Raw genomic sequence first — 57,671 nt, 5'->3', positions numbered from 1 at the left:
TTGATGGTGGAGCCTATCAGTATGTTTTACGAAAGAGAGAAAGATGTGCTGATGCTAGTGGTTATTCTACAATTTGGTATTTAAGTTCAGCCTCTGAAGGTACGACACGTTCGAATACTGAAACACAGTGTGTAAACAAGAAAACGAAGATTCCTCTTGCATTATCTGATCAAGGTGCTGCTTCTAGAGGAAAAAATACAGGCTCTCGTAAACCTACTATAAAGCAACCAGCTAAACCACGACCTCCACGTCATTTAAGAGGGGCACAGAATGTCTCTAGTGTTTCTGTATCTCCCTCTCAAGAAAATCAGACTCTTGTAGCGTTACCTCCATCAGGTCTTCATCCTCTTTCTGATGAAAAACAACAAACTGCTGTTTCAATCTCTTCTCAATCTTTAGCCGATCAAATGATTGTGCGTCCAGTTCATAAAGAACAACCTTTTCCACAATTGAGTGAGAATCTTTCAGTTTCTCACTTTTTGACCACTCCCTCTACAGATGCGGTATTGTCTATGTCTGTGGCGCCAGCGATGGTTTTTCACAATGAAATGCAAACCGTACGTGCGGGAAGAGGAATTCTAGATAAAAGTAAAAAGAATACGGCTTTATGGAGCTATGCGATTAAATCTAAAGAGAGTGTTGTTACAGAGCATATAGATTTTAAACTGGATCAGACCGGTATCGTTTTGGGGATCAATGGTTTAAGCGAGTGGGAAAATGGAGAGTTTTATATAGGTGGTTTTGGCAGTTATGATCGTGCCCGTGTTGCGCATGCACGGGGGGGTAACAGTGGAATCAATACTTATGGTATTGGCGCTTATGTCACTTATTTGGATCATAGTGGATGGTATCTCGATGGTATTTTAAAATACAATCATTATCAAAATACTCTAAAGGCAGTTTCAACGAATGGTTTAGGGATTGAAGGAAGTTATAGGCAATGGGCGCTGGGCGCCTCCTTTGAAGCAGGTTATCGACTTCAGACGTCAAAGAACAGTTGGTTGCAGCCTTATGGACAATTTACATGGTTGCAAGTTGAGGGTAAAGAAATCAAGTTATCGAATGACATGACAGGTGACATGCGTCCATTCACTTCATTACGCAGTGAGGTTGGTTTATCTTTAGGATATGAATTTGGTTTTCACATGGATTCCTCATCGCTTGCGTATATTACAGCAGCATGGTTGCGTGAGAATAAAGATGACAATCAAACGTTAATTAATCAACGGCATTCATTTACCACGGACTTATCAGGGAATGCAGGTAAATTAGGAATAGGTTTAAGCAGTTTAGTGAGTGAGAAGTTAAAGTTATATGGTGAGGCCCATTATATTAAAGGGCGTAAAACAAAACAGTCCCTTCAGGGAATTATAGGTGTACGCTATAGTTTCTAACGATATGGTTATTTTTTAATTGATCTCAATGATAATTTTGATAGGAAGCATTTAAGATTATGAAAGAAGATTCAATATTTATTGAGATTCTGTAGCGTATCTTTATGATGGGATGAGCAATTGCAGGTATTTTTATTAAAGTTTTCTTTATAATTTATTCTATGTTTTTGAGAATTTGTGTAGATTTTTGCAGAGTCACTTGGCAAAGGGTTCCTTGCTCGCTATAGAAATGGCTAGAGAATATTATAAATGAAATAAAGGTGGTTAAATGGCTTTAGAGCGTACTTTTTCGATGATTAAACCAGACGCAACCCGTCGTAATTTGACTGGCGCAATTACTAAAATGCTTGAGGATGCGGAGCTACGTGTTATTGCGTCTAAACGTGTCTGGATGAGCAAACGTGAGGCTGAAAAATTTTATGCTGTTCATAAAGAACGTCCTTTTTTTAGTGAATTGGTTGAATTCATGTCTTCTGGTCCAACCGTTGTACAAGTTTTGGAAGGTGAAAATGCAATAGCTAAAAACCGTGAAGTAATGGGGGCTACGAATCCTAGTGATGCAGAAGAAGGGACAATTCGTAAGGTTCATGCTTTATCGATTGGCGAAAATTCTGTCCATGGATCCGATAGTGCTGAAACGGCAAAAACAGAAATCGCCTTTTGGTTTCCTGAGGTAGAAATTGTTGGTTAATAAAGCGTTTATAATAATAAAGCGTATATAAGAAGCAAAAATCCGAAACACTATATTTCGGTTTTTTGCTTATGAGATTATAGATTTTTTTGAAAGCATATGGAGCATTAATCGTTTTTTTAGCTTTTAATATTGCAGCTGCTTTTACGAAAATATAAAGGCTATTTACTCTTTTTTGAATAGCTTTTATCTACACGTCCCCCTTATTTGTAATGTGCAAAAAAGCATTTTATTGATCTATCATTAATAAAAATAAATCAATCTTATGCTATTCTCATCTCTTATTTAAGTACAAAAAGATAAATCATCATTATAAAATTCCATACTATTCATAGGATAACGTGTTTTAAACCTGCACGAAAATAATCCCACCCTGTCCACAATGTAAGGAGGGCAGAAATCCACAGCATAGTAATGCCAAACTCTACTGTGTAAGGGAAAATTTTATTACCGGCTGGTCCAGCTAAAAGAAATACAATAGCGATCATCTGTACAAAAGTTTTCCATTTTGCAAGACGAGAGACAGGAACACTAACTTTTAACTCAGCCAAATATTCACGTAATCCTGATACAAGAATTTCTCTGCAAAGAATGATAATAGCTGCCCATAGTGTCCACCCAGCGATGGTACTGTCTGCGGCAAGCAAGAGAAGACAAGCAGAGACGAGAAGTTTATCGGCGATTGGATCTAACATGCGACCAATATTGGATGTTTGTTCCCAAATACGAGCAAGGTAACCGTCAAGAAAGTCAGTAATGGATGCAACGATAAAAATGGAAACAGCAATCCAGCGAGTGATATCACTTGATTGTAGTCGCCCTTCTAAAAAAAAGCATGCAACAACCATTGGGACTGCAACAATTCGTGCATAAGTTAAAATATTTGGAAAAGAAAAAGTATGATTTTTCATGGAGCCATTTTTAATTCTTGTGAAAGAGAATATATTTCCTAAACGTAACAAGGCGAAGGTTATGAAACAAGCCTATTTTTCATGAAAATGGTTATGAATTTTTTGTGCAATTGTCATAGAGATTCCCGTAACTTTTTTTAAATCTTCAAATGAGGCACTAGCAACAGCTTTGGCACTTCCAAAATGATGAAGCAATGCACGCTTTCTTGTCGGACCGATATTTTCGATTTCATCAAGTGGGTTTTTGAATGTTGCTTTTTTTCGTTTTATCCTATGAGTTCCAATCGCAAAACGGTGTGCTTCATCACGCAGACGTTGCAAAAAATAGAGGATAGGATCACGTGGAGGAAGTGTAAAGGGGGGAATACCTTTTATAAAAAATCGTTCACGTCCCGCATGACGGTCAACACCTTTGGCGATTCCAACAACTGTGAAGAGATCATTTAATTGTAACTCAGCAAGTATTTCATGTACGCTGTTGATTTGTCCTTCACCACCATCGATTAAGATAAGGTCAGGCCAAATGGGAAAAAGATCATCATCTTTTATGTCATGACTTCTATTTGGCAGATCATACTCTTTGATAAGGCGTGAAAATCTTCGTTTAATCACTTCTTTCATCATGCCAAAATCATCGCCAGGCGTGATATCTGTTGAGCGAATGTTGAATTTTCGATATTGATTTTTAATAAATCCCATTTGACCAGCAACAATCATAGCCCCTACAGCATTTGTTCCCATGATATGAGAATTGTCATAGACTTCTATCCGGCGTGGAGGAAAAGGTAGTTGGAATGTTTTAGCAAGACCTTGAAGCAATTTTGTATGGGTGGCTGTTTCAGAAAGCTTATGTTCAAGTGCTTCATGAGCATTGAGATAGGCACGATTAACAAGAGTTTTCCGTTCACCTTGTTTGGGTAAAGAGAGGGATACTTTGTGGTTTGCTTTGAGACTAAATGCTTCTGTAAGAAGTGCTTTTTCTTCAATTTCTTCAGATAAAAGGATACTTTTGGGAAGTGGTTTATTATCGTAAAATTGGGCAAGAAAACTCGCTAAAATTTCAGTGCGGGAAAAAGAGGGATCTGCTTTAGGAAAATAGGCACGGTTTCCCCAATTTTGCCCCATGCGAAAAAAGAACACTTGAATACAAGTCATTCCTTCTTTTTGCGCAATTGCAAATACATCCGCTTCTTTTATCGTTTGAGGATTAATACCTTGATGGCTTTGTATGTGAGAAAGGGCTGATAAGCGGTCACGATAGGAAGCTGCTTGTTCAAAATCAAGATTTTCTGCGGCTTTATGCATAGCTTGAACCATATCGCTTTTAATAGATTGATCTTTTCCCGAAAGGAACGCTTTTGCTCCTTTCACCAGTTCTTTATAATCACTGTCACTAATTTCATGAGTACAAGGTGCAGAACATCGCTTAATTTGATAAAGCAAACAGGGGCGTGTACGGTTTTCAAAAACTGAATCAGTACAGGTTCGTAATAAAAAGGCGCGTTGTAAAACATGAACTGTTTGTGTCACTGCACCAGCAGAAGCAAAAGGACCAAAATAGTGAGCTTTTCGTGTTCGAGCACCACGATGTTTGTAAAGTGCAGGCACTCGATGATCATCTGTAATCATAATATAAGGGAAACTTTTATCATCACGCAGGAGTACATTAAAATGTGGATGCAATCTTTTGATGAGATTGGCTTCTAAAAGGAGTGCTTCTGTTTCTGTATGGGTGACGATAAATTCCATATGATATGTTGCACGAATCATGCGGGTAATACGATTATTGTGTCCTTGTTCACGTGTATAGTTTGAAACACGTTTTTTGAGATTACGGGCTTTGCCAACATAAAGAATATCACCATTTTCACCAATCATCCGGTAAACCCCAGGCTTATGCGGAAGGTGTCTAACAAACTCTTGTATGAACTTGATACCCTGGAATTGATTTTTCTCATTGCTTTGATTGGCATTATGCCATGTAATATTAGAGAGAAAAGAAAGATTTTCCCGTTCATTTTGCGGATAATTTGTATTATTTTTCAGGACCATTCCGTTTATTACGAATATGTTGTTTGTTTAATATATGAAATATTCTTTTTTATTAAATAATGATTATTCATGTCTTTATAATTTTTTTCTATAAATAATATCTTATAACATAAGAGTATGATTTTAGAGAGCCGATCTTTCATAAAAAAATATGAGAGTTGTTATTTTAAAACAGCTTTATGAATTTGCCTAATTTATCCATTAAAATGATTGAAATAAGAAATCCATAATGATTAAGAGGATAGGCTTTCTAAAAAAATAATTCACGCTGATCGTTATTAGCTTACTACTATAATATGTTGGTATTATTCAAAGAACTTTATCATTCAAAGTCTTTATATCTTACAACATGATATTTGATTTAGGAAAAATATCAGAGAAAGATCTAAAATAATAGATGTTCTTTTTGAAGCCACTTATGAGTTATTTTGGCATTTTCATCTTGTCCAAGACGGTTGATAAGAAAGGGGCTGAGTTTTTTCATTTCTTCTTCCAAAAGGTAGGGAGGGTTAATAATAATCATACCACTTCCATTCATTGTCGGTGGACTTGAACTTTTTCGGATACGCATTTCAAGCTGTAGAATCTTAGGAATTCCGGTTTGATAAAGCGCGTGAAGAAAACTTTCAATTTCTTTGTCATATTTAACAGGATACCATAAAGCGTAGATCCCTCCAGAAAAGCGACGATAGGCTTTCGTTAATCCCTCAATAAGGCGGGAAAACTCACCAGCTTTTTCAAAGGGAGGGTCAACAAGGATAAACCCACGTTTTTCTTTTGGTGGTACATGAGCATTTAAGGAAAGCCAACCATCTAAATGCAGAACTTTTGTCTGATAATCTCCTGCAAAGTTTTTTGCTAAAATATGATAATCTTCATTGTGCAATTCTATTGCGGTGAGGCGATCTTGTTTCCGTAATAATTGACGAATAAGAACAGGAGATCCAGGATAAAATACAATTTCTTTTTCCCCTTTATTGAGGGCATCAATGATGTCACACCATGGACAAAGGAGTGTTTTTAAATCTTCTGGGATAGGAGTTGAAAAAAGTCGTTGGACACCTTCGCGCCACTCTCCTGTTTTATGTGCTTCTAAAGAAGAAAGGTCATAAATACCGATTCCAGCATGCGTATCTATAACGCGAAAAGCTTTTTCTTTGCGTTTGAGATATTCTACAATGCGAGTGACAATAATGTGTTTAAAAACATCAGCAAAATTGCCAGCATGATAAATATGCCGATAATTCATGGAGTAAACTCTATCATATGTATAACTGTACCGGATTATTAGCATAGAATAATAGAATTGATATCCATAAAAATACTCTTGTAGAAATCAAACAATACCCTCACTCCCACATTATACACTACAGAAAAAATATTAATGTCATCAGAGCATTTATTCACAGAGCTATTTTTATATAATGAGATTAATCATTAAAATTTTAATTTTTTTATATGAAAGATAGACAAGAAGAGATCAAACATTTCAATAGAGATATTTATGTTGTAAGAGAAATTTTTTATGATCGCGGACTCTTCTAGGAAGACTATAAAAAACACTCAATTAACGAGAATATTAGTGAAGTTTGTTGAAAAATTGAAGGGTATCTTTCAAATTCATTCATAAATTTGCTTGTTTAAAGATTAAAGAATTTCAAATGCTTGATAAAAACATTGTTACATTGATCAGTTTTTTAGCGAGCGTAAAATTATGGAGAGAGCAATAAAGTGCTGGTGTTATAGTGATAGATTTTTGTAAAAGTATGAATGAATCTCATTGCTTTAAGCGGAGCCAAAGCTTTACATTATACACGCTAAATGGCTAGGTTATTGTGTATGACGCTAAAATAAAACTTTTGAAAATTGATATGCACTCTGCAAGCTATTTCAATAAAATGAGAATTTTAAACTAAAGTAAATAGGTTTATTTATCTCTAACACTGTATTATCGAGCGGCTTTATAAGGAAATCTTATAAAAAAGGCGAGGATAAGAAATTCTTTTTACATGAATTATGCTTCGATTCCATGCTTTTGATTGAATATAATTTTCTATTAATGCCCATTCTGGTTTCAATACTGAGATAGGTTAAACACATGATATTATGAGAACGCATGCCCAGAATCCGGAGACTTGTAATAGTTAGAGCATGCCGTGGCTTAGAGAGCTGGTTATATGGAGGTATTTTACTGAATAAAGGCACAAGCTGGTACCTTTTTTATTTTTTAGCAGTATTGCCATACCTTTTGGCACTTGAGTTGGTTCATAAAGTACATTTTTACTCTTTCCGCTAATAGTTTTTATTTACACGACAGATAGTTAATTAAATACGATGATGGCTCATATTTCGTATTGTATATGGAATAATGGATGATAAAATTCCTACCCCAACGCAAAGAATAAATGTTGTGCGTAAGATGATCGTTTTTGAAGAGACCGATGATGTGTTAAGAAAGTTTTTTAGAGATTTTTCTTTCTGATTTTTTTAATTGAATACGTAAAATGTTTTACAGCATGTTATGATTTTTATCAGTAAAGGATAATTTGGCGGAAATGTTTGTAATGATACGTACAACATTGTTTAAAAGGAAAGACATTGGCTATAGTATTTACAGGAAGATGAGTAACCTAAGAGATCAGATGAAGTTATTTTAGAAAAGTTTTTAAGTGTTTTGAACTTTGTATGAAGTGGTTTATCATTTTTGAATGGTTTGTGTTATAATACGCTAAAAAAGGATGAGAGGATAAAAAGTTCTTTTTGCAATAAAAGCGTGTAATTGCTTTTAAGTTAAGAAGAAAATATATAAGTAAGATATTATATTTGATACATTCTTCAGAGGAAGCATGAATAAATGAAATCAAATTTAAAAGCATAAAGTTAGAGAGAATAATGGGTAATATTTTTTCACCAACGCATTTAATTATAATTTTATTGATTATCTTTGTGCTTTTCGGTCGCGGTAAAATTTCTGAATTAATGGGCGATGTTGCTAAAGGAATTAAAGCCTTCAAAAAAAATATGAAGGAAGAAGATGATAGCATTGAGGATAAAGTTGAAATGGCTCCTAGTTCCCAAATGATTGATGTAGAATCTCAACAATCTCAGCCGTTATCGGTAAAACATGCAACAGCGCGCAGAAAGGTTTCTTCTGCTTCTAAAAAAAGCAAAACATCTGTTGCTAAAAAACAGTAACAAAAACGCAATCATCATTGTGCAATATTTTTTGATGAGAAAGTCGAATTAAGAGATGTTTGGGATTGACGGACCAGAGTTTATCGTAATCTTACTTGTTCTCATCATTGTCGTTGGACCAAAAGATTTACCTAAAATATTAAAGACAGTAGCAAAGATAAGAGCGTATGTGTATTCAACAGCAAATGAACTTCGTCATCAGTTTGATGATGCAATAAGACAAATCGAGCGCGATGATTTGCAAAAAGTATGTTCGGATATTAGCGATTCAAGCAAGAAGTTGGCAGAAACTTTTGATCCCACTCAAAATATATTAGAGGATATCCACGATAATTGGGATGTTAAGGAAACACATCATAAATTTAAAAAAGATAAAGAAATTTTGGAATGTGATCAAAAGGTAATCAAGAAAGATATGACAGTTTCTATAGCTTCTCATCATTCTGAAAACATTTTTGTTTCTCCTAAAGATAAAAAAAAGAAGATGTGTCATGAATGTAAAAAAAGATGAAGTTGATGCTAATATGACTCCACTTTTAGAACATTTAATTGAACTTCGTCAGCGAATTATTTCTGCTTTGGTTGCATTTATGATCGCTTTTATGATGTGTTTTCTTGTTAAAGATTATATCTTAAATTTTTTACTATGGCCATATCAGTGGGCAATGAAAATAGCAGGGGGTAACCCTGAGGGTATTCGTTTGCAATCAACGCAAGTATGGGAAACTTTTTTAACGAAGATGAAACTTTCTGCTTTTGGGGGAATTATTTTATCTTTTCCCTATACGGCTTTTCAGTTTTATAGTTTTATTGCACCAGGGCTTTATAAAAATGAGCGGATGGCTTTTTTACCATTTCTCATTGGGGGGCCTATTTTATTTTGTATTGGGGGAGCGTTTGTTTATGGTCTATTAGCGCCAATAATACTATGGTTTAGCCTTTCTCAACAATTTCTTCCAGATGTTCATTTAAAAATAGAGTTTATAGTGCGTATTTCTGATTATTTGGGCTTTATGACATCATTTATCCTAATTTTTGGTTTGATTTTTCAATTACCTCTTGTCATCAGTCTTTTAACAAAAATTGGATTTTTAACGTCTCATGATTTGGTTTCTAAACGAAAATGGGCTATTTTGCTCTCTTTTATCATTGCGGCAATCATAACGCCGTCGGATTTTTTTACGATGTTTGCAGTGGCTTTACCAACGATAGCACTTTACGAGATTTCAATTTTAATTGCTTACAGTATAGAAAAGAGAAGAAAATCCGCTTAAGAAAAGTGTATAATCTTATGCGATAAGGAATGAATAAAAACAATATAAATGAGGAATTTTTATGCTTGATATTAAGTGGATTCGTGACAATCCTGAGAAATTAGATAAAGCACTCGTAAGTAGAGGTCTTGAGCCACAAGCTGAAAGGTTAATACAACTTGATCTTGCACGTCGGTCGCATATTGCTAAGGTGCAATTGGCGCAGGAACGTCGCAATGCTGTTTCAAAGGAAATAGGACAGGCTTTGGCTGTATCTGATCAGCAAATGGCTGAACGTCTTAGAGCTGAAGTTGAAGAGATTAAAGCTTTTCTTTCCTCTGCAACAGTGGAAGAAAAACAACTGACGGAGAGTCTTGAGAAACTTCTTTCAGCACTTCCAAATATTCCATTAGATGATGTTCCAGAAGGTAAAGATGAAAGTGATAATGTCGTCATTCGACATTTTGGTACACCTCCAACATTTAATTTTACACCAAAGGAACATTTTGATCTTGGTCAAGATCTCAAACAGATGAATTTTGAACGAGCTAGTCGTTTGTCTGGAACACGTTTTACAGTACTTTCAGGGGCGTTAGCACGGCTAGAACGAGCATTAGGCCAATTTATGCTTGATGTGCATGTCAATGAGAATGGTTACACAGAAGTCTCAACACCTCTTCTTGTTCGTGATGAGATTGTTTACGGAGCAGCACAATTACCGAAATTTGCTGAAGACCTTTTTCGTACAACAGATGGTCGATGGCTTATTTCCACAGCAGAAGTGCCATTAACCAATTTGGTCAACGATGAAATTCTTGAAATATCAGATTTACCACTGCGATTTTCTTCTTTATCTCCCTGTTTTCGTTCAGAGGCGGGAGCAGCCGGTCGTGATACGCGCGGTATGTTGCGTCAGCATCAATTTTGGAAAGTTGAAATGGTCTCGATTACCAGTGAAGAGCAGTCTTTAATTGAATTGGAACGTATGACAGAATGTGCAGAAGATATATTAAAACGGCTTGGTTTGCCTTTTCGCACAGTGGTTCTTTCTACGGGTGATATGGGGTTTGCAGCGCGTAAAACCTATGACATCGAGGTTTGGCTTCCTGGTCAAGAATGTTATCGTGAAATTTCTAGCTGTTCAGTTTGTGGAGATTTTCAAGGTCGTCGTATGAATGCGCGCTATCGTAAAGACGGCGATAAAAAATTGCATTTTGTTCATAGCCTTAATGGTTCTGGTACGGCTGTTGGACGTTGTCTTATTGCCGTACTTGAAAATTATCAACAGGCTGATGGATCAATTATTATTCCAGATGTTTTACAACCTTATATGGGAGGCATGCGCTGTATTACTGCTTAATTTTACGAAAGGAGAGACAATATGCGTTTATTGCCAAGAGGTGATGATACACAGACGCAAGTTTTTGCCATTTTAAAAGAAGCAGTTTATCAGTATGATAAAAGTGCACCTCCATTGGAGATTGAATGATACTATGGGGCAAAAGGGTATTTTACAATTTCGTGAGGAGTTAGCCGCTCTTGTACTGAAAATGCGTAGCAAAGGCATTGATGACGTGCGATTTTTTTCGGCATTAGAGAAAATTCCGCGTCAACAGTTTGTTGCTGCTCCTTGGTTCAATAGTGCTTATGATAATAAAGTTATTCCCCTTGAGTGTGGTGAATATATGGAACGTTTGGAAGAACAACTCTTAATTCTTTCGGCATTATCTTTGAAAAAAAGGCATCGTGTCTTAGAAATTGGTACAGGATCTGGTTTTTGTACTGCTCTTATGGCATGTCTGAGTGACCGTGTGACAACGATTGATCGTTATAAAACGCTTGTTGATTTAGCACGCCAAAAATTTCAAACTTTAGGAATTGAAAATATTGTTATACGGCAGATTGATGGAAGTCATAGTGTGACAGGCTTAGGATCATTTGATCGCATTCTTATTTGGCCATCACGTTTTGATGAACCAAAGGAATTTTTAGAACTTTTAGCTGAAAATGGAATTCTCATTCAGGCGATAGGACCTGACGAAGGGGTACAAACGGTGACGCGCTATACAAAAATTGGTAGTAGATTTGAGTGTTTAGAACTGTTCCAAGTGCGTTACCAACCTTTTATTAAAGGCATTGCAGAGATACTTTAATTTTTAAAAGCTAAGAAGTTTCTTCAAATTGTCTACGTTAAATTCATTTTGATCTTATATAAAGATATTTATGAATAAAACATCTCATTTTAACTCTTCGGTAATTTAAAAAAGCTTTAATGGAGTGAGTTGATTATTGATGAGTGAGCAAAACGATGTGTCTAAAAGCTTTGGATAATATTTTCCAGCATAATTTTCAGAGAATAACTTTGTTAGCGGTGGTAACTATTGTTGCTGGTTGTAGTTCTGGTACACAGCGTTTTTCCAATACGTTCTCTCATCGTACGGTATCATCTCAATCAAATATATCAAGCACTATGTATACAGACCCGCGAATGCTATCATACGGTAGTGGTATGATACAAAGCACTGAATTGCCACCTGTGGAATCAGGTGATGATTCGTGGGGAGATGACAATTCTCCCTATAATTTTCCACATCAAGATAGGATAACTTCTTCTGATGGTCGCGTTATGGGCTCCCCTCCACGTAATCTTGGAACACTTTCTCGTTCACAAATGGATAAATCTCCTATTTTTCGGCGGAATTCTTATATTGTCCAGAGTGGAGATACACTGCTCAGTATTGCACGACAAGTAGGGATTAGTGTTGAGGCATTAAAATTAGCAAATGGTATAAACAGCAATTCCATTTATATCGGTCAGGTCCTTGTTGTTCCAAGCAGGCGTACATTAGCAGCTTCAAATGCACACAATAATAACGATTGGGCAGTGTCAACAACAGAATCTGCATCCCAGTCTGTGATGTCCTCTATAAAAAACAAGAAGTCCTCTCCTATATATAAAGCTCCTGTAACAACGCCACTCTCTGCAAAGATGAACAAATCAAGTTCTGAGAAAAATTTTTCTAAACAGATGACGCAATTGAAACATGAGACTGGTTTGTCAAGTACTGTTACGAATACAGATAATATGACGACTCCGCAAGCCACAGGAATTTCTAAGATGCGTTGGCCAGTACGAGGGCGTTTATTAAGCCAGTTCGGTCAAAAAAAGGGAACAGTAATGAATCGAGGAATAGATATTGCAGTGCCTGAAGGGTCTTCGGTAAAGGCGGCAGAAAATGGTGTGGTTATTTACGCGGGAGATGGATTAAAAGAGCTTGGTAATGTTGTGATGATTCGACATGAAAATGATATTATCACTATTTATGGATGTAATAGTAAGCTTGTTGTTAACAAAGGACAAAGGATAAGGCGCGGTGATGAGATTGCTAAATCTGGTGTTTCAGGAAATGTTAAAACGCCACGTGTCTATTTTGAGATGCGTAAGAATTCATTACCTGTTGATCCCCTTAAATATTTAGAAAACTAATTTATTGATGACGTTTACATTTGAATAGTCTTACAGTTTATAGAAAATTCATGAAAAATAATTGATTTTCTTAAATCAATGACATTGCAGCAAAAAATCATTGGTTTTAGGAAAGTAGTTCGTTGGGGTCGGTAGATATTACCATTTTTGTATTTATGAAAGTGTAAGACAATAGTATCATACTATTTGTCAGCTTTGAGTGTTTAAATTGCTCTTGCATTTAAGAGAAGCATGAAAAAAGATATTTTCACGCCTTTCTTAAAAAGTTTTTATCTACAGGCTCATTTCATATGTGTGACGTGCAAGAAAATCGTTTTGATTAATTCAGGGTTTGAAATGAGAGCGTTTTATTGTATTTAGATCTGTCATTTGATATCAAAAACGATAAATTATCTATATAAATTAAGTTTATTCATTAGAAAAATTATCTTGTATAATTTATTGAGTTAGTGAAAAGATTTGTATTGTAGGATATACAATAGGGGAAAGTGAATCTATTTTTTAAGATTTTTCTCATTGTATTTTGGTATTCTGCCTCTTAAGGATTTATTGTATTTTTGTAAAGCTGTGATTAGATTATGTAGTTATTGCTTTTTATGATAAATTCTTTAGGAATTTTTTCTGTATCGGAATTTCATTTTAATAGAGTGGGAAATACCTGAGGTTTAACTATAGGAGATAAAAATGTTTATTACGAACGCTTATGCTCAAGTTGCAGGCGATGTTTCCGGTGGAATTTCATTTGCTAGCGCTGTCCCATTCATTTTAATTTTTGCAATTATGTATTTTTTTATCATTCGTCCACAGCGTGCCCAAATGAAAAAACGCCAAGAAATGCTTAATGCAGTACGTCGTGGTGATTCAGTTATAACGGGTGGTGGTATTATCGGCAAGGTTACGAAGGTTCACGACGAGAGTGGTGAATTAGAGGTTGAAATTGGTGAGAGTATGAATATTCGTGTTATTCGCTCAACATTAGCTGATGTGCGCGTTAAAGGTGAGCCGATTGCAGAAAAAAAATCAAAACTTAATGCTAAAGCAAAAAGACCACAAAAGTCTAAATCTAAAACGACAACGAAAGAAGATATGAGTATCTCTAAAGAGAAAAAAGCTATATCAAAGGAAAATGCATCTTAAGGTGTAATGGCAGTTTATTACATTTTTTAAGCATTTTTATAAAAAGCTTGGCAAGATCAAGACAATTTCATTGAAAAAGGGGCTTTTATAGTGGCTACAGAAAATGGAGTTTTTGTTTTCTTTAGATGATTAAAATAGTTGTTTTATTTATGGAATATTACGCAATTTTTTCTGTTTTTTAAACAAGATCATTGTTTTTATAAAAAGCAATTTGTGAGTAAATAAGCTGAGGAAACTTTTTAAAAGATAGATTTATTTAAGCAGGTATAGCATTTTACTGCGGTTTATTCCAAAATTTTCATATATTTGTTGTATGAGAAGATTAGGGCATTATATAAAAATTTTCACTTCAATACTAGGCTATGTTTAACATATCAATGTTTATATCAGCCTTACTTTAATTTTTATGGTGAGAAGAAGCAAAGACAATTGGATTATTCAAAAATAAAAGGTGCATATTCATGTTCGATGCAATTCAAATTCGTGAAGCACATTTTCCAAGTCGCGCACCTATTGATGCTTATGGAAATGGTGGGTTTCGTTTTGCTGATATGTCTCATAGAGGTTCTATTATTTGTGTACCATCAGGTATTTATGGCATTGAGATGGCAGGGCCTGTTCCCACTCAAAGGGATATATCTCGTATTTTAGAAGAAGCTTCTGAAATCGAAGTTTTATTAATAGGTACTGGAATTGAATTATTACGATTACCTGAAGAGTTACGGGTGCTTTTATGGGAAAAACGTATTTCATCAGATACAATGAGTACGGGAGCGGCGGTGCGTACATTTAATGTTTTATTGGCTGAAGATCGCGCTGTTGCGGCGTTATTATTTGCGGTAGAATAGAGTATTGTTTAATAAAACAAAGGCTCTGGTCTAGCATGAAAGACTTGTGTGATTATTTTCTGCGCTGTAAAATACTGTCGTTTAAGGCGGTGATATAAGGGTATAGAATATACATAACTTAACACATTAAGTGTTTTTTAAATACAGCAGCAAGTATTCAGGACAAAGTTTGCTCATAGTTCCTAATGAATCACATGAGTGATCAGCTCTTGGGACTTAAGACAGTTCATAAGAGGCATTTTAATTCTTTCTTATACAGTTTTTACCTACAAGCCAGTTCCGCTTATGACGTGCAAGGGAATAGTTTTTATTGATGTAACATGGAATTGGTTTGAAATGAAAGTATATCTACGATATTTGGGATTCTAATTTAATATACAAAACACAAAATTATGATTATAAATCAATGCGTTTATAGTAACAGAAACGCACCGAGAGCAATTGGATTTTTTACAAATTGGTGTTGGTAAGAACCTTTGTCTTTTAGGATGGGGAGGAGGTCAATGATTGATGAAGTTTTTGTGATCAGTGCATTTTTTATAAAATAACATTGTCATCTATCCACTGAAAAAGTGTTTTGCGTTGTTTGTTGTTCAAGTTTTACTATGCATGTTACGATTGGTTTTTAGCTTTTTTATTGCAAATGAAAACTTGAAGTCCGATAAGATAAGTTTTATCAGAAAAATTATTTATTTAATTTTTTTCTTTCTAAAACGAAAAGGGATTAGAAAAGAAATTTTAATTCATAATACAGTTAAGAGACACATTTAAAAATCTTATTTTCTGAACTGTATTTGCTTATCCTTCATTTTTTAATATGAATAAAAAGAGGGTATTAATTTAATTGCTAAAAAAGGGACGTTAATAGGTTCATAGAATGATAGGCTCTCTTCCTTATTGTCTTGATATTTTACGTACCATAGATCGTGATCGCTATATATCGGTTTTATTTGCACCTAAAAAAAAGCGCCAAGCATTGGCTGCTCTTTATGTATTTAATGCTGAAGTTTCTCGTATCCGCGAAAGTGTACATGACCCACTCATAGGAGAAATACGGTTACGTTGGTGGTATGATGCTATTGCTCATGGTGAAATGCAAACGAGTGGAAACAATCCGATTTTGAATGATTTATTAAAAGCAATCACTCTTTTTAATTTACCTAAGACAGCTTTTTTACGTTATTGTGATGCGCAAATTTTAGATCTTTATCACAATCCAATAGAAACACTTCATGATCTAGAGCATTATTGTGGTGAGACAGCAGGCATAATTTTACAGCTTTCTTGTCAGATATTAGATCCTGAAACTGCACAAGAGTTTACAGATATCTATGAACATGGAGGGATTTCTCAAGGATTAAGCGGTGTATTGCGTCTTTTATCATTCATGCAATCACGATATCAATATTATTTACCCACTGATATATTAAAGGCTGTAGGAGTGAATAGGGAAGATTTGGAATCTCATCGTCTCAGCGATCAACAAAAGGGTTGTATTGTTGAAGCTATGGTAGCATTATCGCGCGATCATTATACCCAATTTTACGAGTATTCTTGTACTTTACCTAGAGTTCTTAAGCCAGCTTTTCTTCCATTGGTCATTGTACCAGCTTCTCTTCAAAAAGCTATACAGCTGGGGGCAGCAATTTTTCAAGAGAGTGCAACTTTGCCATTGATGTATCGCTATTGGTTGATAACAAGGGCAGCAATAAGCGGCAATTTTCCAAAGATATTGTAAAAAAATATTACTACGTTGGAATGCGTAACATGTAGACTGATTTTTTCATATGAAGATAAAAGGAGCTATTGTGATTCCAAACCATTTTTTTGTTATAAAAAATGTTGATGTTTTGGTTGTTATGAACGCAAAAGAATAAGAAATTTTATGATCTTGAAAATACGCTGTATTTCTTCATCAGTAATATGTTTTATTCAGTGTATTGGATGGGTGAGATGCAGAGAAAGAAAAACATGAGATAAAATTTCTATTTTATGAGAGAAGTTATCTTAGCAGTCTATAAGTCTATAAAAAACTCTTATTTTTGAGAAATTATAACATCATAATTGATGACTGTTATGATTGATGAATATATTGATTTATAATGATAATACGTTTTTTCTTATATTGAATGAGAGTCTTGAATAGAAAAAGATTTCTCCATTTTTATAATGAATTTTAAAAATAGTTTTTTATCTATTATAAGTTGGATGTGTAAATGAAATCATTTAAGGAAGAAGCAATACACTCCCTATGAATGAATATTAAGAGTAGCAATATAATGAGCTATGAATGAATGACGATAGGGATGATGTTTATAGCTTAATGGGCGGCAACCTTTACGACCTTTGGATGGATAATGTTTTTTAATGCATTGCAAAAACGATTCTACATTCCATTGACTATTTTCTCGCAAATCCATACATGCACTGTTTTGCGAGAAAATGAATCATTATACAAACGCTGATCCTAAGATATGCAGACAAGAAATCCGTCTTACCTCTTCAACTATAGACGAAGAGCTGATGAAAACTTTATCAATAAGTTCTTAAAATTATGCACAATCTTTTTATTGGAGAGCGTTAAAGATCTGATTATAATTTGTGCTATTAATTTCCAAAGGATGTTCTTTATTGGCAACTTGTAGCATTTCTAGCTTGAGATCTTCTCTTATCATCATATCTATATTGGCGCGGACCTCAGTTGAAAGAGTATGAGACGTGATATCTTTAGGCATGGTTACAGTCTTTATTTGATAAATGATACGGTTTGTTGCAACCGGACCTTTTATGATGCCATAATGACCTTTGGGAGCGGAAAATAATGCTTTAATGCCTTCAACGCCAAGGGTTTCAGATGAGTCTTGACGCCGGAGGGTTGGTGTTGTTTGTTTTGTAACACCAAGGGTATGAGCAAGAGCAACAAGACTTTTTCCTTCCGTGAGCTGTTTGAGAGCATTTTGGGCTTTTTCATCAAGAAGACGTTGGATTTCCTCATTTTTCCATTGAGAAAGAACATCTAGCTTAGCCTCTTCAAGTGTCTTATCACGGGAAGGAATAATTTTATCGACCTTGTACCAGAGATATCCACCATTTTGAAAAGAGAGAGGATCAAGATCGACTCCTTCGTTTGATTGATAGATGGCATTCAGTAAAATATCTTTTTGAGGTAAATCCGTGAGTATTGCACCTTCAAGCGTTTTTCCCGTTTTATCAATAGTAATTGTGCGCAAAGATAACTTGTATTGGTCAGCTAACTCTTTGAGAGAAGCACCCTCAAAACGAGCATTTTCAATGGCAGCATAATTGTTACGGATATCATCAGTAGCACGATTTTTGGCAAGTATTTGGCGAATATTTTCTTCTACACTTTCAAAAGGAAGAGAGCTTGAAGGTTCAATATGCGTAACGCGAATGAGAACAGGTCCCTGTAAGTCATTTATCACAGGACTGACTTGGCCTTGTTGAAGTTCAAAAATTTCAGATGTCAGATGATTAGGAAGTTCGTTTTCTGCGAGAGGACCTTTTTTTATGTCATTAAGAGTCTTTTTTTCAGCTTTTACCAGTTCATCAAAACTCAATCCGTCAGCTATTTTTTTTGCTGCATTATCGGCTTCTTCGCGTGAGGGGAATCGCAGTTCTTCGAATGTACGCTTTTCAGGCGTTACAAAACGTGAAGCATTTTGTGTATAATAGGCTTTCGCCTCATCTGTTGAGATATCTTTAGGTTTTACAAAATCATTAAGTTCCATAGATAGCAAAGAGACAGTACGGTATTCTGGAGCACGAAATTGACTTTGATGTGTTTCAAACCATTTTTGTAATGTTTCGTAATCAGGATCAGCAATTGTTTTCTTTTCTTTTAGATCAATAACGAGATAATCAGCAATACGCATTTCTCCTTGATAAAGAGCAAGTGCTTTATAAAAGAGATTTGGTGCCTTCATATCAGAAAGTAAAGCAGCAATCAGCTGATTACGCTTTTCTTGTTTGGTGTAATAATTAAGAAAAGCACTTTCACTAATACGTAAATGCTGAAGATAGTTATAAAACAAGTTTTTATCAAAAGTGCCATTTACCTGGAACATCTTATCAGAACCAATCGTATGAGCTATTGTATCTTTTGAAAGACTTATTTTCATTTTACGTGCTTGTTCATCAAGCAGTACATTTTGTTGTAATTGATTAAATACAAAAGCAGGAATTTGGTATTGCTGCATTTCATTTGTTGTAAACATTCGTCCAAGATGAGCAGCATATGCTAAACGTGCGCTTTGATCGGCGAGTGCAAGACGATAATCATCGACAGTTACTGTGGACTTTCCAGAAGTAATAAGATCTCTTTCACTTTTTTTGTGTAACTGCGGTACCCCCCATAAAAGAATGAAGCATAAGAGTAAAATAGCAAGGAAAATTCTAAAAATCCAAGAATTTGTAGCATTTCTTATGATGTCAAGCATTGTTCAAGTCCATTTTTAATGTGAGTTATTATCAAAGCTGTAATGGAATTTGCAATAAAGAGATGAAAGATGCAAGCTTTAAAGACTTGCTTTCATTTTATAATTTGGTAACTACAGATAAACAATGTATTGTAAAAGCTCTTGAGGTGAAAATATGTCTCCAAATATTCGGCCTTTTCTTGCTGGAAATTGGAAAATGAATGGAACGAGTGAATCGCTTGGAGAGTTACGTGCTATTGCTACAGGCGTTAGCTCTGATCTAGGTCATCTATTTGAAGCCCTAATTTGTGTTCCAGCAACGCTTTTATCGCGTGCTTCTAATACGCTGAATGGTGAAAATCTCCTTTTGGGAGGACAAAATTGTCACTTTGATGATCATGGTCCTTATACTGGAGATATTTCAGCTTTTATGCTTAAAGAAGCAGGAGCAAGTCATGTTATTATTGGGCATTCAGAACGTCGTACAGTGTACCAGGAAAATGATGCGATTGTCTGTGCCAAAGTGCAAGCTGCGTGGCGAGCAGGTCTTGTGGCTCTTGTATGTATTGGTGAAACATTGGAGGAGCGTAATAATAATAAAGTACTGGATATTCTCACGCAGCAGCTTGAAGAATCTCTCCCAGATGATGCAACAGCAGAGAATACCATTATCGCTTATGAACCAGTTTGGGCGATAGGCACCGGCAATACAGCGACTCCAGAAGATATTGCAAAAGTACATCATTTCATTCGTGATAGGGTGCGCTCTCGTTTTGGTGATGAAGGTAATAAGATACGTTTGCTTTATGGTGGATCCGTAAAGCCATCCAATGCATTTGAGCTTTTAAGCATTGCTCATGTTAATGGTGCTTTGATAGGTGGAGCAAGCTTAAAAGCGATTGATTTTTTAACAATTTGCGATGTTTGTCGTAAACTATAGCAGAGAAATTTGAGTTTCCCCTTGGATTGTGCGTTATTTATGTGTAAATAGCTATTAAAGAGTTATTTGAAGAGCAGGGTTTATGCAAACAGTACTTATAGTTATTCATTTTTTGATTGTGATTACTTTGGTTGGTATTATATTAATTCAACCTTCAGAAGGTGGTGGGTTAGGTGTGAGTAATAGCTCAGGGTTGATGAAAACTCGTGGATCTCAAAATCCTTTAACACGTTTGACTGCTATTTTAGCCTGTTGTTTTTTTGTTGTGTCTATTGGACTTACCGTGGTGAGTAATATATCAAATTCTAGTTCTGATATTTTAAAGCGTATACCGGTTAATTCAGAGCAGAATTCTACCAATAAAGACTCAGGATCAGTCCCATCATCAGATGGTGAGTCTTCCCCTTCTATTCTTGAACAGCTAGGAGGCACTTCGAATTCTCCGCAGGAACAGAAACAGTCCACAAATCCTGAAGCAGAAAGTCCAGTTCCTCAGGTTTTTGAAAATACAGTTCCGGATAACAGTACAAAATAGTTTTTTTAAGAAAACATAGACTTTTTAAAAAAGGTGATTTTTTTCGCCTTTTTTATTTTAGAAGAAAAATTGTTTCTTTTTGCATTTTTTGCTGGAAAAATCATTATAAATTGCTTATCACCATAAGCCCATGGCACGTTATGTTTTTATTACTGGTGGTGTGGTTTCTTCCCTTGGAAAAGGCATCGCAGCGGCGGCGTTAGCAGCGTTATTACAGGCTCGTGGCTATCGCGTACGTCTTCGCAAACTTGATCCTTATTTAAATGTTGATCCAGGTACGATGTCACCTTATCAACATGGCGAAGTATTTGTGACCGATGATGGTGCAGAAACGGATCTTGATCTTGGTCATTATGAGCGTTTTACTGGGCGTTCTGCAAATAGCCAAGATAATATTACAACAGGGCGTATTTATCGCAATATCATTGAACGAGAGCGGCGTGGTGATTATTTGGGGGCAACAGTCCAAGTTATTCCTCATGTTACAGATGAAATTAAGAGATTCATTACGATGGAAAATGAAGAATTTGATTTTGTTTTGTGTGAGATAGGTGGAACGGTTGGTGATATTGAAGCAATGCCTTTTCTAGAAGCGATTCGTCAGCTTCGCAATGAGCTACCGAGACAAAATGTCGTTTATGTCCATCTCACATTAATGCCTTATATTCCTTCAGCAGGTGAATTAAAAACGAAACCAACACAACATTCTGTCAAAGAATTGCAAGCAGTTGGTATTTCTCCTGATATTTTGCTTGTACGTGCAGATCGATCTATTCCAGAAACAGAACGGTGCAAATTATCACTTTTTTGCAATGTTCGCTCCAATGCAGTCATTCAGGCATTAGATATGCCAACAATTTATGATGTTCCTATGGCATACCATAAGGAGGGTTTGGACTCTGAAGTTCTTTGCGCTTTTGGAATCGATTCGGCACCTTCCCCAAAGATGGATCGTTGGGAAGATATTACGCATCGTATTCACCATCCTGAAGGAGAAGTTACGATTGCTGTTGTAGGAAAATATACGGGCTTAAAGGATGCTTATAAATCTCTTATTGAAGCGATTGCACATGGTGGTTTAGCGAATAGAGTGAAGGTTAATATTGAGTGGATTGATTCGGAGCTTTTTGAAAAAGAAGATTCTGTTTCAGCTTTACAAAAAGCCCATGGAATTTTGGTTCCAGGTGCTTTTGGGGCACGAGGGGCAGAAGGGAAGATTCGAGCAATTCAATTTGCGCGAGAGCGTAAAGTTCCATTTTTAGGGATTTGTTTTGGGATGCAATTAGCTTGTATAGAAGCTGCGCGCAATATTGCACAGATTGAGAATGCTTCATCAAGTGAGTTTTGCGAAACAGACAATCCAATTGTAGGTTTAATGACAGAATGGCTTAAAGGAGACGTTCTTGAAAAACGTACAAGAAATGGTGCTCTCGGCGGTTCAATGCGCCTTGGTGCTTTTGCTGCTGAATTAAAAGAAGCGAGTCATATTGCTCAAATTTATGGGATGACCAAGATTGTCGAGCGACATCGTCATCGTTATGAGGTCAATATTGATTATAAGGATAAGTTAGAACAGTGTGGTTTGATTTTTTCTGGGATGTCTCCTGATGGTATTTTACCAGAAACGATAGAATATGTAGATCATCCATGGTTTATTGGTGTTCAATATCATCCAGAATTAAAATCTCGTCCTTTCGATCCACATCCGCTTTTTTCTTCTTTTATTGAAGCCGCTGTAGAACAAAGTCGATTAGTTTAATGCGTAAATTGGATTACTTTGCTTTTGAGGGATAAAATGACTAAACCAAATGCACGTGTGAAAGTTGGAAATATGATTTTTTCAAATGAAATGCCTCTTTCATTAATTGCAGGGCCGTGTCAGATGGAAAGTCGTGATCATGCTTTTGAAATGGCTGGTCGTATTAAAACAATTACCGATCAGCTTGGTATCAGGTTTGTTTATAAATCAAGTTACGATAAAGCCAACAGAACCTCTTTGAATGCGGCACGTGGCATTGGTCTTGAAAAAGCAATGGCTATTTTTTCTGATTTAAAAAAAGAGTTTGATTGTCCCATATTAACTGATGTGCATACAGAAGAGCAATGTACAATTGTTTCTTCTACAGTTGATATTTTACAAATACCGGCTTTTTTATGTCGTCAAACAGATCTTTTGGTAGCAGCCGCCAAAACAGAATGTGTTATTAACATTAAAAAAGGTCAGTTTTTAGCGCCGTGGGATATGGAGAATGTTTTAAAAAAGGTTGTTTACAGTGGTAATCCGAATGTTATGCTTTGTGAGCGAGGCACGTCATTTGGTTACAACCGACTTATTTCTGATATGCGTTCGTTGCCTATTTTACGTTCATTTGGAGCTCCTGTTATTTTTGATGCAACGCATTCTGTTCAAGAACCTGGGGGGCAGGGGGCTTCATCTGGTGGACAGCGTCAATTTGTTGAAATTTTAGCGCGTGCAGCTGTTTCTGTTGGGGTAGCTGGTATTTTTTTAGAAACACATCAAGATCCAGATAATGCACCTTCTGATGGACCCAATATGGTTAAAGTTGATGATTTACAAAGATTGCTTGAGACTTTAATGGAATTTGATTATCTGTCAAAAAAGTTGAGTTGAGAAGAGAAAAAATATTTCATTAATAGGGCATTATAAATGAATCGAGACTTTTATTGGATAAGGAAACACATATGACTATAATTGTCGATATCATTGGGCGTGAAGTTCTTGATAGCCGTGGTAATCCAACGGTAGAAGTTGATGTTCATTTGGAGAATGGAGCTTTTGGTCGCGCTCTGGTTCCTTCGGGAGCTTCAACAGGAGCATACGAGGCTATAGAGCTTCGTGATGGTGGTTTGCGCTATCAAGGGAAAGGTGTTGAAAAAGCGGTTGCTGCAGTTAATGGCGAAATTCTTGAAGAACTTGGTGGGCGGGATGCAACAAATCAAATTGCTATTGATCAAGCAATGATTGCTTTGGATGGAACGCCAAACAAAGCCCGTCTTGGTGCCAATGCACTTCTTGGTGTTTCATTAGCTGTTGCAAAAGCAGCTGCGGATTCATTAAATTTACCTTTGTATCGTTATATTGGTGGTACACAAGCGCATATTCTTCCAACCCCCATGATGAATATTATTAATGGTGGCGTTCATGCTGATAATTTGATTGATTTTCAAGAGTTTATGATTATTCCTATAGGAGCTCCTACTATAAGAGAAGCGATCCGTTATGGCGCTGAGATTTTCCATGCATTGAAAAAGCGTTTAAAAGATGCGGGTTATAATACCAATGTTGGTGATGAAGGTGGTTTTGCTCCTCAATTTAAAAGTGCTGATCAAGCAATTGATTTTATTATGGAATCTATCATGATATGTGGCTATAAACCAGGTGAACAAATTGCCATTGGTTTAGACTGTGCTTCAACCGAATTTTATAAAAATGGTTCGTATTTTTATAAAGGTGAGGGGAAATGCCGTGACACCCAAGAGCAGGTAGATTATTTAGCGCAGCTTGTGAAAAATTATCCTATTATTACAATTGAAGATGGAATGGCAGAGGATGATTGGGAAGGTTGGAAGCTACTTACTGACACAATGGGAGAAAAATGTCAGCTTGTTGGCGATGATTTGTTTGTAACGAATTCAGCACGTTTGCGTGATGGTATCAAAATGGAGGTAGGCAATTCTATTCTCATAAAAGTTAATCAAATTGGTACATTGAGTGAAACACTTGATGCTGTAGAGGTAGCACATAAAGCAGGTTATCGTGCCATTATATCTCATCGTTCAGGCGAGACAGAGGATTCTTTCATTGCAGATCTTGCTGTTGCAACGAATTGTGGACAAATTAAAACAGGTTCTCTTGCACGTTCGGATAGATTAGCAAAATACAATCAACTTATCCGTATTGAGGAAATGCTAGGAGCCCAAGCACATTATGCTGGTGATTTATATCGTGTATAGTTGTGAGCAAAAAATATGAAAGTATACAATCATTTAGATTATGAAATTGAGATTTCTTATCAAAGGCATATACGCAATAATTTTTAAGTATTTAAATTTATAGGGATTAAGATGAGAGGTATAATTATTAGTCAAGATCAAGGAACTTATCTCGTTTCGGGTGATGATGGTAAACGTTATCAGTTTGCGACTTGGGATTGGTTGGGAAAGAATCCACCAAGGATTGGTAATGCTGTTGATTTTGTCTGTGAAGGGGGGGGTGTCAGTTCTGTTTTTCCATTGTTGAGACCAGGTACAGAGAACTCAAAGATAATGTTCGCACTCCTTTGTTGGTGTGCAGGTATCTTTGGTGTCCATCGTTTTATGGTTGGTAAAGTTAGGACTGGTGCTTTAATGCTGGTTCTATCTTTATCATTGTTTGGATTGATAATTACCGGAATTTGGGCAGTTGTTGATTTTATAGTCATTCTTGGAGGAAGATTTACGGATAAAGATGGGAATCAGATTACAGATTTTTAAAAATTTTATAATAAAGAGAAAGTAATTCAGTTCGCTTTTTATTTTTATAAATAATTAAGTTGCATCATGCAAAATTATTGTACTATATTTATTTAATATGAGATATTAAAAAACATGTACAGCTAAGTAAAAGTATTGAAAAAGACAATGCTATTTTATACGGGTAAAGCAAAGACGCAAATTAATTAAGGCGTGCATTGTTTTTCTGCTTATAGCAGTGGATAGCATTAGATTATTGGAGGCTCCAAACTATCCTAATTTCACGTTTATTACGGCTGCTATAAATTGTATTTACACCGTGAGGTTAATCCGCATATTATCAAATTAGAAATAATCTCTTTATGAATAACACATAAGGAGCGTGGGTAAGGATGAAGGGTGAAATTATGGTTCAAAATCAAGGGGGTTATCTCGTTTTGGGAGGTGATGATAAGCGTTATCAATTTGAGGATTGGAATTGGTTAGGAAAAAACCACCAAGCATAGGGGATACCGTTGATTTTATCTTTATTTTAATAGGAAATTTTAGGAAAAAGCTACAAATTAGAGGATATCCAATATTTATAATATAAAAAGTAGGTCATTCAGCTTACTTTGATTGTATTAAGGGGGATAAATTGAAAATAACAAATTATTTAGTGTAGATTTGGTAATGAGGTATTAATCAAAATCATGCATAGTTGGGCAAAATATTAAGAAATTTGTGCTGTAAAGACTGTGCTATTTTATGTGGACAAAGCAGAAACGTCGATCAATCAAAGTACGCTTTGTACTACCTCTTATGACGGTGGGAGTCTTAAGCTATTTCAGTTATCACATTTATCATGGTGAGTATGGATTGTATTCACGCAGTGAAGTTAATCAGCATATTAGCGAATTAGAAAAGGAGCTTCATAAAATAGAAGCTGAGCGGATATTCATGGAAAAGCGTATTTCTCTTTTACGCAACGGGCATATAGAAAAAGATATGTTGGATGAGTATGTCCGAAAGAACTTGAACTTCTCTAAGTCAAATGAACTGACAATCTTAATACCTTGAAATGATACTAAAGGTAAATGAAAAATCGCTTAATTTAAACAACAATCAGCAATGATATTGTTTAAGCCGATTGATAAGGCTTGTAACTTTTGTTCGTAAAGGTTATTCCTAAATAATCATAAAAGGGAGTTTAATATGGCAGAACGACTTAAAAAAAATTCTGCGTCGGCGGCGCGCACTGCATTATCAAGCACCACAAAGAAAGCACCAATAGCAGATTTTACAAAAGAAGAAGAAATTGATGCTTATCGTGAAATGCTTTTAATTCGCCGTTTTGAAGAAAAAGCAGGACAACTTTATGGTATGGGGCTTATAGGGGGATTTTGTCACCTTTATATTGGTCAGGAAGCCGTTGTTATAGGAACATTGAAAGCGGCAAAAGAAGGTGATCAGGTTATTACGTCTTACCGTGATCATGGACATATGTTAGCGGTTGGGATGAGTCCGCGTGGTGTTATGGCAGAATTAACGGGACGTCAAGGGGGCTTTTCTAAAGGGAAAGGTGGCTCGATGCATATGTTCTCTAAAGAAAAGAACTTTTATGGGGGACATGGTATTGTTGGTGCGCAGGTTCCCATTGGTTCAGGTTTGGCATTTTCGAATCAGTACCTTGGTAAAGATAATGTGACATTGGTTTATTTTGGTGATGGTGCTGCAAATCAGGGGCAGGTTTACGAGAGTTTTAATATGGCTTCACTTTGGAAGCTTCCTGTTGTTTATATTATTGAAAACAATCAGTATGCTATGGGAACGTCAGTTTCACGTGCATCTGCAGAAACTGATTTTTCCCGACGTGGTCTTTCTTTTGAAATTCCAGGTATTGTTGTTGATGGTATGGATGTTCGATCAGTAAAAGGAGCTGCTGATGAAGCAATTTCTTGGGCACGCTCAGGTAAAGGACCGATCATTCTTGATATGCAGACCTATCGCTATCGTGGTCATTCCATGTCTGACCCAGCAAAATATCGTTCAAAGGAAGAAGTCCAAAAAATAAAAGAGGAGCACGATCCGATTGATCAAGTAAAAAGTCGGATTCTTAAAAAAAATTGGGCGAGCGAAGACGATTTAAAATCTATTGAGAAAGAGGTCCGTGCAATTGTTGCTGATGCGGTAGATTTTGCACAAAGTGATCAAGAGCCAGATGCTTCTGAGCTCTATACTGATATTTTAGTTTGATGCGAGGGAAGCAAGTATGTCTATTGATATTTTGATGCCGGCGCTTTCACCAACTATGGAAGAAGGTAAACTGTCTAAATGGCTCAAGAAAGAAGGTGATAAGGTTAGCTCTGGCGATGTTATTGCTGAAATTGAAACGGATAAGGCTACAATGGAAGTAGAGGCCGTTGATGAAGGTACTCTTGGTAAGATTTTTGTGCCTGAAGGTTCAGAAGGCGTAAAGGTTAACACTGTTATTGCGATTTTGTTAGAAGAAGGTGAGCGTGCTGAGGATATTTCGCAACCTATTGATACAGCACAAAAAACTAAGGAATCTCCTCTTTCTCTGGCTTCGTCAGTTCCGCAGGCTGCTCCTACTTTTGATATATCTCCTAATTTTGATATTCCAGCGGGAACCCAAATGGTTACGATGACAGTACGTGAAGCGCTTAATCAGGCTTTGGCTGAAGAAATGCGGCGTGATGAAACAGTTTTTCTTATGGGGGAAGAGGTCGCGCAATATCAAGGTGCTTATAAGGTTAGTCAAGGTTTGTTGGAAGAATTCGGAGAACGCCGAGTTATTGATACCCCAATTACAGAGCACGGCTTTGCTGGGCTGGCTGTCGGGGCTGCTTTTGGTGGGTTACGTCCCATTGTTGAGTTTATGACATTTAATTTTGCGATGCAGGCGATGGACCAAATTATTAACTCAGCAGCCAAAACACGTTATATGTCTGGTGGACAAATGACCGCTCCTATGGTTTTCCGAGGTCCCAATGGCGCGGCTGCCCGTGTTGGTGCTCAACATTCTCAATGTTATGCTGCATGGTATAGTCATGTACCAGGTCTGAAAGTTGTCATGCCTTATAGTGCTGCAGATGCAAAAGGTTTGCTGAAAGCTGCTATTCGTGATGATAATCCTGTTATTTTCCTTGAAAATGAGATTTTGTATGGGCATCAATTTGATGTTCCTCAACTGGATGATTTTCTTTTGCCTATTGGTAAGGCACGTATTCATAAGTCTGGACAAGATGTGACGATTGTTGCATGTGGAATTGGGATGCATTATGCTGTTCAAGCGTTACCAGAAATTGAAAAACTTGGTATTGATGTTGAATTGATTGATTTACGAACCATTCGCCCGATGGATTTTCCAACAATTCTTTCGTCAGTTAAAAAAACAGGTCGTTTGGTAACAATTGAAGAGGGATTTCCTCAGTCATCTGTGGGAACTGAAATAGCAACGCGTGTTATGCAGCAGGCTTTTGACTATCTTGATGCGCCAATTGCTACGATTTCTGGCAAAGATGTTCCGATGCCTTATGCCGCTAATCTTGAGAAGTTGGCTTTGCCTAATACTGCTGAAATTATTGAGGCCGTTAAGGCTGTGACATACAGAGCATAACGGAGGAAAGCATAATGCCCATTAAAATTACAATGCCAGCGCTTTCCCCTACGATGGAAGAGGGAAATTTAACAAAATGGAATATTAAGGAGGGAGATAAGGTTTCCTCTGGTGATGTTATTGCTGAGATTGAGACGGATAAAGCGACAATGGAAGTCGAAGCCGTTGATGAAGGTAGGGTTGCTAAAATTGTTGTTCCTGCTGGAACACAAGGCGTTAAAGTAAATGCTTTAATTGTTGTTTTAGCAGAAGAAGGTGAAGATTTAGCTGAAGCTGCAAAAGTTACAGAAGAAATCTCTTCTTCTACAAGACAAAAACCAGAGGGCATCAAACAGACAGATTCTCTGAAACAGACGGACTCAAAGGGAATAAAAATGTCTCATGAATCATCAACTGGGCAATTAATACAGCAAGATAAAAAGGAAGCTCGTCTTTTTGCCTCTCCCTTAGCGCGGCGATTAGCATCTCAGGCAGGTCTTGATTTATCCCTTATTTCTGGAAGTGGTCCGCATGGGCGTATTATTAAGCGCGATGTAGAAAAAGCTGTGAGCAGCGATATGTCTAAAGTGTCTTATTCCTCACCGATAGGGGAGCTAATAGCTACAGGTGCTTCGGACAAACAGATATTGAAACTCTTCAAAGAGGATGAATATAGCTTCGCTCCCCATAATAATATGCGTAAAACAATCGCGACACGTTTGGTGGAATCAAAACAGAGAGTCCCACATTTCTATGTAACGGTAGATTGTGAACTTGATGCGCTATTAGCACTGCGTACACAACTGAATGCTGCTGCTCCAATGGTTAAGGGGCAGGAAGAAACTCAGCCTACTTATAAGCTTTCTGTTAATGATATGGTGATCAAAGCTGTCGCACTTTCTTTGAAAGCGGTTCCTGATGCGAATGTTTCTTGGCTTGAAGGCGGGATGCTTCATCATAAACATTGTGATGTTGGGGTTGCTGTTTCTATTCCCAATGGATTAATTACACCGATTATTCGCCATGCAGAGGAAAAGCCGTTATCACTTATTTCCAAAGAGATGAAGGATTTTGCAAAGCGTGCGCGCGAGGGCAAGTTAAAAATGGAAGAATATCAGGGTGGAACAACAGCTGTATCAAATATGGGGATGTATGGTATAAAAAGTTTTTCGGCTATTCTTAATCCACCGCATGCGACGATTTTTGCGATTGGTGCAGGGGAGCAACGCGCCGTTGTTAAAAATGGTGCATTAGTTGTTGCGACAGTTATGTCAGTTACGCTTTCTGCGGATCATCGTGCTGTCGATGGTGCTTTAGCAGCAGAGCTCGCGCGGACTTTTAAGAAGATGATTGAAAATCCATTAGCAATGTTGGTTTGAACTGTTTAACAGTTCTTCACGTAAATTGTGAGAAAGCGTGTTAAGAGAATAGAAACAAATTTAAAGAGTTTAAAGAGCAATGTTATTGCTATTTCTGGTTTGGATAAAGCATTTGCGTGAAGCTTAAAGCAAAAGACATAAGATAATTCTCTCATGTTGTTTTACAGACTTAAGTTCAAAAAATGCATATCCATTTTATATATATCCATGGAGGAATTACTGTGGTAAATCTTTATGATGTAATTGTGATTGGATCAGGTCCAGGCGGATATGTAACCGCAATTCGTGCAGCACAATGTGGCTTTAAGACTGCGATTGTTGAACGTGAACATTTGGGAGGGATCTGTTTAAATTGGGGATGTATTCCAACAAAGTCCCTTCTACGTTCAGCGGAAATGAAACATTTTGCTGAACATGCGATAAATTATGGATTAAAAATTAATGGTTCAATTGAGGCAAACATCAAAGATGTTGTGGCACGTTCACGGGGTGTTTCAGCACGTTTAAATGCTGGTGTTGGTTTTTTAATGAAAAAAAACAAAATTGATATTATCTGGGGTGAAGCAAAGCTTACTAAAGAAGCAAAGGGAAGCCTTCCTGCGGAAATTATGGTTTCTTCATCCTCCAAACCGATTATGCAACCGCAAAATCCAGTCCCTAAAGGGACGTTAGGGGAGGGAACTTATCAAGCAAAGCATATCATTATTGCAACGGGCGCACGTCCTCGTGTCCTTCCTGGTATTGAGCCAGATGGAAAACTCATTTGGACTTATTTTGAAGCTATGATACCGCCAGCAATGCCAAAATCGCTTTTGGTTATAGGGTCTGGGGCTATTGGCATTGAATTTGCTTCTTTTTATCATGATATGGGGGCGACAGTAACTGTTGTTGAAATGATGCCCCATATCATGCCTGCTGAAGATATTGAAATTTCAACGTTTGCTCGTAAACAGTTAGAGAAAAAAGGTTTACGCATTCTTCGTCAAGCAAAAGTAACAAAGGTTGAAAAATCTTCCGATTCTGTAAGTGTACATATTGATGTTCAAGGTAAAATAGAGTCAATGACTGTTAACCGGTTGATTTCCGCTGTTGGGGTGCAAGGTAATATTGAGAATCTTGGTTTAGAAGCTTTGGGAATAAAAACCGATCGCGGCTGCATTGTAACTGATGAATGGAGTTGGACGGGGGTGGAAGGTATTTATGCTATTGGTGATGTAGCAGGCCCTCCTATGTTGGCCCATAAAGCAGAAGAAGAAGGTGTGATATGTATTGAGCATCTTGCAGGTTTGAAAAGCGCTCATCCGCTTGATAAAAGAAAAATTCCAGGGTGTACATATTGTACACCACAGGTTGCCTCTGTAGGGCTTTCAGAAGCGGCTGCAAAAGAAGCAGGTTATGATATACGTATTGGTCGTTATTCTTTTGCTGCGAATGGTAAGGCGATTGCTTTGGGTGAAGATCAGGGGTTAGTAAAAACGATTTTTGATAAAAAAACAGGACAGCTTCTCGGGGCCCATATGGTAGGGGCTGAGGTAACAGAATTGATACAGGGTTTTGTTATTGCTATGAATCTTGAAACAACAGAAGAAGAATTAATGCATACTGTCTTTCCACATCCGACCTTATCGGAAATGATGAAAGAAAGTGTATTGGATGCTTATGGTCAAGTTTTAAACGCTTGATGACTGGATTGTATGAAAAATTTTATATTTTTGATTGTTACTTCGTATTTATAAGGCAAAGGCTTAAATGGTTACGGTTGTTGATAGAGTTGCAAATAGACGATTGCGTCATCCTGAAAAGGCACATCGTCCTGATACAAGCGTTCAAAAAAAGCCAGATTGGATTCGTGTAAAAGCGCCAACATCACCAATTTATAAGGAAACACATGGTATTGTACGTACGCATAAGTTAGTGACTGTATGTGAAGAAGCTGGTTGTCCTAATATTGGCGAATGTTGGAGCCAGAGGCATGCTAGCTTTATGATTTTAGGTGAAATATGTACGCGTGCTTGTGCTTTTTGTAACGTTGCAACAGGTATTCCACTTGCCGTTGATGATAATGAGCCAGAACGTGTCGCTGATGCTGTTGCACGGATGGAATTAAAACATGTTGTCATTACATCTGTTGATCGTGATGATCTTGCTGATGGTGGTGCTGAGCATTTTGCAAAAGTTATTTATGCGATTCGTCAAAAAACTCCTAAAACAACAATTGAAGTTCTTACACCTGATTTTCGTCATAAGGATGGCGCTTTAGAAGTTGTTGTTGCTGCTAAGCCTGATGTTTTTAATCATAACTTAGAAACAGTTCCTTCTAAATATTTGAAGGTCCGTCCAGGGGCACGTTATTTTCATTCAATTCGTTTGTTACAACGTGTTAAAGAACTTGATCCAACAATTTTTACAAAATCGGGAATTATGGTTGGCCTCGGGGAGGAGCGAAATGAAGTTTTGCAATTGATGGATGATTTGCGCGCTGCTGATGTTGACTTTATGACAATTGGACAATATTTGCAGCCTACACGAAAACATCATCCAGTTGTTCGTTTTGTGCCTCCTGAAGAATTTGAGTCTTTTGCCAAGATTGGTAAAGTAAAAGGATTTTTACATATGTCCTCCAATCCTCTAACGCGTTCATCTCATCATGCTGGAGATGATTTTGCCATTTTGCAAAAAGCGCGTGATGAAAAATTTTCCTTACAGAGATAATTATGCCGATTTTTACAATACATCGGCAGATCACCCATAGTGCCAGTGAAATGTTTGATCTGGTTTCAGATATTGAGCGTTATCCTGAATTTTTACCAATGTGTGAGTCTTTAATAATACGTTCTCGAAAAGAATATGGAAAAAAAATATTGCTTCTTGCGGATATGACCGTTGGCTATAAGATTATTCGTGAAACTTTTACGACTCAAGTATTTCTTCAGCCGGAAAAAAGTCTTATAGAAGTTAAATATATTGATGGTCCATTCAAATATCTTGAAAATCGTTGGGCCTTTCATGATATTGAAAATACCAATGCATGTAATGTAGAGTTTTTTATTGATTATGAATTTAAAAGTAAAACGCTTGGATTAGTGATGGGCTCAATGTTTGATATTGCGTTTCGTAAATTTACTGAGGCTTTTGAGAAGCGTGCGCATCAGATTTATGGCTCTACGGTAACATAGTCTATTCTGTTATTTTTTAACAATACGTATTGCTTAAACAGCGTGAAGGTGAAAACCGGTTTCCATCTTTACTATTTGTTTTTAATTCAGCTTTCAAAAGCATATTGAGGGAATATCATTTTAAATGATGAAGATGATGCACAGCTTCATGCTTTTGTTTCTCTCTTTTTTAATAGATGCACACTCGTTAAACAAAACGCCCAAATAGAACATGCTTGCGTCATACCCATTTCATAATAGTGCTCATAATAAATAGTATAGATTCTCGTAAAAGTATATAAAATCTACATCTGTACACTTATGAAGAAGTTCTCCTGTATCATTTATTTGCCATCTCTCAAGATGTTGTACCAGCTCTTAGCACTTGAGAGAGAGGTACAAGTTTTCCTTTCATTAATCATTTTATTTATACAGTTTTTTCTCTTGTGGCGTGTAAGTGAATAAATTTGATTAATTCAACCTACACAGGACTAAAGTGAGATAATTTTACGCTAGTCAGATCGTTCATTTTCAAGTTGTGATACAATAAAATTTTTTCAAGATGTTGACGATTATAGACTCGATGGAGAATAAAGAATTTTGAAATTAGTATGGGGAATTCAGTGAAGCAATTCCAGAATCATTTTAAAAGCATTTTCAACAGTTGCATGGCGGATAGCATTGCGATTAAGATGAGCAAAGTGCATTTCTTTGTGCAGGGGGGAGTGGTTTTTATAAGCTACTGCGCAATGCACAAGTCCTACAGGTTTATCAAGACTTGCACCTCCTGGACCAGCAATTCCTGTTACAGAAACTGCAATGTCAGCTTGTGAATGTTTTAATCCACCCTCAGCCATTGCAAGAGCAACTTCTTTTGAAACGGCACCATAGGTTTTTATAAGTTCAGCACAAACGCCAACAAGGCGTGTTTTAGATTCATTTGAATAAACAACAAATCCACAATCGAGAACATCTGATGATCCTGCTATATTTGTGAGGCATGCAGCAATGAGTCCCCCTGTACAAGACTCTACAGTTGTTAACAGCAAACCTTTTTGGCGAAAGGTATTAAGGACTTCATGTGCTTGTTTTTCACAAAGATATGTCATTGGGGAAGTTCTCCTGAATAAAGAACGCTCGCTGTTGCAAGAGCAGCAATTCCTTCACCACGACCAATAAATCCAAGCCTTTCATTTGTTGTTGCTTTGATAGAGATTCGATCAGGTGTCATTGCAAGTATTGTCATAAGATTTTCTGTCATGGCATGACGATAGGGACCAATTTTAGGATTTTCAGCGATAATTGTGATATCAACATTGGCAATACGTCCACCTGCTTGTTTAATAATATCAAGAGCATGACGGAGAAAAATTTCTGATGATACATTTTTCCATTGAGGATCAGAGGGAGGGAAATGTGTGCCAATATCTCCAGCACCTCGCGTAGCGAGCAGGGCATCTGTTAGCGCATGAAGAGCAACATCCGCATCGGAGTGTCCATTTAATTTTTTATGAAAAGGGATTTTTATACCACATAAAATAAGAAAATCACCATCCTCGAAAGAGTGAACATCATAACCATTGCCGGTGCGGATATCAGGAAACATTTGCATTTTCTTTTGGAGATATAAATGTGCAGTATTAAAATCTTCATGCCATGTAATTTTTATGTTGTTAGGATCCCCAGGAATGGCACGCATAGGAATTCCAAACCATTCGGCAATTGCAGAATCGTCAGTGAATTCTTGTTTGCAAGCTTGTTTTGCTTGTTTATGGGCCGCTAAGATATGTTCAAAGGGAAAACACTGTGGAGTTTGTGCACTATAAAGATGGGTACGGGGAATTGTTTCTAAAATATGCTGATTATTTATACGTTTAAGGGTATCAGAGATGGGCAGAACAGGAAGAACACCTTCTTGAGGCGTGATAGTGTTGTGAATGTTATTAAGAAGCTTGTTTTCGATAAAAGGGCGTGCACCATCATGAATATGCACATATTGGGGGGCAAATTTTTTGAGTGCATGAAGTCCATATAAGGTAGAGATTTGACGTGTATTGCCTCCTTCAACGATAATAAGGCGCTCTTTAAAATCGTCAATAGCTTGTTCACAGATTTGGCGATCTTCTGGATGAATAACAAGAATAATTGTTGTGATAGCTGGATGCTGCAAAAAACAATGCACGGTATGATAAATAATTGGCTTTTGTCCTAGAAGCCGATATTGTTTTGGAATTTTATGGGGAGATCCTGCTCTTTCACCCCGTCCAGCGGCTAATATTATTGCTGCAATAGAAATACTTAATCTCCTTGTATTATAATCTTAGTTTGCTTTTTTGTCATTAATTTTAAAATGATTTTGAAAGGATGGTTGTTGTAGATCAGCAAGGGATATCACGGATAATACCTCAAAAAAAGCATTTAATGCTTTTTGAAGTGCGGTATTTAAACCACAAAAATCAAACAAGGGGCAAGTTGGTTCTGCAGTATCGAAGCATTCTGCGAGGGAAAAGTTGTCTTCTGTTACTTTCACAACATCCGCGACTGAAATCTCTGCTGCGGGTTTAGCCAATCTAACTCCACCATTGCGTCCACGCACTGTTTGTATAAAACCTTCTTGAACAAGCAGCTGAAGGATTTTAAATAAAAAAAGCTCTGAAACGGCATATGCTTTAGCGATTTCTGGAACACGACTGAGAGTTCCCTGATTATCTGCACAATACATGAGCATTCGAAGAGCATAATTTGTTTGTTTTGTTAATCGCATCTCATTTCCTTCGTAAAGTATCGTCGAACACAGTCTATTTTAAAGATATTTTGCAAAATGTAGAAGTTTTTTCTCGTTGACTATATTTGCTCTATTTTAAATGTAGTATTAGTATTGTCAATTTTTGCTACAAAAGGTTATATGAGAATAATGGGATAAGGGTATGTAAGCTCATGACGAATATAACATCTGTGACGAATCTTCAAGACATAGATAAAAATACTTATAACGATAAGTTGTATCGTTTAAGTAAGGTATATATTTTTTTAGGGATTACAATTATTGTATTGGCTTTACTTACGGCCTCTGTTTCATTTATTATTCTTATTGGATTAACTCCTGTTGTTCCCAGTAGAACAGTAACCCTTATTCTTATAGGAATTAATAGTTTTTGGGTTTTAGGGCTTATTGTCATCGTTTTTTATGAGATGATACCGATCATTCGTGCTTGGCGTTCAAGGCGTGCAGGATCGCGTCTTCATGTGCGCCTTATTTCATTGTTTGCACTTGTTGCGACAATGCCAGCTGTTGCTGTAGCTCTTGTATCGGGTCCAGCACTAAATTTGGGACTTGATCGATGGTTTGATACAACAACGCGGCAAATTGTGGGCTCTTCTATTGATTTAGCAAATGCTTATGCAGATGAAATGCTTCAAAATTTAAAAAATTTATCCTACGCGATGGCATTTGCACTTGATAACAAAAAACTCTTAGAACGTAATCCAGCTGAATATAGGATGCAATTGACGCGTCATGCTCTAGGACGCAATTTGCGTGGTGCATTTTTGTTAAGTTCTAGCGGAGCTATTTTTGTATCGAGTGCTCTTGGTGATGAAGATAAACTGCCAATTCCTCCTTCCCATCTTATTGAACGTGCAACCAGTGCGAGACCTTTTTCTTTTCAACCAGGCGTTCATGATTATTTTGGTATTATTTTAAAATTTACCAATATTCCAAACACATTTTTATATTTGGTGCGTGACGTTGATAAAGGTGTTTTATCTGCTTTGCGTTTGACAGAAGTTAATACAGATCGTTATCGTGATTTAAATGAAAATCGCCTGCTGACACAGATTGCATTTGGTATGCTTTATTTGTGTCTTTTTTTTAGTTTATTCTTATCAGCCATTTGGGCTGCTATTGCTGTTGCTGATCGCTTAGTACGTCCTATTCGTCTTCTCATTAGTGCTGCCGATGATGTTGCTTCTGGAAATATGGAAATTTTCGTGCCAGTACGAGCAAAAGATGGAGATATTGGGCAATTATCCAAAACTTTTAATTACATGGTCAGTGAATTAAAAAGTCGGCGTAATGAATTGATTGCAGTGCGTGATCAAATTGATGAAAGACGGCGTTTTTCTGAAGCTGTGTTATCGGGTGTAACAGCGGGAGTAGCAGGTATAGATGATAATGGTGATATCACCATTATCAATCGGTCTATTGAAGCGATGTTTGATATTCGCTCAGAGCACGTTGTTGGAAAAAGTCTTTTATCTTTAAGCGCTGAAATTTGGCAGGTTTTTCAGTTTGTGCGTTCATTGGATCGTAAAAACCATCGTGAGCAGGTCACTTTAAACGTTGCAGGAAAAGAGCGTGTCTGTAATGTCCAAGTTACGATGGAGGAGGATGATGGACAAGGGCAATCTTGGGTTCTAACAATTGATGATATTACAGACCTTGTTGCAGCGCAACGTACAGCGGCGTGGGCGGATATTGCGCGGCGTATTGCACACGAAATTAAAAATCCTCTTACACCTATTCAGTTATCCGCTGAACGCATTCGTAAACGTTATAACAAAGCTATTACACAAGATAGAGAGGTCTTTGAGCGGTGTATTGACACAATTATTCGGCAGGTTGGAGATATTGGGCGTATGGTTGATGAGTTTTCCTCTTTTGCACGTATGCCCAAACCAAAAATGCATATTTTAGATATACGAGAATTGTTGCGCGAAGCATGTTTCTTGATAGAAGTGACGCGACATGATATTCATTTTGAGCAAGATTTAGGAACTCTACCACTTATGGGTGCATTTGATAACCGTCTCATTGTACAGGCTTTTTGCAATGTTATCAAAAACGCGAGCGAATCCATAGATTCAGTTATGCGAGAGGAAAATATTCACGGTCATATTCTTATCCGTTCTTATCGTCAGGAAGAATGGGTGGTTGTGGATGTTGTTGATAACGGAAAAGGACTTCCTAAAGAGCAAAGACAAAAGTTATTAGAACCCTATATAACAACGCGGGAAAAAGGAACAGGGCTGGGGTTAGCTATTGTGCGCAAAGTTATTGAAGATCACGGTGGTTTCATGGAGCTTCATGATGCACCGGAGAGTTTTTATGAAGGTCGTGGTGCGATGATCCGTTTGATATTTCCAGCGGATGGGGGTAAGCAGGGTAATATTATACAAGCCATAAATCATAAGATAGGGGAATAGTATGGTATCAGATATCTTGATTGTTGATGATGAAGCAGATATTCGTGAGCTTGTTGCTGGTATTTTAGATGATGAAGGTTATGAAACGCGTGTTGCTTGTAACTCTGATGAAGCATTGGCTCAAATTAGTGAGCGTATTCCAAAGCTCATTTTTTTGGATATTTGGCTACAGGGTAGTCGTCTCGATGGTTTAGCACTGCTTGATGAAATTAAAACACAATATCCGGCTCTTCCGGTCGTTATGATCTCTGGTCATGGTAATATTGAGACGGCTGTTTCCGCTATAAAGCGAGGAGCATATGATTTCATTGAAAAACCTTTTAAAGCTGATAGACTTGTATTGGTTGCAGAGAGAACACTTGAAAATTCAAATTTAAAACGTGAGCTTTTAGAATTGCGAAAGCGTTCGAACGAGACATTAGAGTTGCTCGGAAAATCGACAGTTATAAAAAATTTGCGTCAAATCATAGAAAAAGTAGCACCAACCAATAGTCGCATCATGATAACAGGTCCTTCAGGGGCAGGAAAAGAGACTGTTGCACGAACTATTCATGCGCTCTCAACGCGTTCGAATGGGCCATTTGTTACAATAAATGCTGCAACGATTACTCCAGAAAGAATGGAAATAGAGCTGTTTGGCAGCGAAATGGAGGGAAGAGAGCGTAAAATTGGTGCCTTAGAGGAAGCTCATGGCGGTATCTTATATCTTGATGAAATTGCTGACATGCCGCGTGAGACTCAAGGGAAGATTCTTCGAGTTTTAACGGGGCAAACATTTGAGAGAATTGGCGGCACAAAACGTGTTAAGGTGGATGTCCGTATCATTTCTTCGACAGCGCAAAATCTTGAAAACCTCATTTCTGATGGGCGCTTTAGGGAGGATCTTTTTCACCGTCTTTCCGTTGTTCCTATTGTTGTTCCGCCCCTTTCAGCGCGTCGTGAAGATATTCCAGAACTTGTACATCATTTTGTAAAAACAATATCACAGCAGGTTGGGATTAAACCGCGTGCAATCAGTGATGATGTGATTGCTATTTTGCAAACGCACGCTTGGCCGGGTAATGTGCGGCAATTACGTAATAATATTGAGCGTCTTCTTATTCTTGTGCGGGATGGTGATGGTCCTATAACAGCGGACTTTCTTCCCAGTGAAGTAAGTGATTCTTTGCCACGTCTTCAAATGGATTCAGATGAAAGTATAATGGATTTGCCGTTACGTGAAGCTCGAGAATTATTTGAAAAGAGATATTTAGTGGCGCAGATTGGGCGTTTGGGTGGAAATATATCACGTACTGCTGAATTTATAGGCATGGAGCGTTCAGCTTTGCACCGTAAACTTAAAGCGCTTGGAGTTTCTTAAAGCGATGCGTATTATTATTTGTGGAGCAGGACAGGTTGGTTATGGGATAGCAGAGCGTCTTGCTGCTGAAAATCACGATGTTACTGTTATTGATATTGAAACGAGATTAATTGAAAAGATTCGCGATACATTGGATGTGAGAGGTTTTGTTGGTCACGGTTCACGGCCTGAAGTTCTTTTGGCTGCAGATGCAGACAAAGCTGATATGTTGATTGCTGTCACTTTGTTTGATGAAGTTAATATGGTAGCTTGCCAAGTAGCACATTCATTATTTAATGTGCCCACAAAAATTGCTCGTATTCGCTCACAATCTTATTTAGAACCACGTTATAAGACGCTTTTTTCCAGAGAGAATATTCCCATTGATGTGGTTATTTCGCCAGAAGTTGAAGTTGGGGAAATGGTTTTGCGCCGTATTGCTTTACCTGGTGCAATAGATGTTCTTTATTTTTGTAATGATGATATTGTGGCACTAGCTTTGGAATGCATGGAAGATTGTCCAGTTATTAATACACCTTTGCGTCAATTAACAGAGCTTTTTCCAGATCTTCATACGACGGTTACTGCTATTAAACGTGGCGCGGAATTATTGGTTGCACATTCAGAAACGCAATTACGCGTTGGTGATATAACCTATCTTGTTGTTTCTCGTGAACAGATGCGTCGTGCTGTTGGGCTTTTTGGTCATAAAGAACAAGATGCCCACCGCATGATTATTGCAGGGGGTGGTCACATTGGCCTTTATGTTGCACAGGCTATTGAAAAGCGTTTCCATAAATTAAAATTGAAGATTATAGAAGCGCATAGAGAAAGAGCCCTCACAATTGCTGATCAGCTTGAAAAAACAACAGTTTTATACGGTAACGTGTTAGATCCAGTGATTCTTCAAGATGCGGGAATTGATCAGTCCGATTTAATGATTACATTGACCAATCAAGATCAGGTTAATCTCTTAAGCGCTATTATTGCTAAAAGATTGGGCTGCAAAGCCAATATGGTATTGATTAATAATGTTGCCTATCAAGAATTTAGTCGTGCTGTTGGTGTGGATGCATATCTTAATCCCCATAGTGTTACAATATCGAGAATTTTGCAACAAATGCGCCGTGGGCGTATTCGTTCTGTTCATTCAGTTTTTAATGGCCGAGCAGAAATTATTGAAGCTGAAGTGATGCAAACATCTTCATTGGTTGGTAAGTCATTATCAGAGCTCAATTTATCAGATGGTTTGAGAATTGGTGCAATTTATCGCAATAAGACAATAATACAGCTTTCGGCAGATACGCGCATTTTGTCTGGTGATAGAATAGTGATTTTTGCTCTTGCTGATAGGGTTCGTGATGTTGAACAACTCTTTCGCGTAAGTTTAGAATATTTTTGATATATTATCTATGGATATTTGTACTTTTTGGTATAGTGGACAATTAAGATTGGTGGATAGGCTTTGTTTGTCCTCAATGGTTAAAACTGGACAGCGCGTTAAGCTTTTTAGTTATGATAAAAAATAGATAATCTCCCTGCTGGTGTTGAGCTGCATGAAGCCGAATCAATTTTACCACGCTCAGCAATTTATCGCCTTGATCCCGATTTTTCTGATGATAAATTAGGGTGTACAATTGTTCAGTTCTCGGATTTTTTTCGTGTTATGCTGATGAAATATCAACAAGGTGTTTGGTTAGATACAGATGTTTACCTTGTTAAACAATTTCATCCAGATGCGGATAAGGTTTGGTTGGCAAGAGAAAATAATACAAGAGTAGGCGTTTCTGCACTTTATTTTCCGCCCAATAACCCTATTATAAAAATATTTGAGGATTATTGGGCTGGCACAGAAATTATTCCTCATTGGCTTGGGTTTAAGCGTCGTGTTTGGAGACCGTTCTGGTTAAAGAGGAAAAAAATGCCGATTTTACCGGGAAATCTTGGCGTTACAATATTTGGCAATGATGGTATTTCACGATTAGCAAAACGATATGGTTTTTTTCATGAAGCAAAGGAAAAGGAAACTTTTTATTATTGGACTGGGCGAAAAACTGAACGTATTTTTGAACCAGCTTTTGGCGTAAAGCCGCTTACAGATTCACGCTTGATAGGCTTTCATATTCACAGAAAGACAAAGACCACGAAAAGACCTCAGGAAGGAAGTTTTTACCATTGGGCGGTATCTCGCATTCCGGATGTTCATCATTTGTTTAGGTAGAGTTATTATTGCTATTTTAACTATTGAGATTTTAATCTATCTTATACAATCTCTTGATTGTAGCTTGCACAAGAGAGTAATGTTAACATATGGACAAAAACATTGAATGTGTAAAGAGCGGTTGTTATATGAACGGAAAGTAAAAATATGAGTGATCCAATGAAAACAGCATTAAGCCTTGTTCCTATGGTTATTGAACAAACAAATCGTGGTGAACGGGCCTATGATATTTTTTCCCGTCTTTTAAAGGAACGGATTATTTTTATTAATGGACCTGTTGAAGATGGTATGGCAATGCTTGTTTGTGCACAATTGCTTTTTTTGGAAGCGGAAAATCCTAAAAAAGAAATTAGTCTTTATATTAATTCTCCAGGTGGTGTCGTAACATCTGGTATGGCTATTTATGATACTATGCAGTTTATTCGCCCTCCTGTTTCTACGCTTTGCATGGGGCAAGCGGCATCTATGGGGTCTTTATTATTAACGGCTGGAGCAAAAGGTCATCGTTTTACATTGCCAAACGCACGTATTATGGTGCATCAACCATCTGGTGGTTTTCAAGGTCAAGCTTCAGATATTGAGCGACATGCGCAAGATATTATAAAGATGAAACGGCGTTTAAATGAAATTTATGTTCAACATACGAGTCAAGATTATGAGGTTATAGAGAGAACTCTCGATCGCGATCATTTTATGACAGCAGAAGAAGCCAAAGCGTTTGGCTTAGTTGATGATGTTATACAATACCGTGCAGAAACTGAAAAAGAAGAAAAAGATTAAGAATTTTTATAGAAAAAACAGCTACTTTAAATCAAGAGTTTTATAAAAAATATCGCAAAATAAGAGAAACACCTAAAAGTATTGAGACATGCATGGTTTTCTATATGTCTTTTAGTTTTCATGATGAAAGGCTTCCTTTGAAAAGGCAAAGTGTTCATATATTGTGGTGAAAGGAAAGAAAAATGAGCAAAATTAGCAATAGCGGGAACGAATCAAAAAATACTCTCTATTGCTCGTTCTGCGGCAAGAGTCAGCATGAGGTGCGTAAGCTCATTGCGGGGCCTACTGTATTTATCTGTGATGAATGTGTAGAGCTTTGCATGGATATTATTCGGGAAGAAAATAAGTCTTCTGGGGTTAAGGTGCGTGATGGTGTTCCTACGCCACAGGAAATTATAACAGTTCTTGATGACTATGTTATTGGTCAGCAGCATGCAAAGCGTGTTCTTTCTGTTGCTGTTCATAATCATTATAAACGGTTGGCGCATCAGTCTAAAAGCAATGATATTGAGTTGGCTAAATCAAATATTCTTCTTGTTGGTCCAACGGGTTGTGGTAAAACTTATCTTGCACAAACATTAGCACGTATTATTGATGTGCCTTTTACGATGGCGGATGCGACCACTTTGACTGAAGCGGGTTATGTGGGAGAAGATGTTGAAAATATTATTTTGAAGCTTCTTCAAGCAGCAGATTATAATGTTGAACGTGCGCAGCGTGGTATTGTTTATATTGATGAGGTTGATAAGATTTCTCGTAAAGCAGACAATCCTTCTATTACAAGAGATGTTTCGGGGGAAGGAGTTCAGCAAGCATTATTAAAAATTATGGAAGGAACGATTGCTTCTGTTCCTCCTCAAGGTGGACGTAAGCATCCGCAACAAGAGTTTCTTCAGGTTGACACCACAAACATCTTATTCATTTGTGGGGGAGCTTTTGCAGGTTTAGAACGGATTATTTCAGGGCGTGGTGAAAAAACTTCTATTGGTTTTTCTGCGACTGTTAAGGCTCCAGATGAGCGTTGTGTCGGTGAAATTTTTCGTGATTTAGAGCCTGAAGATCTTATTAAATTTGGTTTAATACCAGAATTTATTGGGCGGCTTCCTATAGTCGCTACCTTAGAGGATTTAGATGTTAACGCCCTCATGCAAATTTTATCCCAACCTAAAAATGCGTTAGTAAAGCAATATCAGCGTCTTTTTGAAATGGAGAATGTTGAGTTAGCATTTCATGAAGATGCTTTACGTGTTATTGCAAAGAAAGCAATTGAACGTAAAACTGGTGCTCGTGGTTTACGTTCTATTATGGAGAAGATCCTTCTTGAGACGATGTTTGAGCTACCGGCTCTTGAAGGCGTTCAAAAAGTGGTTATTTCGAGTGATGTCGTTGATGGTAAAGCGCGTCCTCTTTATATTTACTCAGAACGTGCAGAAGATAAAGAAAATGTATCAGCATGACATTGTGCGATGCACAATATAAAAGGTGGTAGTGAACGGTATTTGATAGGTGTTTCTAATAATATCATTATAATGCTTGATTTATGTATGAGTAATTACCACTTCATGTACAGTGAAGAGCTGAGATTTTCTAAAGGTGGGCTAATTGTTGTAGATAGCTCATAGGCTCCAGAAAGGAGAGTTATGCAATATATTGATGAAAAGACAGATGAAGTAAGAGATGGGGTTTATGCTGTTTTACCTCTTCGTGATATTGTTGTCTTCCCCCATATGATTGTTCCACTTTTTGTGGGCCGCGAAAAATCAATTCGTGCTCTTGAAGAAACGATGGCGGTTGATAAGCAAATACTATTGGTGACACAAAAAAATGCTTCTGATGACGATCCAAAATCAGAGGATATTTATCATATTGGTACATTTGCTAATATTCTTCAACTTTTAAAGCTTCCTGATGGTACTGTAAAGGTTTTGGTTGAAGGAACTGCACGTGCAAAAATTAGTCAATTTGCTTTAAGTGAAGGTTATCATCAGGCTTTTGCAACTGTTACAGAAGAACCTAGAGAGAGTGATGTTGAGATTGAAGCTCTTTCAAGGTCAGTGATTACTTATTTTGAAAACTATGTAAAGCTTAATAAAAAAATCTCTCCTGAAGTTGTGAATGCGATTGGCCAGCTTGATAATCCTTCTAAGCTTGCCGATACGATTGCTTCTCATTTGATGATTAAACTGGCAGAAAAACAGGAAATATTAGAGCTCTTACCTGTGCGGGCCCGTCTTGAACGTGTTTTGTCCTTCATGGAAGGAGAAATTTCTGTTTTGCAGGTTGAAAAACGTATTCGTTCGCATGTTAAACGGCAAATGGAAAAAAACCAACGAGAATATTATCTCAATGAGCAGATGAAGGCTATTCAAAAAGAGTTAGGAGCAGGTGATGATAGCCGAGATGAACTCTCTGAATTAGAAGAACGTATCAAGAATACAAAACTATCCAAGGAAGCACAGGAAAAAGCTGGAGCAGAATTGAGAAAATTACGGAATATGTCTCCTATGTCTGCAGAAGCGACAGTTGTACGTAACTATCTTGATTGGTTATTAGCAATGCCTTGGGGTAAAAAATCTAAGATTAAAAACAATTTAGATTTTGCTGAAAAGGTCATGAATAATGAACATTTTGGTCTTGAAAAAGTTAAGGAGCGAATTATTGAATATTTGGCCGTACAAAGTCGCGCGTCAAAGATAAAAGGTCCCATTATTTGTTTGTTAGGTCCTCCAGGTGTAGGGAAAACATCATTAGCGCGCTCTATTGCAAAGGCAACGGGACGTGAGTATGTTCGTATCTCATTGGGAGGTGTCCGAGATGAAGCAGAAATTCGTGGACATCGCCGAACATATATTGGCTCGATGCCTGGGAAAATTATCCAGTCTATGAAAAAAGCAAAAAAATCTAATCCGCTTTTCTTGCTTGATGAAATTGATAAAATGGGCCAAGATTTTCGTGGTGATCCTTCATCCGCTTTATTAGAAGTTCTTGATCCTGAACAAAATGGTACATTCATTGATCACTATTTGGAAGTTGAATATGATCTTTCTGATGTCATGTTTATCACAACTGCCAATACGCTTAATATTCCAGGTCCGTTAATGGATCGTATGGAAATTATTCGTATCGCTGGTTATACTGAATGTGAGAAAATGGAAATTGTTAAACAGCATCTTTTACCAAAGGCACTAAAAGATCACTGTTTATCTAAAAAAGAACTCAGTATTTCTGATGGCGCACTAAGGTCAATTATTCAGTTTTATACACGTGAGGCAGGCGTTCGTAACCTTGAACGTGAACTCATGAAAATTTCCCGCAAATCCGTTACAAAAATTCTCAAAACACATCAAAAATCTGTAAAAGTTACAGAAAGTAATATTCATGATTTCTTGGGTGTTAAACGTTATCATTACAATCAGATTGAAGGAGAAAATCAAGTTGGTGTTGTAACAGGTCTTGCGTGGACAGAAGTCGGTGGAGAGTTATTGACTATTGAAGGAGTTATGATGCCCGGCAAAGGGAAGATGACTGTAACTGGAAATTTACGTGATATTATGAAAGAGTCCATTTCAGCGGCAGCATCTTATGTACGTTCTCGTGCTGTTGATTTTGGTATTGAACCTCCACTTTTTGAAAAACGCGATATCCATGTTCATGTTCCAGAGGGTGCGACACCAAAAGATGGCCCATCGGCTGGGATTGCAATGGTGACAGCAATTGTTTCGGTCCTTACAGGAGTAGCTGTGCATAAAGATATTGCAATGACTGGTGAAATTACTTTACGTGGACGCGTTTTACCCATTGGTGGATTAAAAGAAAAACTCTTAGCAGCTCTTCGAGGAGGGATAAAAAAAGTACTTATTCCTGAAGAAAATGCAAAAGATTTGGTTGATATTCCTGATGATGTCAAAAATAATATGGAAATTATTCCGGTAAATCATGTGAGTGAAGTTTTGAAACACGCTTTGGTTCGTTTTCCAGACACTATTGAATGGAAAGAACCCTCTACAGGGGCTGTGCCAATCCGGTCAGAGAGCAGTGATAGTGAAGGAATACAGATTGCGCACTGATTCACTTATCTCATTTATAACGGCATTTTTTAGGTGGTAGAAGATGTTGTTGAGGTTATTATTCTGTTTTTTGTTGGAAAAAGTGAAAAATTCCGTGAATAACTGTGATTATTGCTAAAAAAACAATGTTTTGGATAAAAATAAGACTTCTGTTTGCTGTACTTTTCAATAAACTGACCAATAACATGATTAAGTCATGTTCAGGTAATATAGGGAAAGGAAATATTTTATGAATAAAAGTGAATTCGTTAGCTCCGTTGCTGAAAAGGCAGGTGTTTCGAAAGCGCAAGCTGGTGCTGTTGTTGATGCTTTTATGGCTTCTGTAACAGAAGCTTTGGCTTCAGGGGGAGATGTTCGTCTTCCAGGTTTTGGCACTTTTGAAGTTTCTCATCGTGCTGCAACAAAGGGGCGTAATCCTTCAACTGGTGCTGAAATCGATATTCCAGCACGTTCTGTACCCAAATTTTCTGCAGGAAAAAGCCTTAAAGAAGCAGTTAATAAAAAATAATTTAAGCTACATTAAAAAAACCCGATTTATTTATAAGCGGGTTTTTTTAACACATGTGTTATGCTTGTTTTTCACATAAAACTTTGAGATCCTTGCGATATTTTTTATTTTCATGTATTGCTGAAATATATTGTTTTTAGTCTTTTCAATGAAATATTGTACTGTATTAATTGAGCGCGGGTATGGCTTATAAAATGTAATATTAACTTTTATTACGCTGAAGTGTTACGGTATTTATTTCAAAACAAGATCCGTAAATAATATGAAGCGGAAAACTCTGTAAAGTCCATAAAAGTTATTATATATCACCATTTACGCTTAATAAAAGTGCATGTTGGTGCCACCGTGCTATCTATTTTCTCAGTTCCTATAATGTTGCGACTAGCCCCAGATATCTGAGACGAGTGCATAAGGGATAGTTTTATTCTTTTACTCTTATACGCCAACCTTTCTTGTGACGCACCAAGAGGATAATTTTATTGATTTATTATAAGATCCTGAAATAAAAAAATCTTTTGATATTCAGATTTGGTTTTTAATATTGGGATTTTTCTTGGCATTTGAGAGGGGAGAGATAGCTCCAGCTCTATCCTACAAATATTTTTTCCATATCTTTGTTTCACTTGTGATATGCAAGCGAGTATTTTTCCTTCATCATACAAGAGTTAAAATGAGAGAACATCACAAATTTTGAGGGAGGAAGTTAAAAAACAGAAAAATTACTCTTATAAAATAATATACATTACGTAATATAAAAAATATTAATAAAGATAGTACAGTATTACTTGTGTATCTCCATTTATTTATTTTGATTATTCATAATATGTTTATATAATTATTTTGTTTTTAGTCATTAAATCATATTAAATTATTGATAGCGGTAAAGTTTTTTTATAGCCAAAAGTTATTTTACAGCATCTACATAATTGAATAAATGATGAAACGTAGGGTAGTATTTATTGATTGGGGGAGACAGTCTTTAAAAGGCTTTAGAATGATTTTTTCACGAGAGTTATAAAGATCTATTCAGTAGGAGAGAGGCGAATCGTGTGTTTTTTATAAACAGGAGCTCTTTGATTCTTTATTTGCTAACCACTGAGTACAATCATTGAGAGCTCTCGCTGTTATGGCTTGTTTTTTTACTAATTTTTTTTCTTTACTTGGTAAGCGTTTTCCTGAATGTTTAATAGAAGCAATAGGCGGAAAGAGTCCGAAATTGATATTCATTGGCTGAAAAGATTGTGTTTCTGCTTTTTCATCTATGATGTGTCCCCCTGTAATATGATTCAAAAGGGCTCCGAATGCTGTAGTTTGTGGGGGTAGGCAAGGGGAAATATGATGATATTCGGCAGCAGCAAAACGTCCAGCAAGAAGCCCTATTGCCGCTGATTCTACATAACCTTCACATCCGGTAATTTGCCCTGCAAAGCGTAGTTGTTTTTTTTGTTTTAAACGAAGGGTTTGATCAAGAATAATTGGCGAGTTGAGGTAGGTATTGCGGTGAAGACCACCAAGACGCGCAAACTCTGCTTTTTCAAGACCTGGAATCATTCTAAAAATACGAATTTGTTCACCATATTTCAGTTTTGTTTGAAAGCCGACCATATTATAAAGCGTTCCAAGTTTATTATCTTGGCGTAATTGAACGACAGCATAGGGTTTAACTGTAGGGTTATGGGCATTAGTTAAGCCCATAGGTTTCATAGGACCATGTCTTAACGTTTCAAGTCCGCGCTCAGCCATAATTTCAATGGGGAGGCATCCATCAAAATAGGGCGTTTTTTCAAAGTCACGAAACTCTGTTTTTTCAGCATTTTTTAACTCTTCAACGAATGTTTCATATTGTTCTTTGTTGAGGGGACAATTAAGATAATCTTTTCCTGTTCCCTCAGGACCAATTTTATCATAGCGAGACTGATACCAACAAATGTTGATATCAATACTGTCGGTATGGATAATAGGCGCAATTGCATCAAAAAAAGAAAGAGCTTTTATACCGGTTATTGCTTGTAATTTTTGAGCAAGTGCAGGCGATGTAAGGGGTCCTGTTGCAATGACAACATGTTTCCAAGCTTTAGGAATTTCTTGAACTTCTTCACGTTTGATTGTTATAAGAGGGTGATTTTCAAGTGCTGTCGTAACGGTTTTTGAAAATCCATCACGGTCAACAGCAAGAGCACTACCTGCGGGAACTTTGTTGGCATCAGCAGCTTTCATAATTAACGATTTTGCTAATCGCATTTCAGCATGTAAAAGCCCTACGGCATTGGTTAATGAATCATCGCAACGAAACGAATTTGAACAAACCAGTTCTGCCAATTTATCGGTTTTATGGGCATCTGATTTTTTTTCGGGTCGCATTTCATGCAAAACAACAGAAATTCCTGACTGAGCGATTTGCCAGCTTGCTTCACACCCCGCAAGACCGCCACCGATGATATGAATTGGGATATCAAATGTCTTTAACATAATTGACTTTTAGCGTAAGCAGTTATGTATGAAAAGCATAGATTTTGTTTTTTTTATATATTTGTTTGCTTTTTTTCTGTAATTAATGGTATAGAAACGCCGCTTGTATAAGGTTATTAGCTTGTAAGTTTGAGCGGATGTGGCGAAATTGGTAGACGCACCAGATTTAGGTTCTGGCGGGAGACCGTGGGGGTTCGAGTCCCTCCATCCGCACCAAAGCAATCCCTTAAGTGCTACGGATTTCTACGTGTCTGAAATTCCGCTTCATGGTAAATGTAACACTCGAAGTGTTAGAATGTAATGATTATTAGAGTGGGTTGATCCCTCTCCTTAGAAAAATGAAGGTGTTTAATGCAGGTTACCGAGACGCTTAATGAAGGACTGAAGCGCGAAATTAAGATCGTGGTTCCAGCGAAAGATTTAGAAGAAAAGTTGAATGAACGATTGGATGATACCAAGGGAAAAATCAAGCTTAATGGTTTTCGTCCCGGTAAAGTGCCTAGTGGGCATTTGCGAAAAATGTATGGTAAATCCTTTATGGCTGAGATTCTCAATGAGATACTCAGTGATGCACCCCGTTCTATTTTAGCAGACCGCAATGAACGTGCAGCGATGCAGCCAAAAATTGATATAGATGAAGATGAAAAAATTCTAGATGGCAAAGCTGATTTTACTTTTAGTTTAAAGTATGAAGTTTTACCAAAAATTGACATTAAAGATTTTGAACATATTAAGGTTATCCGTGAAATTGCAACTATTCCTGAACAGGATATTGATGATCAAGTCAATCGCGTCCTTTCTTCTACGCGTAATTATTCCCTAAAAGAGGGGAATTCTGAAGAAGGTGATCGTATTACTATAGATTATCAAGGTAAGCTTGAAGGCATTCCATTTGAAGGCGGGGCAGATAGTGATGCACAACTGATTCTTGGGTCAAAACAATTTATTCCTGGTTTTGAAGAGCAATTGGTTGGTGTGAAAGCTGGGGATGTAAAAACGATTTTTGTTAAATTTCCTGATAATTACAGTGCGGCACATTTGGCGGGACGGGAAGCAGAGTTTGACATTACTGTCAAAGCTGTCTTTAAACCAGATGAATTAAAAATTGATGATGAAGCAGCGCAAAAAGTTGGTTTAGAGTCTCTAGATCGCTTACGTGAGGTCGTTCGTGGGCAGATTGAAAGCCAATATGGTTCAGTGACACGTCAAAAAGTTAAGCGTCAAATTCTTGATGCTTTAGATGCTGATTATAATTTTGAGATTCCTGAAGAACTTTTAGAGGTTGAGTTTAACAATATATGGGCTCAGGTTAATGATGATTTGAAAAAGGCTGGGCGCAGTTTTGAAGATGAAGGTATTACAGAAGAAAAGGCACGGGAGGAATATCGTGTCCTTGCGCAGCGTCGTGTTCGTCTTGGTTTGGTGCTTTCTGAAATTGGAATGAAGGTTGGTGTTAAAGTTAGTGAAGATGAGCTAAAAGCAGCCGTTTTTGATCAGGTTCGCCAGTATCCTGGACAAGAGAAAGAGATTATGGATTTTTTCCGTAAGACTCCGGAAGCTGTTGAAAATCTACGTGCTCCGATTTTTGAAGAAAAGGTCATTGATCATTTATTAGCACAGATAAAAGTCACAGATAAAGAAGTGACGGTTGAAGAGTTGATGAAAGAATATGACGAATCAGATGTCCCTGAAGAAAAGCCGGCAAAGAAAAAGTCTGCAGTGAAAGAAACGTCTACAGAGAAAAAACCAGCTAAGAAAAAGGCTCCTAAAAAAGCTTAATATTTATGCAAACAACACAAGCCCGATAAAATCGGGCTTGTGTTGTAAGATTTATATCCTAGGATTGCACTGAGAGAATGGTTTTAGATAAGCCATGAGTGAATTTTAAAATATTGGTAGTGGATTGGCAATGAGCATCATTGATACGCGTACTCCTGATTCTAAGCGTTTTATTTCTGGAGTTACAGGTGATTGGGAAGTCATCATTGGCATGGAAGTTCATGCGCAAATCATATCAAATTCGAAACTTTTTTCAGGAGCATCAACCAAATTTGGTGCAGAGCCGAACAATCATGTATCACTTATTGATGCAGCCATGCCAGGTATGTTGCCTGTTCTTAATCAAGAATGTGTTCGTCAAGCGGTTCGAATGGGGTTAGGATTAAAGGCGCATATTAATTTAAAATCTGTTTTTGATCGCAAAAACTATTTTTATCCAGATTTACCGCAGGGGTATCAGATTTCTCAATTTCGCTATCCCATTGTAGGAGAGGGAAAGATTATTATATCTGTTGGTCCAGATTCGAATGGACAATTTGAGGATATTGAAGTGGGAATTGAGAGGTTGCATCTTGAACAGGATGCTGGAAAATCGATGCACGATCAACATCCAACAATGTCTTTTGTAGATCTGAATCGTTCTGGTGTTGCTCTTATGGAAATTGTTTCCAAGCCTGATATGCGCTCATCAGATGAAGCCAAAGCCTATATGACAAAATTGCGTACGATTGTTCGTTATTTGGGCACTTGCGATGGCAATATGGATGAAGGTTCTATGCGTGCAGATGTCAATGTATCTGTTCGTCGTCCTGGTGAAGATTTTGGAACGCGCTGTGAAATTAAAAACGTTAATTCTATTCGCTTTATTGGTCAAGCAATTGAATATGAAGCGCGTCGTCAGATTGCAATTTTAGAAGATGGAGGCGTCATAGATCAAGAGACTCGGCTTTTTGATGCCGCTAAAGGTGAAACGCGCTCTATGCGCTCAAAGGAAGAAGCGCATGACTATCGTTATTTTCCTGATCCTGATCTTTTACCGTTAGAATTTGATCAAGCATTTGTGGATGATTTGGCAGCAGACTTACCAGAGTTGCCTGACGCTATAAAAGCACGTTTTGTTAAGGAAATGGGATTGACAGTGTATGATGCTTCCATTCTTGTGACAGAAAAGGCTATTGCTGATTATTTTGAAGAAGTAGCGCGTGGGCGTGATGGAAAAATAGTTGCCAATTGGGTGATTAACGACCTTTTAGGGGCTTTAAATAAAGATAATCGTGAGATTGAAGAGTCACCAGTATCGCCAAATCAATTGGGAAGCATTATTGATCTTATAAAAGAAGGAGTTATTTCTGGAAAAATTGCCAAAGATCTTTTTGAGATTATTTGGAATGAGGGGGGAGATGCACGCCAAATTGTAGAAGAACGAAATATGAAGCAGGTAACGGATACAAAGGCTATTGAAAGAGCTGTTGATGAGATCGTTGCCAATAATTCTGATAAAGTTGCGCAAGCAAAGCACAAACCTGCTTTAGCTGGTTGGTTTGTTGGACAGGTAATGAAAGCAACAGGTGGTAAGGCAAATCCCCAAGCTGTTAATGAATTGGTTAAGATGAAACTTGGCATAGATTAAATTTTATGGGGTGGAGAAGAAGCCATACATATGATATCTTCTTGAAATTAAAGGATAGCACGTTAACCTATCAATTGGAATTGTAGTTGAATTTACTAGTAACTTTTTCGCTAATTTCAATCGTTAATAATTTTATTCCAACGATTAATTTCATGAACGCACTAAATGAATGGAATAGCAGATGGCTCGTTTTTTTAAGCAAATCTTCACATGGTGGAATGGCAATACCATTGGTACGCGTTTTTTCACATGGCGCAAAGGTAAGCGGATAGGGGAAGATCAATTTGGAAATATATATTATGAAGGAGGACTTCATAAGGATGGTTATCCGCACCGTTGGGTTATCTATAAAGACTATTCTGAGGCCTCTACTATTCCACCAGGTTGGCACGGCTGGATTCATCATCGCTGTGAGTGTCCACCAACACAAGAGGATTATCATCCTTATGAATGGGAAAAGCCTCATGTTGCAAATATGACAGGAACAAGTGAGAGCTATCGACCAAAGGGGGCTATCACCTCCAATGGAGAGCGTTCTTGTGTGCATGAAGATTATGATGCGTGGTCACCTAAAAAATAACATGTTTTAATGTGCGTGTGTATTTTTGTCTTATTTGACTCTATGTTATGAAAAGAATTATTTTTTAAGGTGCGATTGATTTTGATATGATGAGATTTTTTTTATTGTTAGGGGTGAGGCATTTTATATATATTTTTTTTATGGGAATTTTAGTGTTTTTATCCTTAAATAATGGGGTGCGGGCTGAGCGTATTAGCAATGGAATTGCTGTTTTTGCAGGTCTTGACAAAATCACGGGACGGACCACACGTTTTGAAGTTACTCTTGGTAAAATTTATCAGTACGGCGCATTACAGGTAACACCACGTGCGTGTTATACGAGCTCTAAAGATGAACCCACGCGTACAACTGGTTTTATTGAAGTCAATGAAGTAACATTAGATAAAAAAATACGGCGTATTTTTACAGGATGGATGTTTGCAGATAGTCCTGGTTTGAACGCTGTTGAGCATCCTATTTATGATGTGTGGTTAAAGGATTGCAAACAGAATTCTCAAGATCGTCCTCTTCAATAATTAGTGTGTTATCTATTTATAATTCATTGGTTTATAATGGTCCTTTATCATTTTGCAACTTAATAGGAAGGTTCAAATTCCTATGATTGCCTCATTTAAATTTTTTATATTGAATTAATCCGGACTATTCTCTTGCACGTTACAAGTGGCGGATGTATCAATAAGACTGTCTAAGAAAGGAATAAAAAATTCTGTCATGAACTGTTTAAATTCAAAGATGCATCATTAGAATCAACATATTTTTTCAGTGTTTCATAAGAGACAGTTCTTGAATTATATCTGTTAAAGGTTGAAATGAAAGGCTTGTTTATATTTGTTAAAGAGATGAACTGACGCTTTTGCATGTATGAAGGAAACAGACTATCAAGTAAGTAATTCATCATGAAACACCAATTAGTATATCTAGAGAACGCTGTATTGGTATTTTTTCTCATAGAGATGTCGTTTTTCGTTCAAAGCGTAGAAGTAATGCAGGACATATTAATGGAAAAATTGAGATTTAAGATTCTTTAAAGTTTATCAATCGAAGTATAGCTTGGTTAAAAAATGCAATAATCAATATATTTCTAGTAAGAAAATAATGTTTATATATTTTTATTATACACCACCTCATAAGTGAGTTTGTCTATTCGTAAGTTCTTGTATATTGCATGGTAACTTCACATTTAAGTAAGCAGGATACCACTAAGTTTGTAAATCATATTCTTGATATCCATGCTTTTTAAAATCTTTTGTATAAAATACACGTGTTTTCATGTAGAGCTATTGAAAATTTAAAAAAGGGCTTCGAAGAGGCGTTGAGAAGATTCTGCATCACTGGGAATGGTATATTTATTTTGTATAAAGAATAACCCATTTTCTAAAAAATACGAGATTTCATACAATGAAAGTTTCTAGTCACCAACATAATGATGTTTCCCGATTGCCGAAACAACCTAAAGAACCCTTATTGAATGTTCCATTTATTATAGTTGTTTTGATAGCATTTTGTTTTTGTCTTTATTGCATTTCTCAGTATTTTTTTTCTCATCAGGTTTATGTTGAAAGCCTTGAGTTTTTTTCATTTATACCAGCATTGTTTAAGAGGGATCCTGTAGCATTTTGTTATACCATGGTGAGTTATTCATTTATGCATAGTAGTTTTAAACATGTTGCTCTTAATATGGTTTGGCTTTTGGTTTTCGGCTCTCCTTTAGCAAGGCATTTTGGTGTTTTACGTTTTTTAATTTTTTGGGTGTTAACGGCAGTTATTTCTGTTTTGACTTATTTTACATTTCATCAAGAAAGTACCATATCACTTATTGGGGCGTCAGGTGCCGTATCTGGAATGATGGGGGCTATTGCACGTTACGGTTTTCCTAGTGGTAATCTAGCTGTCAATGTGCAGAACGAAAAACTTTTGGGATCTTTATTATCTGTCAAAAAAGCTCTGTGTTCTAAGGGGGTTCTTGTTTATATGAGTGTATGGCTGACGACTGATTTGATCATAGGTATTTCTTCTATTTTGTTTGAAGAAAATGGCATCTCAATAGCATGGGAAGCTCATATTGGCGGGTTTTTTGCGGGTTTTTTGTTGGTTGGTTTTTTTGATGTTTCACAAAAAATTAAAAACTAGAATCTAAGATATTGATGTGCCACATAAAGAGCTATTGTTGCTGCATTTGAAACATTTAATGATTTAATATTTCCAGGCATGTCAAGGCGTGTTAAAGCGCAAACGGTTTCGCGTGTTTTTTTACGTAAACCTTTACCTTCTGCTCCTAAAACAAGAGCAATTTTATTCCCTGTTAATGCTGTTTCTAGAGGTTGGTCACCTTCTGAATCGAGACCAAAGCTTGTAAAACCTTTTTGATGAAGTTCTTGAAGAGCTTCAGCAAGGTTTCGTACGGTAATATAATGAATCATTTCCAGAGCTCCAGATGCCGCTTTCGCAAGAACACCGCTTTCGTGGGGAGAGTGACGGCAAGTTGTAATAAGTGCTTTAGCTTTCAATGCAACTGCAGAGCGCATAATAGCACCAACATTATGTGGATCGGTAATTTGATCCATGACAATGACCAGATCAGTATTGGTTAGTTCCGACAGTTTGCATGGTTTGAGGGGGAGAGTTTCCAAAACAATACCTTGATGAACAGCCTCATTTCCAACAAGCGAATCAAGATATTTGGGGGTGCATAATGTAACAGAGCAAGGATAATCTGATTCGGATATATTTAATCGTTTTAAGGCATTTTGTGTAACGTAAAGACATTTTAAAATTCTTTTTGGGTTTTCTAAAGCAGCCTGAACAGAATGAATGCCATAAAGATGGATGATCTCTTGCTGTAAAGAAGCAGCTTTCTTCTTTGGGTGTGTAAAAGATCGAGAAGGAGAGCCTTTTGTATCGCGATATCGGCGACGCAAACGAGCATAATGAGAATTTTGTGATGTTTTTTCTTTCATAGCTTCTTTATAACGTGTTAATAAGAAAAATAGAGAGAAAAAATCTATAATTTAAAATTATGAGCAGGAAATTTGTACAGAATTGTATTTATTCTGTTGACAGATACAATAGTAATCGTCATAACCACTTCGCAATCAGATTGAATTGAATGGGTATTCAAGATGGTTGTCGTGATGTCTCATTGCGCGACTTTATCGGTGTAATGGAGGGGTGCCCGAGTGGTTAAAGGGGGCGGACTGTAAATCCGTTGCGTATGCTACGTTGGTTCGAATCCAACCCCCTCCACCATTCATCGAAGGAGAGTTAGTACGTGGGTCATGCGGGTATAGCTCAATGGTAGAGCAGCAGCCTTCCAAGCTGAATATGCGGGTTCGATTCCCGCTACCCGCTCCAAATGGTTGTTGATGATTGGGCAAATAGGTATGATGGAGGATATTCCATTTATAGATTTGGTGGGATTTTCCGTCTAAGAGTTGTGGTGATTGGGCTGTTTACAGTCTGGTCAGACTTAGGTTTTGCAGAACTGTCCCTAGGTGCTAATAAAAATTAGGGAATAAAACAAGAGATTAATAGCAATGGCGAAGAGCAAGTTTGAACGAACAAAACCGCATGTTAATATTGGTACGATTGGTCACGTTGATCATGGGAAGA

Annotated in this window: 45 protein-coding genes, 3 tRNA genes and 2 pseudogenes (1 of these 50 running past the window's edge); 41 read left to right on the top strand and 9 right to left on the bottom strand. The window is 37.1% G+C overall.

Going from position 1 to position 57,671, the window contains the following annotated elements; all coding sequences use genetic code 11:
• Both bafA and ndk read left to right on the top strand, forming a co-directional pair.
• A protein-coding gene (bafA, locus tag ACFIO5_RS01500) for a BafA family autotransporter (protein ID WP_375705059.1) crosses the window boundary here: on the top strand, nt 1-1,394 show its 3' portion. Its footprint begins 1,168 nt before the window's first position; 1,394 of the gene's 2,562 nt are visible here — the last part of the coding sequence; its start codon lies beyond the left edge, outside the window; the stop codon is at nt 1,392-1,394.
• A gap of 268 nt (nt 1,395-1,662) precedes the next feature.
• Nucleotides 1,663-2,085: a nucleoside-diphosphate kinase gene (gene ndk / locus ACFIO5_RS01495; RefSeq protein ID WP_375612918.1), complete on the top strand. Its 423-nt coding sequence runs from the start codon at nt 1,663-1,665 to the stop codon at nt 2,083-2,085.
• Between the two features lie 329 nt (nt 2,086-2,414).
• Here ndk and pgsA read toward each other — a convergent pair whose 3' ends face one another.
• From pgsA to ACFIO5_RS01480, 3 genes are all read right to left on the bottom strand, one after another.
• Complete coding sequence (gene pgsA, locus ACFIO5_RS01490) at nt 2,415-2,996, bottom strand: CDP-diacylglycerol--glycerol-3-phosphate 3-phosphatidyltransferase (protein WP_273723320.1); 582 nt, start codon at nt 2,994-2,996, stop codon at nt 2,415-2,417.
• A gap of 72 nt (nt 2,997-3,068) precedes the next feature.
• Nucleotides 3,069-5,048, bottom strand: a complete 1,980-nt coding sequence (gene uvrC, locus ACFIO5_RS01485) for an excinuclease ABC subunit UvrC (protein ID WP_375705058.1) — start codon at nt 5,046-5,048, stop codon at nt 3,069-3,071.
• A 385-nt stretch (nt 5,049-5,433) separates the two neighbouring features.
• A complete protein-coding gene (locus ACFIO5_RS01480; protein ID WP_375633113.1) occupies nt 5,434-6,297 on the bottom strand; it encodes a 23S rRNA (adenine(2030)-N(6))-methyltransferase RlmJ in 864 nt (287 codons plus the stop codon).
• 1,643 nt (nt 6,298-7,940) lie between these two features.
• On the opposite strand from ACFIO5_RS01480, the gene tatA reads away from it, so the two are divergent.
• The 9 genes from tatA (at nt 7,941) to ACFIO5_RS01435 (ending at nt 16,706) form a co-directional block, all read left to right on the top strand.
• Complete coding sequence (tatA, locus tag ACFIO5_RS01475) at nt 7,941-8,243, top strand: twin-arginine translocase TatA/TatE family subunit (RefSeq protein WP_375633111.1); 303 nt, start codon at nt 7,941-7,943, stop codon at nt 8,241-8,243.
• Nucleotides 8,244-8,298: 55 nt separating this feature from the next.
• Nucleotides 8,299-8,754, top strand: coding sequence for a twin-arginine translocase TatA/TatE family subunit (locus ACFIO5_RS01470; protein WP_375633109.1), 456 nt, complete (start codon nt 8,299-8,301; stop codon nt 8,752-8,754).
• Nucleotides 8,735-9,517 carry a twin-arginine translocase subunit TatC gene (gene tatC / locus ACFIO5_RS01465; protein WP_375634095.1) on the top strand — a complete coding sequence of 261 codons (783 nt, stop codon included), beginning with the start codon at nt 8,735-8,737 and terminating at the stop codon, nt 9,515-9,517. The genes ACFIO5_RS01470 and tatC overlap by 20 nt, the downstream gene beginning before the upstream one ends.
• Nucleotides 9,518-9,578: 61 nt before the next feature.
• Nucleotides 9,579-10,856 (top strand): serine--tRNA ligase, encoded by a 1,278-nt coding sequence (gene serS / locus ACFIO5_RS01460; RefSeq protein ID WP_375633105.1) that lies wholly within the window; start codon nt 9,579-9,581, stop codon nt 10,854-10,856.
• A gap of 133 nt (nt 10,857-10,989) precedes the next feature.
• Nucleotides 10,990-11,649 (top strand): protein-L-isoaspartate(D-aspartate) O-methyltransferase, encoded by a 660-nt coding sequence (locus ACFIO5_RS01455; RefSeq protein WP_273791164.1) that lies wholly within the window; start codon nt 10,990-10,992, stop codon nt 11,647-11,649.
• 155 nt (nt 11,650-11,804) lie between these two features.
• Entirely contained in the window at nt 11,805-12,983 is a 1,179-nt protein-coding gene (locus ACFIO5_RS01450; RefSeq protein WP_375705057.1) for a peptidoglycan DD-metalloendopeptidase family protein, read from the top strand.
• Nucleotides 12,984-13,667: 684 nt separating this feature from the next.
• A complete protein-coding gene (yajC, locus tag ACFIO5_RS01445; protein WP_375705056.1) occupies nt 13,668-14,120 on the top strand; it encodes a preprotein translocase subunit YajC in 453 nt (150 codons plus the stop codon).
• A 461-nt stretch (nt 14,121-14,581) separates the two neighbouring features.
• Nucleotides 14,582-14,968: an Mth938-like domain-containing protein gene (locus ACFIO5_RS01440; RefSeq protein WP_375611259.1), complete on the top strand. Its 387-nt coding sequence runs from the start codon at nt 14,582-14,584 to the stop codon at nt 14,966-14,968.
• Between the two features lie 877 nt (nt 14,969-15,845).
• Nucleotides 15,846-16,706 carry a phytoene/squalene synthase family protein gene (locus ACFIO5_RS01435; RefSeq protein WP_375611260.1) on the top strand — a complete coding sequence of 287 codons (861 nt, stop codon included), beginning with the start codon at nt 15,846-15,848 and terminating at the stop codon, nt 16,704-16,706.
• Nucleotides 16,707-17,535: 829 nt separating this feature from the next.
• On the opposite strand, the gene ACFIO5_RS01430 is transcribed toward ACFIO5_RS01435, so the two are convergent.
• The gene (locus ACFIO5_RS01430; RefSeq protein ID WP_375636299.1) at nt 17,536-19,425 is read right to left on the bottom strand and encodes a peptidyl-prolyl cis-trans isomerase; all 1,890 of its coding nucleotides are present in this window, start codon (nt 19,423-19,425) and stop codon (nt 17,536-17,538) included.
• Between the two features lie 154 nt (nt 19,426-19,579).
• Here ACFIO5_RS01430 and tpiA point away from each other — a divergent pair, with 154 nt between their 5' ends.
• The 13 genes from tpiA (at nt 19,580) to ACFIO5_RS01365 (ending at nt 33,505) form a co-directional block, all read left to right on the top strand.
• Nucleotides 19,580-20,344, top strand: coding sequence for a triose-phosphate isomerase (gene tpiA / locus ACFIO5_RS01425; protein ID WP_375620758.1), 765 nt, complete (start codon nt 19,580-19,582; stop codon nt 20,342-20,344).
• 82 nt (nt 20,345-20,426) lie between these two features.
• Complete coding sequence (gene secG, locus ACFIO5_RS01420; RefSeq protein WP_375633091.1) at nt 20,427-20,879, top strand: preprotein translocase subunit SecG; 453 nt, start codon at nt 20,427-20,429, stop codon at nt 20,877-20,879.
• 130 nt (nt 20,880-21,009) lie between these two features.
• Entirely contained in the window at nt 21,010-22,638 is a 1,629-nt protein-coding gene (pyrG, locus tag ACFIO5_RS01415) for a CTP synthase (protein WP_375633089.1), read from the top strand.
• 36 nt (nt 22,639-22,674) lie between these two features.
• The gene (gene kdsA / locus ACFIO5_RS01410) at nt 22,675-23,511 is read left to right on the top strand and encodes a 3-deoxy-8-phosphooctulonate synthase (protein ID WP_375633087.1); all 837 of its coding nucleotides are present in this window, start codon (nt 22,675-22,677) and stop codon (nt 23,509-23,511) included.
• 71 nt (nt 23,512-23,582) lie between these two features.
• Complete coding sequence (gene eno, locus ACFIO5_RS01405; protein ID WP_375633085.1) at nt 23,583-24,854, top strand: phosphopyruvate hydratase; 1,272 nt, start codon at nt 23,583-23,585, stop codon at nt 24,852-24,854.
• A 111-nt stretch (nt 24,855-24,965) separates the two neighbouring features.
• Nucleotides 24,966-25,373 (top strand): TM2 domain-containing protein, encoded by a 408-nt coding sequence (locus ACFIO5_RS01400; protein WP_375633083.1) that lies wholly within the window; start codon nt 24,966-24,968, stop codon nt 25,371-25,373.
• Nucleotides 25,374-26,099: 726 nt separating this feature from the next.
• Complete coding sequence (locus ACFIO5_RS01395; RefSeq protein ID WP_375617692.1) at nt 26,100-26,411, top strand: FtsB family cell division protein; 312 nt, start codon at nt 26,100-26,102, stop codon at nt 26,409-26,411.
• A 135-nt stretch (nt 26,412-26,546) separates the two neighbouring features.
• A complete protein-coding gene (gene pdhA, locus ACFIO5_RS01390) occupies nt 26,547-27,587 on the top strand; it encodes a pyruvate dehydrogenase (acetyl-transferring) E1 component subunit alpha (protein WP_273791144.1) in 1,041 nt (346 codons plus the stop codon).
• A gap of 16 nt (nt 27,588-27,603) precedes the next feature.
• A complete protein-coding gene (locus tag ACFIO5_RS01385) occupies nt 27,604-28,971 on the top strand; it encodes a pyruvate dehydrogenase complex E1 component subunit beta (RefSeq protein ID WP_375634083.1) in 1,368 nt (455 codons plus the stop codon).
• 14 nt (nt 28,972-28,985) lie between these two features.
• Nucleotides 28,986-30,329 (top strand): pyruvate dehydrogenase complex dihydrolipoamide acetyltransferase, encoded by a 1,344-nt coding sequence (locus ACFIO5_RS01380; RefSeq protein ID WP_375633079.1) that lies wholly within the window; start codon nt 28,986-28,988, stop codon nt 30,327-30,329.
• A gap of 221 nt (nt 30,330-30,550) precedes the next feature.
• Entirely contained in the window at nt 30,551-32,011 is a 1,461-nt protein-coding gene (lpdA, locus tag ACFIO5_RS01375) for a dihydrolipoyl dehydrogenase (RefSeq protein WP_375634080.1), read from the top strand.
• A gap of 67 nt (nt 32,012-32,078) precedes the next feature.
• The gene (lipA, locus tag ACFIO5_RS01370) at nt 32,079-33,041 is read left to right on the top strand and encodes a lipoyl synthase (RefSeq protein WP_375633075.1); all 963 of its coding nucleotides are present in this window, start codon (nt 32,079-32,081) and stop codon (nt 33,039-33,041) included.
• Between the two features lie 2 nt (nt 33,042-33,043).
• Nucleotides 33,044-33,505, top strand: a complete 462-nt coding sequence (locus ACFIO5_RS01365) for a type II toxin-antitoxin system RatA family toxin (protein ID WP_273791149.1) — start codon at nt 33,044-33,046, stop codon at nt 33,503-33,505.
• Between the two features lie 599 nt (nt 33,506-34,104).
• Here the strand turns inward: ACFIO5_RS01365 and ACFIO5_RS01360 are convergent.
• The 3 genes from ACFIO5_RS01360 to rirA are packed head-to-tail and all read right to left on the bottom strand — an operon-like array spanning nt 34,105 to nt 36,248.
• The gene (locus tag ACFIO5_RS01360) at nt 34,105-34,593 is read right to left on the bottom strand and encodes a CinA family protein (RefSeq protein WP_375628982.1); all 489 of its coding nucleotides are present in this window, start codon (nt 34,591-34,593) and stop codon (nt 34,105-34,107) included.
• On the bottom strand, nt 34,590-35,780 hold the full coding sequence (locus tag ACFIO5_RS01355) for a bifunctional 2-C-methyl-D-erythritol 4-phosphate cytidylyltransferase/2-C-methyl-D-erythritol 2,4-cyclodiphosphate synthase (RefSeq protein WP_375636316.1): 1,191 nt from the start codon (nt 35,778-35,780) through the stop codon (nt 34,590-34,592). The genes ACFIO5_RS01360 and ACFIO5_RS01355 overlap by 4 nt, the downstream gene beginning before the upstream one ends.
• 24 nt (nt 35,781-35,804) lie before the next feature.
• Nucleotides 35,805-36,248, bottom strand: coding sequence for an iron-responsive transcriptional regulator RirA (gene rirA / locus ACFIO5_RS01350; protein ID WP_375701142.1), 444 nt, complete (start codon nt 36,246-36,248; stop codon nt 35,805-35,807).
• Nucleotides 36,249-36,421: 173 nt separating this feature from the next.
• Here rirA and ACFIO5_RS01345 point away from each other — a divergent pair, with 173 nt between their 5' ends.
• The 8 genes and pseudogenes from ACFIO5_RS01345 (at nt 36,422) to ACFIO5_RS01310 (ending at nt 47,604) form a co-directional block, all read left to right on the top strand.
• Nucleotides 36,422-38,689, top strand: a complete 2,268-nt coding sequence (locus ACFIO5_RS01345) for a sensor histidine kinase NtrY-like (RefSeq protein ID WP_375705055.1) — start codon at nt 36,422-36,424, stop codon at nt 38,687-38,689.
• A 1-nt stretch (nt 38,690) separates the two neighbouring features.
• The gene (ntrX, locus tag ACFIO5_RS01340) at nt 38,691-40,049 is read left to right on the top strand and encodes a nitrogen assimilation response regulator NtrX (protein ID WP_375617700.1); all 1,359 of its coding nucleotides are present in this window, start codon (nt 38,691-38,693) and stop codon (nt 40,047-40,049) included.
• Nucleotides 40,050-40,053: 4 nt separating this feature from the next.
• Nucleotides 40,054-41,430, top strand: a complete 1,377-nt coding sequence (trkA, locus tag ACFIO5_RS01335) for a Trk system potassium transporter TrkA (protein WP_375611279.1) — start codon at nt 40,054-40,056, stop codon at nt 41,428-41,430.
• Between the two features lie 10 nt (nt 41,431-41,440).
• Nucleotides 41,441-42,249, top strand: a pseudogene (locus tag ACFIO5_RS01330) (glycosyltransferase family 32 protein).
• A 147-nt stretch (nt 42,250-42,396) separates the two neighbouring features.
• Nucleotides 42,397-43,029, top strand: coding sequence for an ATP-dependent Clp endopeptidase proteolytic subunit ClpP (clpP, locus tag ACFIO5_RS01325; RefSeq protein ID WP_375611281.1), 633 nt, complete (start codon nt 42,397-42,399; stop codon nt 43,027-43,029).
• A gap of 182 nt (nt 43,030-43,211) precedes the next feature.
• A complete protein-coding gene (clpX, locus tag ACFIO5_RS01320; RefSeq protein WP_273723371.1) occupies nt 43,212-44,486 on the top strand; it encodes an ATP-dependent Clp protease ATP-binding subunit ClpX in 1,275 nt (424 codons plus the stop codon).
• A gap of 183 nt (nt 44,487-44,669) precedes the next feature.
• The gene (lon, locus tag ACFIO5_RS01315; RefSeq protein WP_375612894.1) at nt 44,670-47,096 is read left to right on the top strand and encodes an endopeptidase La; all 2,427 of its coding nucleotides are present in this window, start codon (nt 44,670-44,672) and stop codon (nt 47,094-47,096) included.
• Between the two features lie 229 nt (nt 47,097-47,325).
• A complete protein-coding gene (locus ACFIO5_RS01310) occupies nt 47,326-47,604 on the top strand; it encodes an HU family DNA-binding protein (protein ID WP_375611283.1) in 279 nt (92 codons plus the stop codon).
• Between the two features lie 1,056 nt (nt 47,605-48,660).
• Here ACFIO5_RS01310 and trmFO read toward each other — a convergent pair.
• Complete coding sequence (trmFO, locus tag ACFIO5_RS01305) at nt 48,661-50,073, bottom strand: methylenetetrahydrofolate--tRNA-(uracil(54)-C(5))-methyltransferase (FADH(2)-oxidizing) TrmFO (protein WP_375633070.1); 1,413 nt, start codon at nt 50,071-50,073, stop codon at nt 48,661-48,663.
• Nucleotides 50,074-50,206: 133 nt separating this feature from the next.
• Between trmFO and ACFIO5_RS01300 the strand changes: the two genes are divergently transcribed.
• From ACFIO5_RS01300 to ACFIO5_RS01275, 6 genes are all read left to right on the top strand, one after another.
• Nucleotides 50,207-50,289 (top strand) — tRNA-Leu (locus ACFIO5_RS01300).
• A 135-nt stretch (nt 50,290-50,424) separates the two neighbouring features.
• Nucleotides 50,425-51,852: a trigger factor gene (gene tig, locus ACFIO5_RS01295; protein ID WP_375677063.1), complete on the top strand. Its 1,428-nt coding sequence runs from the start codon at nt 50,425-50,427 to the stop codon at nt 51,850-51,852.
• A 130-nt stretch (nt 51,853-51,982) separates the two neighbouring features.
• Nucleotides 51,983-53,482, top strand: coding sequence for an Asp-tRNA(Asn)/Glu-tRNA(Gln) amidotransferase subunit GatB (gene gatB / locus ACFIO5_RS01290; RefSeq protein WP_375634068.1), 1,500 nt, complete (start codon nt 51,983-51,985; stop codon nt 53,480-53,482).
• A gap of 181 nt (nt 53,483-53,663) precedes the next feature.
• Nucleotides 53,664-54,062 carry an NADH:ubiquinone oxidoreductase subunit NDUFA12 gene (locus tag ACFIO5_RS01285; RefSeq protein ID WP_375633064.1) on the top strand — a complete coding sequence of 133 codons (399 nt, stop codon included), beginning with the start codon at nt 53,664-53,666 and terminating at the stop codon, nt 54,060-54,062.
• A gap of 89 nt (nt 54,063-54,151) precedes the next feature.
• Nucleotides 54,152-54,577 carry a DUF2155 domain-containing protein gene (locus ACFIO5_RS01280; RefSeq protein ID WP_375633117.1) on the top strand — a complete coding sequence of 142 codons (426 nt, stop codon included), beginning with the start codon at nt 54,152-54,154 and terminating at the stop codon, nt 54,575-54,577.
• Between the two features lie 883 nt (nt 54,578-55,460).
• Nucleotides 55,461-56,192, top strand: coding sequence for a rhomboid family intramembrane serine protease (locus ACFIO5_RS01275; RefSeq protein WP_375633062.1), 732 nt, complete (start codon nt 55,461-55,463; stop codon nt 56,190-56,192).
• On the opposite strand, the gene ACFIO5_RS01270 is transcribed toward ACFIO5_RS01275, so the two are convergent.
• Nucleotides 56,189-57,019, bottom strand: a complete 831-nt coding sequence (locus ACFIO5_RS01270; RefSeq protein ID WP_375634065.1) for a TrmH family RNA methyltransferase — start codon at nt 57,017-57,019, stop codon at nt 56,189-56,191. The genes ACFIO5_RS01275 and ACFIO5_RS01270 overlap by 4 nt on opposite strands.
• Before the next feature lie 205 nt (nt 57,020-57,224).
• On the opposite strand from ACFIO5_RS01270, the gene ACFIO5_RS01265 reads away from it, so the two are divergent.
• From ACFIO5_RS01265 to ACFIO5_RS01255, 3 genes and pseudogenes are all read left to right on the top strand, one after another.
• Nucleotides 57,225-57,308 (top strand) — tRNA-Tyr (locus ACFIO5_RS01265).
• Nucleotides 57,309-57,339: 31 nt separating this feature from the next.
• Nucleotides 57,340-57,413: transfer RNA gene (locus ACFIO5_RS01260), tRNA-Gly, on the top strand.
• A gap of 182 nt (nt 57,414-57,595) precedes the next feature.
• A pseudogene (locus ACFIO5_RS01255) lies at nt 57,596-57,671 on the top strand (GTP-binding protein); the annotation flags it as partial.

Source organism: Bartonella sp. AA86SXKL, from assembly GCF_042196885.1.
Note: the sequence above shows the minus strand (reverse complement) of the source record. Positions and strands in the feature narration are given on the sequence as shown.

What these genes read in the sequence shown, in the direction of transcription:
- rirA (WP_375701142.1), bottom strand. Translation starts at nt 36,248, where the DNA reads ATGCGATTAACAAAACAAACAAATTATGCTCTTCGAATGCTCATGTAT.
- tig (WP_375677063.1), top strand. Translation starts at nt 50,425, where the DNA reads ATGCAGGTTACCGAGACGCTTAATGAAGGACTGAAGCGCGAAATTAAG.
- lon (WP_375612894.1), top strand. Translation starts at nt 44,670, where the DNA reads ATGCAATATATTGATGAAAAGACAGATGAAGTAAGAGATGGGGTTTAT.
- ACFIO5_RS01480 (WP_375633113.1), bottom strand. Translation starts at nt 6,297, where the DNA reads ATGAATTATCGGCATATTTATCATGCTGGCAATTTTGCTGATGTTTTT.
- ACFIO5_RS01395 (WP_375617692.1), top strand. Translation starts at nt 26,100, where the DNA reads ATGTGGACAAAGCAGAAACGTCGATCAATCAAAGTACGCTTTGTACTA.
- tpiA (WP_375620758.1), top strand. Translation starts at nt 19,580, where the DNA reads ATGTCTCCAAATATTCGGCCTTTTCTTGCTGGAAATTGGAAAATGAAT.
- ACFIO5_RS01345 (WP_375705055.1), top strand. Translation starts at nt 36,422, where the DNA reads ATGACGAATATAACATCTGTGACGAATCTTCAAGACATAGATAAAAAT.
- uvrC (WP_375705058.1), bottom strand. Translation starts at nt 5,048, where the DNA reads ATGGTCCTGAAAAATAATACAAATTATCCGCAAAATGAACGGGAAAAT.
- trmFO (WP_375633070.1), bottom strand. Translation starts at nt 50,073, where the DNA reads ATGTTAAAGACATTTGATATCCCAATTCATATCATCGGTGGCGGTCTT.
- ACFIO5_RS01270 (WP_375634065.1), bottom strand. Translation starts at nt 57,019, where the DNA reads ATGAAAGAAAAAACATCACAAAATTCTCATTATGCTCGTTTGCGTCGC.
- pgsA (WP_273723320.1), bottom strand. Translation starts at nt 2,996, where the DNA reads ATGAAAAATCATACTTTTTCTTTTCCAAATATTTTAACTTATGCACGA.
- kdsA (WP_375633087.1), top strand. Translation starts at nt 22,675, where the DNA reads ATGACTAAACCAAATGCACGTGTGAAAGTTGGAAATATGATTTTTTCA.
- pyrG (WP_375633089.1), top strand. Translation starts at nt 21,010, where the DNA reads ATGGCACGTTATGTTTTTATTACTGGTGGTGTGGTTTCTTCCCTTGGA.
- trkA (WP_375611279.1), top strand. Translation starts at nt 40,054, where the DNA reads ATGCGTATTATTATTTGTGGAGCAGGACAGGTTGGTTATGGGATAGCA.
- ACFIO5_RS01440 (WP_375611259.1), top strand. Translation starts at nt 14,582, where the DNA reads ATGTTCGATGCAATTCAAATTCGTGAAGCACATTTTCCAAGTCGCGCA.
- secG (WP_375633091.1), top strand. Translation starts at nt 20,427, where the DNA reads ATGCAAACAGTACTTATAGTTATTCATTTTTTGATTGTGATTACTTTG.
- eno (WP_375633085.1), top strand. Translation starts at nt 23,583, where the DNA reads ATGACTATAATTGTCGATATCATTGGGCGTGAAGTTCTTGATAGCCGT.
- ACFIO5_RS01385 (WP_375634083.1), top strand. Translation starts at nt 27,604, where the DNA reads ATGTCTATTGATATTTTGATGCCGGCGCTTTCACCAACTATGGAAGAA.
- tatC (WP_375634095.1), top strand. Translation starts at nt 8,735, where the DNA reads ATGAATGTAAAAAAAGATGAAGTTGATGCTAATATGACTCCACTTTTA.
- ACFIO5_RS01380 (WP_375633079.1), top strand. Translation starts at nt 28,986, where the DNA reads ATGCCCATTAAAATTACAATGCCAGCGCTTTCCCCTACGATGGAAGAG.
- clpP (WP_375611281.1), top strand. Translation starts at nt 42,397, where the DNA reads ATGAGTGATCCAATGAAAACAGCATTAAGCCTTGTTCCTATGGTTATT.
- ACFIO5_RS01285 (WP_375633064.1), top strand. Translation starts at nt 53,664, where the DNA reads ATGGCTCGTTTTTTTAAGCAAATCTTCACATGGTGGAATGGCAATACC.
- ACFIO5_RS01430 (WP_375636299.1), bottom strand. Translation starts at nt 19,425, where the DNA reads ATGCTTGACATCATAAGAAATGCTACAAATTCTTGGATTTTTAGAATT.
- ACFIO5_RS01310 (WP_375611283.1), top strand. Translation starts at nt 47,326, where the DNA reads ATGAATAAAAGTGAATTCGTTAGCTCCGTTGCTGAAAAGGCAGGTGTT.
- lipA (WP_375633075.1), top strand. Translation starts at nt 32,079, where the DNA reads ATGGTTACGGTTGTTGATAGAGTTGCAAATAGACGATTGCGTCATCCT.
- ndk (WP_375612918.1), top strand. Translation starts at nt 1,663, where the DNA reads ATGGCTTTAGAGCGTACTTTTTCGATGATTAAACCAGACGCAACCCGT.
- ACFIO5_RS01400 (WP_375633083.1), top strand. Translation starts at nt 24,966, where the DNA reads ATGAGAGGTATAATTATTAGTCAAGATCAAGGAACTTATCTCGTTTCG.
- ACFIO5_RS01365 (WP_273791149.1), top strand. Translation starts at nt 33,044, where the DNA reads ATGCCGATTTTTACAATACATCGGCAGATCACCCATAGTGCCAGTGAA.
- ACFIO5_RS01450 (WP_375705057.1), top strand. Translation starts at nt 11,805, where the DNA reads ATGTGTCTAAAAGCTTTGGATAATATTTTCCAGCATAATTTTCAGAGA.
- ACFIO5_RS01280 (WP_375633117.1), top strand. Translation starts at nt 54,152, where the DNA reads ATGAGATTTTTTTTATTGTTAGGGGTGAGGCATTTTATATATATTTTT.
- tatA (WP_375633111.1), top strand. Translation starts at nt 7,941, where the DNA reads ATGGGTAATATTTTTTCACCAACGCATTTAATTATAATTTTATTGATT.
- ACFIO5_RS01275 (WP_375633062.1), top strand. Translation starts at nt 55,461, where the DNA reads ATGAAAGTTTCTAGTCACCAACATAATGATGTTTCCCGATTGCCGAAA.
- ACFIO5_RS01435 (WP_375611260.1), top strand. Translation starts at nt 15,846, where the DNA reads ATGATAGGCTCTCTTCCTTATTGTCTTGATATTTTACGTACCATAGAT.
- yajC (WP_375705056.1), top strand. Translation starts at nt 13,668, where the DNA reads ATGTTTATTACGAACGCTTATGCTCAAGTTGCAGGCGATGTTTCCGGT.
- ACFIO5_RS01455 (WP_273791164.1), top strand. Translation starts at nt 10,990, where the DNA reads ATGGGGCAAAAGGGTATTTTACAATTTCGTGAGGAGTTAGCCGCTCTT.
- ACFIO5_RS01470 (WP_375633109.1), top strand. Translation starts at nt 8,299, where the DNA reads ATGTTTGGGATTGACGGACCAGAGTTTATCGTAATCTTACTTGTTCTC.
- gatB (WP_375634068.1), top strand. Translation starts at nt 51,983, where the DNA reads ATGAGCATCATTGATACGCGTACTCCTGATTCTAAGCGTTTTATTTCT.
- ACFIO5_RS01360 (WP_375628982.1), bottom strand. Translation starts at nt 34,593, where the DNA reads ATGACATATCTTTGTGAAAAACAAGCACATGAAGTCCTTAATACCTTT.
- clpX (WP_273723371.1), top strand. Translation starts at nt 43,212, where the DNA reads ATGAGCAAAATTAGCAATAGCGGGAACGAATCAAAAAATACTCTCTAT.
- ntrX (WP_375617700.1), top strand. Translation starts at nt 38,691, where the DNA reads ATGGTATCAGATATCTTGATTGTTGATGATGAAGCAGATATTCGTGAG.
- pdhA (WP_273791144.1), top strand. Translation starts at nt 26,547, where the DNA reads ATGGCAGAACGACTTAAAAAAAATTCTGCGTCGGCGGCGCGCACTGCA.
- serS (WP_375633105.1), top strand. Translation starts at nt 9,579, where the DNA reads ATGCTTGATATTAAGTGGATTCGTGACAATCCTGAGAAATTAGATAAA.